The 57,671-nt window shown below is 68.3% G+C and carries 45 protein-coding genes (1 of these 45 running past the window's edge); 31 read left to right on the top strand and 14 right to left on the bottom strand.

The annotated features are described in order from the left end of the window. Nucleotides 1-697: the 5' portion of a hypothetical protein gene (locus LB310_RS09420; protein WP_096226683.1), read on the bottom strand. The gene continues 296 nt to the left of window position 1, outside the view; only the first 697 of its 993 coding nucleotides appear in the window; the start codon lies at nt 695-697; its stop codon lies off the left edge, out of view. 544 nt (nt 698-1,241) lie between these two features. Further along, complete coding sequence (locus LB310_RS09415; protein ID WP_096226681.1) at nt 1,242-2,027, bottom strand: enoyl-CoA hydratase-related protein; 786 nt, start codon at nt 2,025-2,027, stop codon at nt 1,242-1,244. 630 nt (nt 2,028-2,657) lie between these two features. Here LB310_RS09415 and fixA point away from each other — a divergent pair. From fixA to LB310_RS09390, 5 genes are all read left to right on the top strand, one after another. After that, on the top strand, nt 2,658-3,416 hold the full coding sequence (gene fixA, locus LB310_RS09410) for a putative electron transfer flavoprotein FixA (RefSeq protein WP_096226679.1): 759 nt from the start codon (nt 2,658-2,660) through the stop codon (nt 3,414-3,416). A 49-nt stretch (nt 3,417-3,465) separates the two neighbouring features. Next, a complete protein-coding gene (locus tag LB310_RS09405; RefSeq protein WP_301154982.1) occupies nt 3,466-4,350 on the top strand; it encodes an electron transfer flavoprotein subunit alpha/FixB family protein in 885 nt (294 codons plus the stop codon). A 175-nt stretch (nt 4,351-4,525) separates the two neighbouring features. Continuing rightward, the gene (locus LB310_RS09400; protein WP_278805023.1) at nt 4,526-5,827 is read left to right on the top strand and encodes an FAD-dependent oxidoreductase; all 1,302 of its coding nucleotides are present in this window, start codon (nt 4,526-4,528) and stop codon (nt 5,825-5,827) included. Further along, a complete protein-coding gene (locus LB310_RS09395) occupies nt 5,824-6,123 on the top strand; it encodes a ferredoxin family protein (RefSeq protein ID WP_278805022.1) in 300 nt (99 codons plus the stop codon). Before LB310_RS09400 ends, LB310_RS09395 begins: the two co-directional genes overlap by 4 nt. Nucleotides 6,124-6,283: 160 nt before the next feature. Next, nucleotides 6,284-6,772 carry a DUF1269 domain-containing protein gene (locus LB310_RS09390; RefSeq protein WP_015538683.1) on the top strand — a complete coding sequence of 163 codons (489 nt, stop codon included), beginning with the start codon at nt 6,284-6,286 and terminating at the stop codon, nt 6,770-6,772. A 167-nt stretch (nt 6,773-6,939) separates the two neighbouring features. Here LB310_RS09390 and LB310_RS09385 read toward each other — a convergent pair whose 3' ends face one another. Then, nucleotides 6,940-8,148, bottom strand: coding sequence for an MFS transporter (locus tag LB310_RS09385; protein WP_278805020.1), 1,209 nt, complete (start codon nt 8,146-8,148; stop codon nt 6,940-6,942). 354 nt (nt 8,149-8,502) lie between these two features. On the opposite strand from LB310_RS09385, the gene LB310_RS09380 reads away from it, so the two are divergent. Beyond that, a complete protein-coding gene (locus LB310_RS09380; RefSeq protein WP_087189619.1) occupies nt 8,503-9,075 on the top strand; it encodes a helix-turn-helix domain-containing protein in 573 nt (190 codons plus the stop codon). Nucleotides 9,076-9,084: 9 nt separating this feature from the next. Beyond that, nucleotides 9,085-10,782 carry an AMP-binding protein gene (locus LB310_RS09375; RefSeq protein WP_301154981.1) on the top strand — a complete coding sequence of 566 codons (1,698 nt, stop codon included), beginning with the start codon at nt 9,085-9,087 and terminating at the stop codon, nt 10,780-10,782. A 54-nt stretch (nt 10,783-10,836) separates the two neighbouring features. Here the strand turns inward: LB310_RS09375 and LB310_RS09370 are convergent, their stop codons facing one another. Further along, nucleotides 10,837-11,244: a pyridoxamine 5'-phosphate oxidase family protein gene (locus LB310_RS09370; RefSeq protein WP_162611490.1), complete on the bottom strand. Its 408-nt coding sequence runs from the start codon at nt 11,242-11,244 to the stop codon at nt 10,837-10,839. Nucleotides 11,245-11,315: 71 nt separating this feature from the next. Next, nucleotides 11,316-11,756, bottom strand: a complete 441-nt coding sequence (locus LB310_RS09365; RefSeq protein ID WP_087189622.1) for an OsmC family protein — start codon at nt 11,754-11,756, stop codon at nt 11,316-11,318. Between the two features lie 319 nt (nt 11,757-12,075). Between LB310_RS09365 and LB310_RS09360 the strand changes: the two genes are divergently transcribed. Then, a complete protein-coding gene (locus LB310_RS09360) occupies nt 12,076-12,459 on the top strand; it encodes a helix-turn-helix domain-containing protein (protein WP_087189623.1) in 384 nt (127 codons plus the stop codon). A gap of 68 nt (nt 12,460-12,527) precedes the next feature. Here LB310_RS09360 and LB310_RS09355 read toward each other — a convergent pair whose 3' ends face one another. Beyond that, nucleotides 12,528-14,108, bottom strand: a complete 1,581-nt coding sequence (locus tag LB310_RS09355) for a CdaR family transcriptional regulator (protein ID WP_278805013.1) — start codon at nt 14,106-14,108, stop codon at nt 12,528-12,530. A 279-nt stretch (nt 14,109-14,387) separates the two neighbouring features. Here LB310_RS09355 and LB310_RS09350 point away from each other — a divergent pair, with 279 nt between their 5' ends. From LB310_RS09350 to LB310_RS09325, 6 genes are all read left to right on the top strand, one after another. Continuing rightward, complete coding sequence (locus tag LB310_RS09350; RefSeq protein WP_278805011.1) at nt 14,388-16,799, top strand: molybdopterin-dependent oxidoreductase; 2,412 nt, start codon at nt 14,388-14,390, stop codon at nt 16,797-16,799. A 9-nt stretch (nt 16,800-16,808) separates the two neighbouring features. Next, nucleotides 16,809-17,432 (top strand): 4Fe-4S dicluster domain-containing protein, encoded by a 624-nt coding sequence (locus LB310_RS09345; protein WP_278805009.1) that lies wholly within the window; start codon nt 16,809-16,811, stop codon nt 17,430-17,432. A gap of 15 nt (nt 17,433-17,447) precedes the next feature. Then, nucleotides 17,448-18,767 (top strand): NrfD/PsrC family molybdoenzyme membrane anchor subunit, encoded by a 1,320-nt coding sequence (nrfD, locus tag LB310_RS09340; RefSeq protein WP_301154978.1) that lies wholly within the window; start codon nt 17,448-17,450, stop codon nt 18,765-18,767. After that, on the top strand, nt 18,751-19,476 hold the full coding sequence (locus LB310_RS09335; RefSeq protein WP_278805006.1) for a molecular chaperone: 726 nt from the start codon (nt 18,751-18,753) through the stop codon (nt 19,474-19,476). Before nrfD ends, LB310_RS09335 begins: the two co-directional genes overlap by 17 nt. Before the next feature lie 149 nt (nt 19,477-19,625). Next, nucleotides 19,626-24,980 (top strand): M60 family metallopeptidase, encoded by a 5,355-nt coding sequence (locus LB310_RS09330; RefSeq protein ID WP_301154977.1) that lies wholly within the window; start codon nt 19,626-19,628, stop codon nt 24,978-24,980. A gap of 30 nt (nt 24,981-25,010) precedes the next feature. Further along, the gene (locus tag LB310_RS09325) at nt 25,011-25,817 is read left to right on the top strand and encodes a hypothetical protein (RefSeq protein WP_278805001.1); all 807 of its coding nucleotides are present in this window, start codon (nt 25,011-25,013) and stop codon (nt 25,815-25,817) included. A gap of 25 nt (nt 25,818-25,842) precedes the next feature. Here LB310_RS09325 and LB310_RS09320 read toward each other — a convergent pair whose 3' ends face one another. After that, the gene (locus LB310_RS09320) at nt 25,843-26,964 is read right to left on the bottom strand and encodes a hypothetical protein (RefSeq protein ID WP_301154976.1); all 1,122 of its coding nucleotides are present in this window, start codon (nt 26,962-26,964) and stop codon (nt 25,843-25,845) included. Nucleotides 26,965-26,996: 32 nt separating this feature from the next. Between LB310_RS09320 and LB310_RS09315 the strand changes: the two genes are divergently transcribed. The 9 genes from LB310_RS09315 (at nt 26,997) to ribF (ending at nt 37,531) form a co-directional block, all read left to right on the top strand. Further along, on the top strand, nt 26,997-28,961 hold the full coding sequence (locus LB310_RS09315; RefSeq protein WP_278804997.1) for a GHKL domain-containing protein: 1,965 nt from the start codon (nt 26,997-26,999) through the stop codon (nt 28,959-28,961). Between the two features lie 256 nt (nt 28,962-29,217). Then, nucleotides 29,218-29,688: a ribosome maturation factor RimP gene (gene rimP / locus LB310_RS09310; RefSeq protein ID WP_278804995.1), complete on the top strand. Its 471-nt coding sequence runs from the start codon at nt 29,218-29,220 to the stop codon at nt 29,686-29,688. 15 nt (nt 29,689-29,703) lie between these two features. Next, nucleotides 29,704-30,921, top strand: a complete 1,218-nt coding sequence (gene nusA / locus LB310_RS09305) for a transcription termination factor NusA (protein ID WP_087189630.1) — start codon at nt 29,704-29,706, stop codon at nt 30,919-30,921. A gap of 28 nt (nt 30,922-30,949) precedes the next feature. Next, nucleotides 30,950-31,228 carry a YlxR family protein gene (locus LB310_RS09300; protein WP_087189631.1) on the top strand — a complete coding sequence of 93 codons (279 nt, stop codon included), beginning with the start codon at nt 30,950-30,952 and terminating at the stop codon, nt 31,226-31,228. Between the two features lie 18 nt (nt 31,229-31,246). Beyond that, on the top strand, nt 31,247-34,030 hold the full coding sequence (gene infB / locus LB310_RS09295) for a translation initiation factor IF-2 (RefSeq protein WP_301154975.1): 2,784 nt from the start codon (nt 31,247-31,249) through the stop codon (nt 34,028-34,030). 109 nt (nt 34,031-34,139) lie between these two features. Next, on the top strand, nt 34,140-34,592 hold the full coding sequence (rbfA, locus tag LB310_RS09290; protein WP_087189633.1) for a 30S ribosome-binding factor RbfA: 453 nt from the start codon (nt 34,140-34,142) through the stop codon (nt 34,590-34,592). Then, entirely contained in the window at nt 34,589-35,614 is a 1,026-nt protein-coding gene (locus LB310_RS09285) for a DHH family phosphoesterase (RefSeq protein ID WP_301154973.1), read from the top strand. The genes rbfA and LB310_RS09285 overlap by 4 nt, the downstream gene beginning before the upstream one ends. Continuing rightward, a complete protein-coding gene (gene truB, locus LB310_RS09280; protein WP_301154972.1) occupies nt 35,611-36,624 on the top strand; it encodes a tRNA pseudouridine(55) synthase TruB in 1,014 nt (337 codons plus the stop codon). The genes LB310_RS09285 and truB overlap by 4 nt, the downstream gene beginning before the upstream one ends. Next, entirely contained in the window at nt 36,608-37,531 is a 924-nt protein-coding gene (gene ribF / locus LB310_RS09275) for a riboflavin biosynthesis protein RibF (protein ID WP_278804987.1), read from the top strand. The genes truB and ribF overlap by 17 nt, the downstream gene beginning before the upstream one ends. Before the next feature lie 43 nt (nt 37,532-37,574). Here the strand turns inward: ribF and LB310_RS09270 are convergent, their stop codons facing one another. Then, nucleotides 37,575-39,641, bottom strand: a complete 2,067-nt coding sequence (locus tag LB310_RS09270; protein ID WP_301154971.1) for an LTA synthase family protein — start codon at nt 39,639-39,641, stop codon at nt 37,575-37,577. Nucleotides 39,642-39,959: 318 nt separating this feature from the next. Between LB310_RS09270 and LB310_RS09265 the strand changes: the two genes are divergently transcribed. Together LB310_RS09265 and LB310_RS09260 are read left to right on the top strand one after the other, a co-directional pair. After that, on the top strand, nt 39,960-42,077 hold the full coding sequence (locus LB310_RS09265; protein WP_157007523.1) for a sodium-translocating pyrophosphatase: 2,118 nt from the start codon (nt 39,960-39,962) through the stop codon (nt 42,075-42,077). A gap of 592 nt (nt 42,078-42,669) precedes the next feature. After that, on the top strand, nt 42,670-43,743 hold the full coding sequence (locus LB310_RS09260; RefSeq protein ID WP_301154970.1) for a DUF1848 domain-containing protein: 1,074 nt from the start codon (nt 42,670-42,672) through the stop codon (nt 43,741-43,743). 222 nt (nt 43,744-43,965) lie between these two features. Here the strand turns inward: LB310_RS09260 and LB310_RS09255 are convergent, their stop codons facing one another. Beyond that, on the bottom strand, nt 43,966-44,787 hold the full coding sequence (locus LB310_RS09255) for a hypothetical protein (RefSeq protein WP_238994125.1): 822 nt from the start codon (nt 44,785-44,787) through the stop codon (nt 43,966-43,968). A gap of 385 nt (nt 44,788-45,172) precedes the next feature. Between LB310_RS09255 and LB310_RS09250 the strand changes: the two genes are divergently transcribed. From LB310_RS09250 to LB310_RS09235, 4 genes are all read left to right on the top strand, one after another. Beyond that, a complete protein-coding gene (locus LB310_RS09250; RefSeq protein WP_301154968.1) occupies nt 45,173-46,573 on the top strand; it encodes an NAD(P)/FAD-dependent oxidoreductase in 1,401 nt (466 codons plus the stop codon). Between the two features lie 161 nt (nt 46,574-46,734). Further along, on the top strand, nt 46,735-47,007 hold the full coding sequence (locus tag LB310_RS09245; RefSeq protein WP_157007538.1) for a twin-arginine translocase TatA/TatE family subunit: 273 nt from the start codon (nt 46,735-46,737) through the stop codon (nt 47,005-47,007). A 244-nt stretch (nt 47,008-47,251) separates the two neighbouring features. Next, entirely contained in the window at nt 47,252-48,925 is a 1,674-nt protein-coding gene (locus tag LB310_RS09240) for a helix-turn-helix transcriptional regulator (RefSeq protein ID WP_301154966.1), read from the top strand. A gap of 203 nt (nt 48,926-49,128) precedes the next feature. Next, a complete protein-coding gene (locus LB310_RS09235) occupies nt 49,129-50,382 on the top strand; it encodes a GGDEF domain-containing protein (RefSeq protein WP_096226651.1) in 1,254 nt (417 codons plus the stop codon). 66 nt (nt 50,383-50,448) lie between these two features. Here LB310_RS09235 and LB310_RS09230 read toward each other — a convergent pair whose 3' ends face one another. The 5 genes from LB310_RS09230 to LB310_RS09210 form a co-directional block, all read right to left on the bottom strand. After that, the gene (locus tag LB310_RS09230) at nt 50,449-51,150 is read right to left on the bottom strand and encodes a DUF2461 domain-containing protein (RefSeq protein WP_278805603.1); all 702 of its coding nucleotides are present in this window, start codon (nt 51,148-51,150) and stop codon (nt 50,449-50,451) included. After that, entirely contained in the window at nt 51,147-52,040 is an 894-nt protein-coding gene (locus LB310_RS09225; protein ID WP_301154964.1) for an RNA polymerase sigma factor, read from the bottom strand. Before LB310_RS09225 ends, LB310_RS09230 begins: the two co-directional genes overlap by 4 nt. Nucleotides 52,041-52,253: 213 nt before the next feature. After that, nucleotides 52,254-52,799 (bottom strand): phosphodiesterase, encoded by a 546-nt coding sequence (gene yfcE, locus LB310_RS09220; protein WP_301154963.1) that lies wholly within the window; start codon nt 52,797-52,799, stop codon nt 52,254-52,256. 115 nt (nt 52,800-52,914) lie between these two features. Next, entirely contained in the window at nt 52,915-54,141 is a 1,227-nt protein-coding gene (locus LB310_RS09215; protein ID WP_301154962.1) for a deoxyguanosinetriphosphate triphosphohydrolase family protein, read from the bottom strand. A 568-nt stretch (nt 54,142-54,709) separates the two neighbouring features. After that, nucleotides 54,710-55,876 carry a hypothetical protein gene (locus LB310_RS09210; RefSeq protein ID WP_301154961.1) on the bottom strand — a complete coding sequence of 389 codons (1,167 nt, stop codon included), beginning with the start codon at nt 55,874-55,876 and terminating at the stop codon, nt 54,710-54,712. A 225-nt stretch (nt 55,877-56,101) separates the two neighbouring features. Here LB310_RS09210 and LB310_RS09205 point away from each other — a divergent pair, with 225 nt between their 5' ends. Together LB310_RS09205 and dnaG are read left to right on the top strand one after the other, a co-directional pair. After that, nucleotides 56,102-56,293 (top strand): hypothetical protein, encoded by a 192-nt coding sequence (locus LB310_RS09205; protein ID WP_096226646.1) that lies wholly within the window; start codon nt 56,102-56,104, stop codon nt 56,291-56,293. A 9-nt stretch (nt 56,294-56,302) separates the two neighbouring features. After that, nucleotides 56,303-57,671 (top strand): DNA primase (gene dnaG, locus LB310_RS09200; RefSeq protein WP_301154960.1); only part of this gene is annotated, 1,369 nt, incomplete at its 3' end.

Raw genomic sequence — 57,671 nt, 5'->3', positions numbered from 1 at the left:
AGAAGCACTGCCGGTCCCCGGGGGCCAGCCGGCCGCGCCGCTTGGGCCGGACCTCGCGGTTCATCTGCGGTTTGGGGAGGTTGTACCCGCCCAAGCGCAAAGGAAGGCACAGCAGCATGACCATGCACGTCTCCATGGGCGAGGCAGAGCCGGAGGCGATGAAGCGCAGCGCCTTGCGCGCTTTGACGGTTCCCGGCATGTCGCCGGCCGCTTCGATGAAGCGGCCGAGGCGGGCAACCGTGGTGAAAGGGCGCTCGAAGCCGTAGTCGGCACGGGCGACCGTCGGTATGCCGTACGTGCCGCAAAGCTCGAAGCCGAGCCTGACGAGCGCGATGGGCGGCAGCTTGGTCGCCATCTGCACGAAGCAGAGCTCTGGCGAGCTGACGAGCACGCCCTCTGCAAGGCGGACGAAGGATCCCCGCGGATAGGTCGATGAGCTCACGTGGCAGGTCGCGAGTTCGCTCCTGCTGCGGTACGCGGCGTCGGGCACGAGGACGTGCAGGGGAAACGCCAAGTTGGCGATCTCGCGGCCTATGCTTTGGATGTCGCGCAGGGCGACCTTGCCCTGGGGCAGGGGTCGGCCCGTCCGCCAGCAGGGGGTCTTGCGCGGGTCGGCGTGCAAGGCGAGCGCAGCCGTCCCCTCCTTCAAGGAGGACCATACTTGGAGGGCCGATATGTGGCTGACAAATACGCTCATGCTGCCAACCTAGCATGGCCGTCGTGCGGTTGCCAGCATGTGAAGAGTACGTTGACCAGGTGTTACCATGAGCAGAATTTCCGCTGGATCTGCGTCGGGATTCTGCTGGATTCCTGCAAGATCCGTGCAAGGTCTCTGCAAGGTCGACGGAGGGGGCCGCGAAATGCGGACGCGCATGTCGCGGTTTTCGCCCTTCCCTGCCAAAAAAGAGCCGGTTTGGCAATCGACGAGAGCATGGTTTGCACAGCGGTTTCACGTGAGCTGGGGCGATAGGCTGTCGAATGCCGCGCAGGAGGGGCGAGCGACGCTTCCGGATTGCCAAACCGGCTCTTTTTTGGCAGGGAAGGGCATATTCGGCGGCAGGCTGGGTTCTGTAAGGGAAGCGAGGCTTCGGGGAGAGGGCGAAAACACGCTCTCCAAGGGAGAGGGCGAAAGCATGCTCCCCGAATGAAAACCCCGGGCTGGCGAGGGCCCGGGGTTTAGCGCGCCGGCGGGTGGTCCGCAGGCGCCGAATCGGCCCGCTGAAGCGGGGAGGGGAGGTAGGCTACTTGCCGATCCAGTTCGGCTCGCGCTTCTCGACGAAGGCCGCGGGGCCCTCTATGCCGTCGGCGGTCTTCTCCAGGAAGCGGTAGGCGGCGTCCGAGTAACGCATCGCGTCCTCCTCGGACATCTGGTCGGCGGCGTGCACGATGTACTTGGTCCACTTGAGGGCCAAAGGAGCGTTCTTCAGGCAGGCCTCGGCCAGCTCGATGGCCTTGTCCATGACCTCCTCGGCCGGCACGACGTAGTTGACCAGGCCGAGCGCCTTGGCTTCGGGGGCCAGGATCTTCTTGCCGGTGAGCAAAAGCTCCATGCAGTCCTTGCGGTTGATGTCGCGGGCGAGGCGCACGAGGCCGCCGGTGGAGGCGATGATGCCCAGGCCCACCTCGGTGCAGCCGAACTTGGCGCGTTCGGAGGCCACCACCATGTCGCAGGACAGCGCGATCTCCATGCCGCCGCCGGCTGCGGAGCCGTTGCAGGCCGCGATGACGGGCTTGGAGCACAGGCGCGCGGTCAGGCCGCCGAAGCCGTGCTCGGTCACGGTCTGGCACTCGCCGCCTTCGCTGAGCTCGGAGAGGTCCTCGCCCGCGCAGAACACCTTGCCCGTGCCGGTGACGATGATCGCGCGCACCGCGGGATCGGTCTCGGCGTTGTTCATGATGTTCTCCATGGCTTTGGAGGTCACGCCGTTGAGGGCGTTCGCCACCTCGGGGCGGTTGATGCGGATGATCAGCAGGCCGTCCTCGCGAAGCTCGGAAACGACGGTGTCGGTGCCAAAGTAATCTGCCATTGCTCCTCCTTGAATGGTTGCGACTCTCTGCGTATGCCGGACGTTGGCTGGCTGGCTCGCTCCCGTTTGAAGCAGGGGGGGCTTGCAACGTGTCTGCCGCATCCGACGAACTGCCGTCCATGATGCGCCCCTCGTGCGCGCAGCGCATCGCAAGGCGCGCGGTAATTGCCCGCTACTCAAAAACGTGCCATCGCAAGAAAGTGAGTAGGCGCCCCTTCCGCACGGTGCGGCGCGTGCGAAGGGGGAGGGCGCCCGAAGCTGCAGCGCCCGGTTCGGGGAGGGATCGAAGGCGGAGCATCGGCGTTGGAAGGCATCCGTGCGAGGGCGGGCATAGGAGGAGGGGGCGGCTCTCCTCCGTATGGAGCGGGTGCGGAGTGCGATGTGCCCGATAAGGCTGCGAACGCATTGCCGATATGTTGGCTGGATTTGAATAACACCAGGTCAGTAATCGTTAGTTTTTGAGTATCGAGGGTTTCACAGCGATTTTGCGATGACGTGGCGCCGCCGTGGCCGCACACTGCCCTCAACGCGCTGGGAGGCGGACGGCTTTCGAGGATTACGGAAGGTCGGAAACCTCCTGGCAAGAACCCCCGCACCCAGGTACATCACACGAGAAGGGAAAGGTACAGGATGAACATCGTTGCTGCTTTCAAGGTGGTTCCCGACGATCAGGATATCCAGGTGTCAGCCGACCGCACGCTCGACTGCTCCAAGGCCAAGGGCATCGTGTCCGCCTACGATCTGAACGCGCTCGAGGCTGCGGCCCAGCTCGGCGCCGCGAGCGAGGACTCGCGCGTGGTGGCCGTCACTGCCGGCCCCTCGTCCATCAATGACTCCAAGCTCAAGAAGAACGTGCTCGCCCGCGGCGTGGACGAGCTCTTCATGGCTGCCGATGACGCCTACGCGAACATGGACGCCCATGCCGCCGCGGCCGCCCTCGCCTCACTCGTGGAGCAGGTGGGCGCCTACGACCTCATCCTCTGCGGTGACGGCTCGGCCGACAACTACGCGCAGCAGACCGACGTGCAGCTGGCTGCCAAGCTCGGCCTGCCCGTGGTGACCGGAGCGACGAAGATCGAGGCAAGGGAAGGCGCCGTGGTGGTCGAGCGCACGCTCGAGGACGTCGTCGAGACCGTCGAGGTCCCGCTGCCCGCCGTCGTGTCCGTTGCCCCCGACATCGCCGTGCCGCGCATCCCCGGCATGAAGGACATCCTCGCCGCCGGCAAGAAGCCCATGAACGTGTTCGGCGCTGACGCTGCGACGGATGCCTCGCTCGAGACGGTCTCGTGCCTCGCACCCGAGCAGGCCGACCGCAAGCAGCAGGTCGTGGACGCCTCGTCCGACGGTGCCATCGAACAGTTCGCCGCCGCCCTCAAGGCCTCCCTGTAATCTGCGCGTCCCCTGTCAACCCATAGCATTCGAAGAAAGGCTGGATACCATGAAAGCACTTGTCATCGCCGAACGCGCCGACGCCGCCCGCGAGTTGGCCGCCGGCGCCCGCACCCTGGCCGACGAGGTCGTCCTCTTCTCCTTCGGCGAGGCCCCCGCGGCCGTCGCCGACAAGGTCGTGAGCATCGCCGTCCCCGAGGGTGCCGTCCTCGACGACGCGGCCGACACCGTGATCGCCGTGTTCGACGCCGAGCAGCCGGGCATCGTCGTGGCCGAGCCCACGCGCCACGTGAAGACCATCGTCGGCAAGCTGGCCGCGCACGCGGGCACCTCCGTCGTCACCGACGTCATGGCCTTCGAGGACGCCGGCGCCCGCAGCATGTATTTCGGCGGCGTGGCCGAGCGCGTGCAGAAGCCGGTCGGCGGCGTCGCCCTCTACACGGTGGCCCCCGGCGCGTTCGAGGGCCTCGAGGCCTCCGGCGCGAACGTCGTGGAGGAGGTCGCCTGGGTCGCCCCGGCGAACCCTGTGAAGCTCCTCGACTCCAAACCCATCGAGAAGAGCGGCGTGGACCTGTTCAAGGCCGACGCGGTCGTGGCCGCGGGCCGCGGCTTCGCCGAGGAGGCCGATCTCGACCTCGCGCGCGCCCTCGCCGACAAGCTGGGAGGCGGCCTGGCCTGCTCGCGCCCCCTCACCGAGGGCGTGAACTGGCTCCCTACCGAGCTCTACGTGGGCGTCTCCGGTCTCATGCTGTCGCCGAAGGTGTACGTGGCGGCCGGCATCTCGGGCCAGATGCAGCACATGGTGGGCTGCAACCGCTCCGGCGCCATGTTCGCCATCAACAAGGACAAGAACGCGCCGGTGTTCAAGCAGTGCGACTACGGCCTGATCGGCGATGTGAAGGACGTCCTGCCGAAGCTCGTGGCGGCCCTGTAAGGCACCTGGCCGGGGAGGCTCCGTCAGCGCCCAGTCGCTCGGACAGCCCTCGCTTCGCTGCGGAACTCACTTGGTGGGCGCAGACGAAGCCTCCCCCCGCGTTGACTTCGCTGCCGCCATGAGATTCGGCCGGTGGCCTTGCTATTGAACTAAGGAAGAAAGAAAGGAGCGCACGATGTCTGAAACCGATTTCGACGCGATCGTCGTCGGCTCCGGGTGCGCGGGCGCCGTGGCGGCCTACGAGCTCGCGAAGGCCGGCAAGAGCGTGCTCGTGGTCGAGCGCGGCAACTTCGCCGGCGCCAAGAACATGACCGGCGGGCGCATCTACTCGCACTCGCTCAAGAAGGTCTTCCCGGACTTCGAGCAGGAAGCCCCCCTCGAGCGCAAGATAACCCACGAGCGCATGGCGTTCATGGACCCCGCCGCGCAGATGGCGGTCGACTTCACGAGTCCGGAGCTCGCGGAGGAGGGCAAGGAGTCGTACTCCGTGCTGCGCGCGCCCTTCGACCAGTGGCTGGCCTCCAAGGCCGAGGATGCGGGCGCGGAGTACATCTGCGGCATCGCGGTCGAGGAGCTCCTGAAGGACGGTGCGGGCCGCGTGACGGGCGTGCGCGCCGGCGAGGACGAGATCACCACCGAGGTGACGATCCTCGCCGAGGGCTGCAACACGGTGCTCGCCGAGAAGTGCCTCGGCAACCCGCGCCCGAAGCCCTCCCAGATGGCCGTCGGCATCAAGCAGGTGTTCGAGCTGCCGGCCGCCCAGATCGAGGACCGCTTCCTCGTGCCCGAGGGCGAGGGCGCGGCGATGCTGTTCGTGGGCGACTGCACGCACGGCAACGTCGGCGGCGGCTTCCTCTACACGAACAAGGATTCGATCAGCCTGGGGCTCGTGGCGACCATCTCGACGGCGGCCGACGGCGCGAACCCGCACCCGGTGTACCAGATGCTCGAGGACTTCAAGGGCCACCCGGCCGTGGCTCCCATCATCCGCGGTGCGAAGCTGGTGGAGCACTCCGGCCACATGGTGCCGGAGGGCGGCTACGACATGGTGCCTCGCTACGTGTTCGACGGCTGCCTCGTGGCCGGAGAGACGGCGGGCCTGTGCATGAACATGGGCTACCAGGTGCGCGGCATGGACTTCGCCGTGGCGTCGGGCCAGATGGCGGGCCAGGCGGCCGTGCGCGCGCTCGACGCGGGCGACACGTCGGCAGCGGGGTTGGCCTCCTACAAGACGGCGATGGAGAACTCCTTCGTCATCCAGGACCTGGAGACGTTTCGCAAGTGGCCCCACACCATGGAGGGCTGGTCGAGCATGTTCACCGACTACCCGATCATGGTGAAGGAGGTCTTCAACGCGCTGTTCAGCGTGGACGGTGAGCCCCAGAAGCCGCTGTTGAAGCGCATGATGCCCCTAGTCAAGAAGCGCGGCCTCTTCAAGCTGGCCGGTGAGATGAGGAAGGCGGTGAAGTCGCTGTGAGCCGAGTCAATGAGATCACGGTCAACGTCGACGAGTTCCTGGCGCTCGACAAGTACGAGGTGGACGAGGAGAGCGCCCACATCGAGCTGGTCGAGGACCCCGACACGGAGGAGTTCCTGAAGCTCGTGCGCGTGTGCCCGGCGGCCCTGTACAAGATCGACGAGAACGGCGCGAAGTCGTTCGACTACGCCGGCTGCTTGGAGTGCGGCACCTGCCGCATCGCCTGCGGCGGCACCATCGTGAAGAAGTGGGATAATCCCCAACCCACCATGGGCGTGGAGTACCGTTTCGGCTAGGAAGGAGGCAGGGGAGCGGACACCCGCTCTCCTGCCTTCCCGCTCCCCGTCGGTTACGCGAGGGTTTCAGCCGGGTAGCAGCCGGCAACGCTTCCCGCTGCCCGCTCGTGCGGGCCTTACAGTGGAGGCTCCATCGAACGCAGCGAAAGGAGCCCCACCCATGAGCACCCTCATCGTGCTCGGCTATCCGAGCGAAGAAGAGGCGAAGTCCGCCTACCAGAAGGTCCTCGACCTCGACAAGAACCTCATCGTCAGCCTCCAGTCCATCGCCGTCGTGGCGCGCCATGCCGACGGCAAGTACGACGTGGTCACGCCCGGCTCCAAGGTGGGCACCTCCACGGTGTGGGGCCTGTTCTGGGGCGTGCTGTTCGGCCTCTTGTTCTTCGTGCCCGTGTTCGGCGCGGCCATCGGCGCCGGCATCGGCGCGCTGACGGGCGCCATCGTGAAGCACGGCGTGGACAAGGACTTCCAGGACCGCGTGCGCAACCTGCTGTCCTCCGACGACAGCGCCGCCGTGTTCATGGTGGTGGACGAGATGACCACCGACAAGTTCATCGACGCCATCCGCCCGTTCGGCGGCGACGTGCTGCAGACGTCGCTGTCCGTCAAGGACGAGGACGAGCTCAAGCACGCCCTCTTCAAGAACTAGGCACGGTACCGCATCCCCCTGCGTGCCCGGCCCCGCGCTCCTCAACGACGAAGCCGCCCCTGTGGGCGGCTTCGTCGTTTCCGCACGCTCTTGCCGGCCGGGCGCCGGCGCTTCTTCGCGCATCCGGCCTCGCGGCCGCCCGCCCGCAAGGCCGGATGCGCCGCCTGTTACGCCCGTGCCTTCTTGCGCAGCCCCCAGGCGTACAGCCCTGCCATGATCACGGCCGCCCCTCCCGTGAGCACCACGATGCCCACGACGAAGTTCGTCCACGGCAGCGTGGCCAGCACGGTGGCCACCGACGTGAGGATGCTGTACGAGAAGTTCGAGAACGACGACGCCGCGCCCACGCGGTCGTCGGGCTGGTCCAGCAGCACGACGAAGGCCATCGGCCGCACGATGCCCTCGGCCAGCGCATAGGGCACGAACGCCACGAGGAACAGCACCGGGCTCGTGGTGCCGAACGCCGCCATGAGCGCGAACGAGAGCGCGGTCAGCCCCACGCACAGCTTCAGGATGCCGCGCACCTTCATGAATTTGGACAGCCACACGTACACGTACGGCGCCGCGATGGTGACCACGCACGCCGCGGCGTAGATGCAGCTGTACGTGAAGTAGGACACGGCGAAGAAGTCCATGAGCACGTAGGACACCACGGCGATGAACGCGAAGTACGGCATGCCTGCCACGCCCATGAGCAGTGCGAGCGCCATGAACGAGCGGTCGCCGCCGAGCTCGCGCACGCCGCGCAGCATGTCGCGCAGCGAGTCGGCCACGCCGGGGGCGGGCGCATCGCCGCGCAGATGCGTCTCGGATATGAGCAGCGACAGCAAAAACCCGATGACGCCGCACACGGCCAGGAACTCGAAGATGCCCCGCCAGCCGGCCAGGCTCAGCACGAACGTGCCGAGGAACGGCGCGAGCGCCGGCCCGATGATGATGAGCGACTGCAGGCATGTCATGGCGAGCTTCAAGTCGGGTCCCGCGTAGGCATCCTTGATCATGGCCGTCTCGATGGTTGACACCGCGCCGTAGCCGAGCGCCTGACCGATGCGGAAGGCCACGAGGAACTCAACGTTCGGCGCAAAGGCGCACAGGATGGAGGACGCGGCGAACAGGCCGCAGCCGGCCACGAGCACGGGGCGTCGTCCGAAGCGGTCGCTCACCGGCCCTGCGAGCACCACGCCCACGGCGCAGAATGCGAAGAACACGAACACCGTCAGGTTCAGGTAGGCCGCCGACACGTCGAAGGCGCGCTGCATGCTGGGAAGCGCCGGCACGTACATGTCGATGGACAGGATGAGAAGCAGGTTGATGGAGAGCGCGCAGACGAAGAACGAACGCGGCCCCAAGTGCTTCTGGGGAACGGAAAGCTGCATGGAAGATCTCCTCGGACGGTCCTTTTGGCCGCACAGATGCGCGAACCCGCTCGCCAGTATAGCACCGCTCCCTGCCGCACAGCGCGTTGACCTGCACTTAGTCTCAAATCGAGAACCCCGCGCACGCGAGGAGCAAAGTGCGACTGGAAGGGGTGTCTTGCGAAGAGCGCTCGGCCGCGCACCCGGCGCGGTGCCGCGAGCCGGGGAGCTCGTGCTGCCGCGCCAAGTTGCCGAGCCCGCACACCTTCCGCGCCCCGTGCGGGCTCGCAGGCCGTTTCAGGGGGTGCGCCCCGCCCCGTTTCGGGGGATAATGGCCGGCATACGATTTCGCGTCGAGCAAGAGGGGATTGCCGTATGGACGAGAACAAGCTGGGGAAGAAGATCACCATCCTGCGCGAGGCGCACCACCTGACGCAGCAGGACCTGGCCGACCGCAGCCAAAGCGACCTGTCCGTCATTGCGGGCCTCGAGGCGGGCGACGTTCCCGCATCCCTGGCGCCGCTCATCAAGATCACGCGCGCGCTGGGCGTGCGGCTGGGCACGCTCATGGACGACGACGAGAACCTGGGGCCCGCCTACATCGATGCCGAGCAGATGCGCGAGGTCGAGCGCGTGAAGAGCCTCGAGACCACCTCCGGCGGCGACCTCAGCTACTTCAGCCTGGCGGCCGGCCGCCCGTCGCGCCATATGGACCCGTTCGTGATCACGGTGGATCCCACCGGCGAGACCGACCACGAGCTGGTGGGCCATGAGGGCGAGGAGTGGCTCTTCGGCATGGAGGGCTGCATCGAGATCGAGTACGGCCGCGAGGTCTACGTGCTACACCCTGGCGAGAGCATCTACTACGACTCCATCGTGCCGCATCAGGTGCGCGCCCACGACGGGCAGAAAGCCAAATTCTTGGCCGTCGTGTACACGCCGATCTAGGGAGGCGACATGACGACCGAGGAAACCCCCGTGCCCGGCCCCGTCCCGGGCGACCCCGACTACCCGCTTCACTCCGAGAAGACCATCGGCCGCTACTTCCGCGACCAAGTGGCCATAGACCCCGACCACGAGTTCGTCGTGTACCCCGACCGCATGCTGCGCTGGACCTACCGCGACTTCGACGAGCGCACCGACAACCTGGCCCGGGGACTGCTCGCCATCGGCCTGCGCCCCGGGGATCACCTGGGCGTGTGGGCGCGCAACATCCCCGACTGGCTCACGTTCATGTACGCCACCGCCAAGATCGGCGTGGTCATGGTCACCGTGAACCCTATCTACAAGTCCCACGAGCTGGACTACGTGCTCAAGCAGTCGGACATGAAGGCGCTCTGCGTCATCGACGCCTACCGCGACGTGGACTACCTGCAGATCATCCGCGAGCTCGTACCCGAGACGCTCACGCAGCAGCGCGGCTACCTGGAGTCCGAGACGTACCCCTGCCTGAAAAGCATCATCTACATGGGGCCCGAGAAGCACCGCGGCTGCTACAGCGTGCCCGAGCTCATCCTGCTCGGGCAGCATGTGCCGGCCGACGCGCTCGAGGAGGCGGAAACGCACTTCGACAACAACAGCGTGGTCATGATGCAGTACACCTCCGGCACCACGGGCTTCCCGAAGGGCGTCATGCTCACGCACCGCAACATCCTCAACAACGGCTTCTACATAGGCGAGGGGCAGAAGCTCAGGCCACACGACCGCGTGACGCTGCCGGTGCCGTTCTTCCACTGCTTCGGCTGCGTGCTGGGCGTCATGGCCAACCTTACGCACCGCTCCACCATGATCATCGTGGAGGACTTCGACGCGGGGCTTGTGCTGCAGGCCATCCACAAGGAGCGCGCCACGGCCGTCTACGGCGTGCCCACCATGTTCATCGCCGAGCTCAACCATCCCGACTTCGACACCTTCGACCTGTCCAGCCTGCGCACGGGCATCATGGCCGGAAGCCCCTGCCCGCCCGAGACCATGCGCGAGGCCATGGACAAGATGAACCTCGCCGAGATAACCATCTGCTACGGCCTGACCGAGACGAGCCCCGTGTTCACGCAGACGAGCGCCGACGACGACATAGCGCACAAGTGCGAGACGGTGGGCCGGGCGCACCCGCCGGTGGACGTGCGCGTCATCGATCCGGCCGACGGCCACATCTGCGGCGTGGGCGAGCCGGGCGAGCTGTGCTGCAAGGGCTACAATGTGATGAAGGGCTACTACAAGATGCCGGAGGAGACAGCGCGCGCCATCGACGCCGACGGCTATCTGCACTCCGGCGACCTGGGCACCGTGGACGAGGACGGCTACTACCGCGTGACCGGCCGCATCAAGGACATGATCATCCGCGGCGGCGAGAACATCTACCCGCTTGAGGTGGAGAACTTCCTGCTGACCATGCCCGGCGTGCTGGACGCCCAGGTGGTAGGCATCCCGGATGCGCGCCTCGGCGAGATCGTGGGCGCGTTCATCCGGGTGCGCCCCGGATACGAGGGCATGACCGAGGAGGACGTGCGCGCCTTCGCCATCCCGCGCATCGCGCGCTACAAGGTGCCCAAGCGCGTGTTCTTTGTGGACGATTTCCCCATGACCCCGTCCATGAAGGTGCAGAAGTTCAAGCTGCGCGAGATGGCCGAGGATCTGGTGCGCGCGGGGAAGTAGGGGTTCCTCGTCCGCCTCGGCGTATCGCGTGCCCGCCGAGGCCGGACCCCCCCCTTATGCCAGGCGCTTGCCGGCCGTCTCGCCGGGGGTGACGGAGTAGACTTCCTCCACGTGGAGGAAGCACACGCCCTTGCTCGTGTAGTCGTAGCCCATCGAGCTTAAGATAGCCTGCACCTGCGCGGCCACCTGCTCGTAGCGAGGGCCCTCGTCCTCGTAGGTCACCGTGCCCTTCACCTGGAAGCCGCCCTCCTCGTCCCACACGGAGAGCGCCACGTGCGGGTTAGCGCGCAGATTGGCGAGCGACTTGTTCAGGTACTGGTCGGATACCATGACCGTCTCGTCGTCCCATGCCTGCTTCATGCTCACCGGCACCACGTTCGGCACGTCGTCCGTGCACGTGGCGAACGCCGCCGCGTAGGCGTTGTTCACGAGCTCCTGGCACTCCTTCGGCATCTTCGCCATGAGAAACCCCTTTCCCTGCAAGACGTGTTCCGCGCCGCCGCACCGCGTACGGACGGCGGCGCGCCCTTCCGCTATTCTACGACAACCTCGGCGCATACCACCGGCACGGGCGCCTTCAGGCAGTCGCTCACCGGGCAGCGCTCCTCCACGAGCGCCGCCAGCGCGCGGGCCGCGGCCCCGTCCTCGCTTTTCAGGTGCATGCGGAAGCGTACCTCCTGCAGGCCGTTGCGCACATCCGGCGCCTTGCCCGTGAAGCCGTCGGGATCGAGGTCGCCCTCCACCTCCACCCGCACACCGTCGAGCGGCGCCCCCTGCATCCGCGCGAACAGCAGCGTGGCAATGGCTTGGCAGGCGCCGAACGCGCACAGCAGCCCCTCCACCGGGTTCATCGACGTGTCGGTGCCGCCCGATTCCTTCGGCTCGTCGAACACGAGCTCGAACCCACGACACGAGCCCTTGACCTGCAGCCCCGTTCCCGTTGATGCTATTTCCGCCTTCATCGTCTCAAGCATGGCGTACCTTCCCTTCCTCGATGGCGCTGCAATCGCAACGCGCCCTTCTGGGCCAGTTTAAGGCGGCTTGTCTGGACGTGTTAAGTGGTCGGCGAAATATTGAGTCACTCGAGTTTTTTTGAGCGACTTCCGTCAAGGAGTGCTGCGGGGTATGGTGTGATGGCGCGCCATCGAGGACGATTTTCGACGGGAGAGGCCCCTTCTTGTCATTCTGGGCGGAGGCGCGAGGCGCCGCAGTCGAAGGATCTTCAACGATGGGCATCCCTTGTGGTCGAAGATCCAGAGGCGCGCGTTGCCCGTTCGGCGAAAGGGGAGGCCCATGGCGTACAAGCGCAAGCTCGAGAAGGACATCCGGTGCCCGCTGGAATACGGCTTGGACGTGTTCGGTGGCAAGTGGAAGTCGCGCATCCTGTGCGTGCTCTCCGACGGACCGCTGCGCTACAGCGTGCTGCGCGACGAGATGGCCGACGTGAGCGATGCTGCGCTCGCATCGGCGCTCAAGGATCTCGTGGCCGACGGCCTGGTCGTGCGGCACCAATTCGAGGAGATACCTCCGCGCGTCGAGTACGCCCTTGCAGCGAAGGGGGAGTCGGTCATTCCCGTGCTCCAGCACATCTGCCAATGGGCCGGCCTTTTCCATCGGGACGTGGCCGACCTTGCGCTCGCCCGCTGCCGCCGCTGCGATTACGGCCGCCCTTCGTGAAGATTGGCGTCGTCAGATTGTGCTTCTGATGGCGTCGGGCTTGCGGTTCCGTCCGCCCTCGCCAGCTCCTACCGCCGTGCCTGCGCGAGCAGCCGGCAGCTCAGGTGGACGCGCAGCAGGTCCGTGCCCGCGGCGGCGGGGCTCTCCAGGTCGATGCCGGAGAGGGCCTTGATGCGCTTCAGGCGGTAGGCCAGCGTGTTGCGGTGGATGAACAGGGCCTCGGCCGTGCGCGTGGCGTTGCAGCCGTTCCCCAGGTAGGTGAGCGCCGTCTCGACGTACGCGGCGCCGTCCTCGGCGTCGGCGCGTGCGAGCGCTACGGTCGCATGGTCGAGCAGCCAGGATGCGTCGGTGTCCAGGGCCAGGCGCACGCGCATGTCCTCGAACCAGCAGTCGTCGTAGAAGCACGACAGCGTGGAGCCAAACGCGCCGCCCATCCTCGCATCGTCCACGAGGCCGTAGGCGAGCGCCGCCTGGTCAGCTGCCGTGCGCACGAGCGAAAAGTCCGCAAACAGCGACGAGAAGCCCGCACGGAACCGCGGCTCGACGCCCGCCTCCACGTCGCGGGCTGCATGCCGCGCGTGGAGTGCAGCCAGCGGGTAGTCGGCGTCGCGCGCCACCATGAGGGCTGCGTCCCCGTCGTCGAAGAAGCGGGCGCGCGGGTAGACCTCGGCGATGAGCCTCACCGTCTGGCCGCGCGCGCCGGCGTCCTCGGCCGGCTCCGCAGTGCCGAAGCGCGCGACGAAGAAGTGGTCGTCGGCCCGCCAACCCGCCTTCGACAGGGCGTACTCCAGCACCTGCGGGCGCACCGGCCGCCCGTCCAGCAGGTCGCGTAGCGGCCCGAGCGGCTCCTCGGCCGGTTGCGGCCGGCCCTGGTGCGGCATCACGAGCGTCAGCAGGTTGCCGAGGTAGTCCACGAGTGCGAAGTCGGCTGGCTGGAAGGGTGCGTTCACGTCCACGAGCTCGAAGCAGCCGTAGTACGCCTCGCCGCACACGAGGTTGCGCACGAGGTAGCTACGCCCGTCGCCGGTGGCGTTCTCCATGAGGAACGCTCGGTCCTGCGCGCCAGGGTCGGACGAGCCCGCTGCCCACGCCTCCATGCACAGCTCGATGGGGCACGCGCCCGTTGCGATAGCCGACGTCCACAGCCTATCGTCCAGCTCCTCGGGAAGCCTGCCCGCCACCAGCACGAAGTAGAGCGTGGCGTCCGAGAGCATGAGCGGGTTCGCGAACTGCTCCGCGGCGATGTCGAACACCTCCTGCAAAGAGGCGTCCCGCGCCATAGCCGTGAGAAGGGTCTCGGACCATGCGTCAAGGCGCAGGCGCATCTCCAGAAGGCGCGCGAGCATCTCGGCGGGCGCGGGCAGGCCCGGGCCGGCGGGCACGTAGAGCACGGGCGGCGTGTCCGCCTCATCCGCTTCCTCGGGCGGGGCGTCGGCTCCCAGCACGAGGAAGGACCCGGCAGTGGCGAAGACGTCGTCCAATGCACCGAACGAGGCCACGTCGGCCACGAAAAGGCTCCCGGTGCGCGGGATGCTCAAGGGCCCGAGCACCTCCACGCGGTCGAGGTCGAGCCGGGAGTCGTGTCGGTAACGGGCCGTCGGACCCAAGTCGGCGAGTTCGGCGAGCACGAGGTCGAGGTTGAAATTCACGGTTGCCTCCTTGGGCTGCCACGTGCGGTTTCGGCCGGCGAGCGGCATGGACGGCTCGCAGCGATCGATGACGGATCGGCAACGCCGCCTCCTCGCCGTCCTGATAATTACCTATATCATCAGGTATATCTTACGCCATTGTTCATAATGCACAAAATCGGCGGCACAGATTTCGGCCGACGGGACGATGACGGCCCCCTGTTGCCTCCATACACTGTGCGCCGTCGAAAAACTACCATCATGGTGAAAAGAAGAGCGAACGAAGAGAGGAAGGACCGTATGGAGCTGACGAGGCGCGGGTTCCTCAAAGGGTCTGCGGCGGCTTGCGGCGCAGCTGCGGCGGTAGGCATGTTCTCGACGGGGAGCTGGTTTTCCCCAGCGAAGGCGTACGCAGGCATCGGGCCGGCCGGTGCTGAGGCGTCGGGCGGCGGCAACGAGCACACGGCCTGCACGTACCACCAGGGGCATTGCGGCGGTATGTGCCCGCTCAAGTGCACGGTGCGCGATGGCCGCTTGGTGAAGGTGGAGCCGAACACGTGCGTGGATGACCGCTACGAGACCATCTGCCTCAAGGGCATCTCGGAGGTGCAGCACATCTACGGCTCGCATCGCATCCAGACGCCTTTGCGACGGGTGGGCGAGCGCGGCGCGAACGAGTTCGAGCCCATCAGCTGGGACGAGGCCTACGATGAGATCGTGGAGCGACTCACGTCGCTGCAAAAGCAGCACGGCCGCGACTGCGTCATGGTGGGCGCCACCACCGAGGCCAGCTTCCCGTTCCTCGCACCGATGCTGGGCGCGCAGACCGGCGGCATGGGTGGCATCGACAACGGCACGGGCAACGGCCTCGACCCGGCCATCGGCCACGGCGGCGGCTACGCGTATGCCACGGGCGAGGCGCGCGACTGGACGCGCGCGAACATGGTGCTCACCGTGGGCAGCAACTTCTGCGAGTCTACGCTGCCGCAGGTGCGTCTGTTCTTCGAGGCCAAGGAAGCGGGCGCGAAGATGATTACCGTCGACCCGCACTTCTCCACCACGGCTTCCAAGTCCAACGAGTGGATTCCCATCACACCCGGCACCGATGCGGCGCTGTTCTTGGGAATGGCATCGGCCATCGTGGATAACGAATGGTACGACGAGGCATTTATGGCCGCCCACACCGCCTTCCCGTACCTCGTGGACACTGCCACCGGCAAGCTCGTGCGAGACCACGCCGAGGACCCGGCCGCAGAGGAGCCGGAGACCGGCGAGCAGAACCCCTTCTTCGTGTGGGACGCCGCTGCGAACGCCCGCGCGCCGTACGCGAGCGTGGCGAACCCCGCGCTCGAAGGCACGTTCACCGAGGGCGGCGCGTCTTACAAGACCGTGTTCACCCTGTTCAAAGAAAACCAGAAGCCCCATACGCTCGCCTGGGCATCCGAGAAGACGGGCATCCCGGCCGAGCGCATCGACGAGCTCGCCCGCGCCTACGCGCAGGACGGCCCCGCGTCCATCGCGCTCGGATGGGGCGGCAACGACAAGATGGCCAACGCCGACATCGCCGGACATGCGGCCGCCATGCTCGCGGCGCTCACCGGCAACATCTGCAAGCCCGGCGCCAACATCGGCGTGTTCGTGGGTGGCGCGTGGAACGGCTACACGGGCGACCTAGCCGCTTGGGAACTGCCCGAGGATATGACCTCCGCTGACGACGAGATGGCGGCCTACGATATGCGCACGAAGCAGAACAAGGTACGTGCCTTCATCTGCTGCGGCGACTTCTTCCAGCAGCACTACGCCAACATGAACGCCACCGTCGAGTGGGCGAAGAGCCTCGACTTCATCGTGTCCATCGACCCGTACTTCACCGAGGGCGCCAAGTGGGCCGACATCGTGCTGCCCGCGTGCACGCGCTTCGAGAACGAGGAGGAGGTAGGCAACCTCAAGGTGGGCTACAACCAGCTGGTGCTGCAGAACAAGGTCATCGAGCCGCTGTTCGAGGCGCGCACCGACTTCCGCATCCAGCGCGAGCTGGCCGAGCGCCTGGGTGTGGCCGATGCGCTGCCGAAGGACTCCGGCGAGTGGGTGGCCGCCATGCTTGCCAACTCCGAAGACCCTTACCTCAACGCGCTTACCGTGGACAAGATCAACGAGAACCACGGTGCCTACCCGCTCGAGGGTATCGAGGTACCCCGCCAGGCGTTCCCCGACCTCGTGTTTGGCACCACATCGGGCCGCATGGACGTGTACTACGACAACCTGGTGGACTTCGGCCAGGCGCTGCCCACCTACGAGGATCCCTCCGAGGCCTACGACAGCAACCCGCTGCGCGATACCTACCCGCTGCAGCTCGCGAACGTGCGCTCGCGCTTCCGCATCCACAACCAGTTCGCCGACGCCTCGTGGATCCAGCAATACTACGAGCCCTACGTGGAGCTGAATCCCGCCGAGTTGGACGCGCGCGGCATCGCCGCCGACGACACGGTGGAGGTGGGCAACGACCGCGGCAGCTTCCAGTGCCGCGTGAAGGCGAACCCCGCCGTGCGCCCCGGCTCAGCGCGCATGATCGAGGGTGCCTCGGCCGACTACCTGGCATCCGGGAACCTCCAGAACGTGACGAACGACACCATGGTCGAGCGCGGATACGAGCTCATGACCGGCCCGGTCATCCCGTTCTCGGATACGCTCGTCGAAGTGAAGAAAGCGTAGGGTGACACCATGACGAAACTGGCCATAGCCATCAACAAGGAGCGTTGCGTGGGGTGCCACACCTGTGCGAACGCCTGCAAGATGCAGAACAACGTGCCCATGGGCATGCTCTGGAACCGCATCCTCACCGAGGGCGTGGACACGCTGGACGGCGCGAAGGGGGAGTATCCGAACCTCACGCGCACCTACTTGCCCGTGCAGTGCCAGCACTGCGAGAACGCGGCGTGTTTGAAGGTGTGCCCCACGGGGGCCACGTACAAAGACGATAAGGGCCGCGTGGAGATCGACTACGACAAGTGCATCGGCTGCCGCATGTGCATGGCGGCTTGCCCGTTCAATGCCCGCGTGTTCAACTGGGAAGAGCCCGTGCGCGACCCCGACGTGAACTACGGCGATGTGCGCGTGCCCGTGCGCAACAAGGGCGTCATGGAGAAGTGCACGCTCTGCAAAGAGCGCACCGACGACGGCGACGTGCCCATGTGCGTGCGTGTGTGCCCGGCCCGCGCCCGCACGTTCGGTGACCTCGACGACCCTGAGAGCGACATCTCTAAGCTCGCCCGCGAGCGCGTCGGCGACGTCCACCATCTGCTCGAAGAAAAAGGTACCCGCCCGCAACTCTTCTATATAGGCTAGGGAGGAAAACCCCTTATGAATTTCTCGAATCTCAAGAACCTCTCGGCCCCGTACAAGGTTGCCATGGGCGTGCTGGCCGTGCTGGTGCTGGCTGGCGTGGGGGCGTACGTGTACCAGTTCATGGGCGGTCTGGGCGTCACCGGCATGTCGAACGGCACGTCGTGGGGCCTCTACATCGCCAGCTTCATGTTCTTCGTAGGACTCTCGGCGGGCGGCCTTATCGTGGCGTCGTCCGCGTCCATCTTCCATGTGGCCGAGTACAAGAAGGTGGCGCTTCCCGCCATCCTCGTGTCGCTCATCTGCATCTGCATTGCGGGCGCGTTCGTGCTCATCGACTTGGGCGGCATCGTGCGCATCCTGAACCTGTTCGCGTCGCCGAACTTCATGTCGCCGCTGCTGTGGGATATCTGCGTCATCACCACGTACCTTATTATCAACCTCATCTATCTGTACTTCATGACCTCGAAGAAGCCGGGCGCGCAGAACAAGGTGGCCATCGTGAGCCGCTTCGCGCTGCCGGTCGCCATCCTCGTGCACTCCGTGACGGCCTGGATCTTCGGCCTGCAGATCGCGCGCGCCGGCTGGTACTCCACCATCATGGCGCCGCTGTTCGTGGCCTCAGCCATGGACTCGGGCCTGGCGCTTCTGCTACTGGCGCTTTTGTGGATGAACCGCGCGAAGGTGTTCGCCACGTCGCGCAAGCTCATCGCGAATCTGGCGGGTCTTCTGGCCGTGTGCATCGCCGTGGACGGCTACATGGTGGGCTGTGAGATTCTAACGATGGCGTACCCTGGCACGGAGCATGGCATGGCCGAGCTCGGCCAACTGTTTGCCGGGGCCACGGCGCCGTTCTTCTGGATCGAGATTATCGCGGGTGTCATTGTGCCGTTCTGCATCCTTGTGTTCGCGAAGAACCGCCGCCGCACGGGCCTTGTGGCGCTTGCGTGTGCGGGGGTGGTTGTGGGTGTGTTCTGCAAGCGCATCTGGCTGCTGTTCACCAGTTTCATCTTCCCGAACGTGTCCGGCGCGCCGGGGCTTATCTCGGGGTCGTCCTCGTCACAGGGCGCCGCCGGTATCGACGGGTGGGCGGTTGCTAGTTCGTATGCGCCCACGCTGCCCGAGATTATGATTGCGGTGGGCATGGTGGCGCTCGGCGTGCTCGCGTTCCTCGTGCTGACGAAGGTGTTTTTGACCTACGACCCCGCACCCGCGCTGGCCGACGATGTGGCGGCGGGGCTGGCCCCCGCCGTGCCGACGGTGGGTGGCGCGTCGGTGGGTGGCGCGTCGGTGGGTGGCGCGTCGGTGGAAAGGGCTCCGCATGCCGATGCCTGCTGAGGTCTGGACGCGTCGGGCTCACCGGTTCGCGTTCTTGGGCAACAGCCTGCTCGCTCCGATGACGCCCGATGCCGCATTCGGGCTGGACGAGGCATTTTGGGATGAGTTTGCGGCTGGCGAGGCCGAGAGTCCGTCCATCCACCGCGCGCTCGAGCGCCTGAAGGCCTACACCCGCGCCGCGCAGGTGGACGGTGCGGGGCTTGAGGACGCCGTGCGACGCGTGAATGTGGAATACGCGCGCCTGTTCATCGGTCCGCCGAAGCCCGCCGCGCCGCCCTGGGAAACGATGTACGCGCAGGCTGGGCAGGTGGGGGAGATCGGCTTCGGCCGCGCCACCGTGGCCATGCAAAACCTGCTCGCCGAGGCCGGCCTCGTGTTGGCGAACGAGAACAACCAATACGCCGACCACTTGGGCATAGAGCTGCTCTACCTAGCCGAACTCTGCCAACGCTGCGCCGCCGGTGCGGCCAGCGGGCCCTCGGCTGTCGCGGTGGCCCCGGAAACGCGTGGGGATGCCCTCGCCGCAGCTACGGTCGCCGGTGCGGCGGCGGACGAGGCCCTTGGCTGCGAGGAGCGCCTGCGCGCGTTCGTGCGCGAACACCCGGCCGCATGGGCGCCGGCGTTTCGCGACCGCGTGGCCGAGGCCGCTCCCGACGGCTACTTCGCACCGCTCACCGCTCTGGTGTGCGACCTGCTGGAAGACCTGTAGAGGGAAGGCGCGAACAACGCGCCTTCCCTTGCTTTTTCATGGGCAAAACTCATAGTGTTTCCGTTACCTTTATGCTATCATTTGCGCAGCATATCACGCGGGAGGGTCCCGCACCTACGTAATGGCTGGCGAGAAACGGAAAATCGAACATGAAACGCAGTCCCCGCTTCCTCTCGGCGGCATTAGCCGTCGTCTTGGCCTCTTCGCTGTTCGGCATCCCGGCGTATGCTGTCGATGCTGATGCCGATGACGCTACTCCGGCTCCGCAGGAGTCCCAAGAACCTGCAGCCGACCCCGCGGCTTCCGAGGTGCCCTCGGATACTCCGGCGGTTGTCGAAAACAACACCCTGCCGCCCAACGCGGACCAGCCCAAGGACGAGGCTTCCTCCGACCTGGTGGGTTCGATACGCCTCGCCTTGACCGAGGGTAGAACGGCCATCGTAGACTCCACGATGGGTATCAGCGCAGAGTACACCGTCTCGCTTGATGGTGCCGATGGCTTCCATCGCACCGCGACGGGCAATCCCTCTACGGCAAACCTGCAAAGCATCGTCCGCTTCGACGGCCTGGCCGACGGCACCTACGAGTTCGCGGTGAGCGCACCCGGTTTCCTGACGTATCACCAGCAGGTTGAGATCAAAGCCGACGCCGTGTCTCTCGAGCTGCGCACGGGCGATTTTAAAGTGAATGAAGAGGCGGCGCATCCCGGCCTGATGGTGTCGGGCGACGTGACGGGCGATGGCGTTGTCGGCGTCGATGACGCTAAGGTTGTTGTCGACGCCCTTGAGTCCCTCGATTCCCCCGACGGGCACGATCCCGCATGCGACCTCGACGGCGACGGTGCCGTGACGCTCGTTGACTTGGAGATCGCCGCTGCGAACATCGGCAAGGCGCAGGTGAATGCCACCCTGACCCGCACGGTTTCGGCTGCTGCGACCACAGCCGCGGCAACCAAGGGCACTGTCGAGAGCACGGGCGATATCGCCGACGTGGTCAACGGCATCGCGCCTGTCGTGCTCAAGTCCGAAGCGGAGGCTATTTCGACCGACCATCCCGTTGCGGTCGAGTTCGCCCTCGCATCAGAGAAGGTCGCAGCTCCCCTCGTGAGCGGCATGACCGTGGACGCGCCAAGCGACAACACCATCGAAGGCGGGTTCGTCGAATTCACCTATATCGGCGATGATGGCGTAGAGTACACGGATTCGGCGGAGATATCCTCGTCGGCGGTGCCTGTGCGCTTCTATCGTTCGCGCGCTGCGTCCAAGGCTACGGCGGAAATCGTGAACGGCACCATCGTCATCAACTTTAGCGGCCAGATCGCCGTGAAGAAAGTCACACTCACCATCACGAAAACCTCCGGCAGCAGCAACCTCGCCGAGATTTCCAAGGTCGAGTTCCTGAACAACATGGAAGAGCGCATCCCCGAGCCCGACTTGAGCGCTCCCACGAACTTGCAAGCGGAACCCGGCAGCAAGAAATTCACCGTCTCGTGGAGCGCCGCCACCAACGTGGTGGGCTACGAGCTCTCCCTTACCGCTCCCGGCAAGGACGGCGCCGACGTCACCGAAGTCAAGCGCACCACGTCCACCTCGCTCACCATCACCTCCTTCAATGGCGGCAAGGTCAAAAACGGCATAGAATTCCACGTGAAAGCGCGCTCCACCAACGGCGAGTGGCGCAGCCCGTGGACGGACGAGATCACGGTTACCCCGATCACTTCCAGCAAGCCCGACGCCCCCGAGGGCCTCAAGCTCACGGGCATGTACCGTGGCCTTTCCGCCAGCTGGAAGAACATGGAGGACACCGATTCCTATAACCTGTTCTACCGCGAGAAGACCGACGGCAACGGCCCCTATACAAAGATCGGGAACATCACGTCGTCATCGTACCAGGTGACAGGCTTGAAGGACGACGTCGAGTACCAGGTGTACGTGACTGGCGTGAACGAGATAGGCGAAAGCGGCCCCTCGCTCGCAGCGGTGGCCCGCACGGCGAACGTCAACCCGGCACAGCTTCCCGCGTACCGCTTGGTGAACACGAAAGACGCCGACGGGCGCTATCTGGACCACATCGTATCGGCCACCTACGGCCGCGGCTCCATGGTAGAGAGCCCGCTCGATGCCACCTCGGGCGTCGCGAAGAGCGCGCTCGGGCTGTTCGACGACAACTACGCGTCGTATCTCCAGGTGAACGACTGGGACGAAGGCGGCTACTATCCCGGCTCCAACAAGGGCGTCACCGTGACGTTCGACGAGCCGCAGACGCTCGGCATGATCTCGTTTGCCGAGGTGCAGGACGGCGTGCCGTTCGGCAAGGTGGTGGTGAACTACCTCGATGAGACCAACGTATGGAAGGCGGCGGATGCCACCGTGCAGATGCGCGCGGGCGCGAACGGCCGCAAGTACGCGCTGGCGAAGCTGGCCGAGCCGGTCACTACCGCGAAGGTGAGGGTGGCCACCGGCCGCGCCTGGTGGGCGCCGAACGTGGTCATCGCCGAGATGCGCTTCCATGCCTACGACAGCCTTGAGGCCGACATCATGGCGCTCTATGCCGATGACCTGCACCTCGAGCTCAAATCTGACGTGACGACTGCGACCGTCGACGCCCTTCAGCAGCGCCTCGACACACCGGATGCGGCCAGCGGCGAGTTCCACCCGTACCGCACGGCGCTCCAGACTGAACTTGACGCCGCTCGCAAGCTGCTGGCTACCGAAGGCCTCGAGGGTACGGTGCGCGTGCACAACGGCATCTCCGCGGCGCGTGATAGCTCGCGCAATTTAGGGATAGGCGGCCTCAACGCCTGGCAGCCGCTTGGCGCGGTGGTCGCGGCGGGTGACGAGATCGTCGTGTACGCCGGCGCTGCCGGCAAGGCCACGGGAAGCAGCGCCCCGCTGCGCCTCGTGCTGTCGCAGCAACATGCCGAGGGCGGCGCCACGAAGGTGCTGACTACGCTCAAGGCGGGCCGCAACGAGATCACCGTTCCGCAGCTTTCCACGCTCGACTTCGAGAAGGGCGGCCAGCTCTACGTCGAGTATACTGGCGCGTCAGATACCGAGCAGTGGGGCGTGCGCGTGAGCGGTGCGACCGCAGCACCTGCGCTCGATCTCTACCAAGTAACGGATGCGGCCGAGCGCCTGGCACGCACGACGGCTTACGTCGAAGCACTGGAGGCGTCCGTGCCTGCGCTTGAGGCACAGCACAACGCGAAGCACCGTGACAGCGAAAATAGCGCGGTGAAGTACGCCTATGATGCGCAGAATTGCGTGATGAACGCTACCGATATCCTGCTCGACCAAATGATGTACTCGGTGCCGGCCCAGCAGATCCTCGCCGGGTCCGGCGAGGGCTCCACGGTCGAGCGCGCGCAGAGGCTGCTCGCCTCGCTCGACGCGATGGATCAGATGATGGAGCTGTTCTATCAGCGCAAGGGCCTCGCAAGCTCGTTCGCCGAGGGTACGTCCGCTGCGGTGATAACGGCGAACTCGTTGCCGTCGCAGCACTTGAACATCCGCTATACGCGCATGGGCGCGGGTGCCTTCATGTACGCGGCGGGCAACCATATCGGCATCGAGTGGGGCTCGGTACCTGGGCTTGCGAAGGGCAAACCCGTGGTGGTGGACGAGGGCGGCGCGCTGGTGTCCGGCAACCTGTTCGGTTGGGGCATCGCGCACGAGATCGGCCACAACATCAACCAGTCCCAGTACGCCTACGCCGAAGTGACGAACAACTACTTCGCGCAGTTGACGCGCACGATTGAAACGTACGGCTCGGAGGGTGCTCCCTACGGCGTCACACGCTTCAAGTATTCGGACGTGTACGAGCGCGTGACCTCGGGTGACCAGGGCCGCTCGGGTAGCGTGTTCACCCAGCTGGCCATGTACTGGCAGCTTGCGCTGGCCTACGACAAGGGCGAAGTCTACCAGCTGTTCGACACCTATCAGGAAGCGTTTGAGAACAACTTCTTTGCCCGCGTGGACAGCTACGCACGCCGCACGGACACGGCGCCCGCGCCCGGGGGCAAGAAGCTCGTGCTCGACGGCGGCGAGAGCCAGAACATCATGCGGCTGGCGAGCGCAGCGGCCGAGCGCGACCTCACGGAGTTCTTCACCCGCTGGGGCATGGTGCCCGACGCGACCACGGCCGCCTATATGGGGCAGTTCCCGGCCGAAGAGCGCACGGTTTACTATGTTAACGACGATGCCCGCGGCTATGCGCGCACCCATGAGGACACGGGCGCCGTGGCTGAAAAGGACGTGGTCGAGGCTTCGGCTGTTGCGAACGGCAGCGAGGTTGTGCTGACGCTGGGCGCGGACGCCTCTGCGGGCGACTCTGTGCTCGGCTACGAAATTGCCCGCATCACCTACGCGAACGGCAAGCAGCAGCGCCAGGTGGTGGGCTTCTCCACGGAAGCCACGTACACCGACAACGCCTCGTCGCTCGGCAATCGCACCGTAGCCTATGAGGTGACGGCGGTGGACAAGTTCCTGAACCGCTCGGCAGCGAAGACGCTCGACTCGGTGAAACTTTCCGGAAACGGCCTGCAGGACAAGACCGGTTGGACGGTTTCCACGAACATGGTCTCGCAGCAAGACGTGGTGCCGCCGTCTACCGACGACGACCCCGACGCCCCCGAGCCCCAGCTGGCTTCGGCACTTGCCGTGGACGGCAAAGTCGAAACCGTGTTCACGGGCGTTTCCACAAAGGAGGATCCCTCCTTGACTATCGACATGGGCAAATCGACCCAGGTGACGTCGGTGCGCTACACGCTTGAAGGTGCGGATGCGGCCGCCGCCCTGGGAGCTTACCGCATCGAGACGAGCTTGGACGGGGAGGCCTACACGGCCATTAAGGAAGGCCGGCTGCAGCTGGGGGACGATGGCACGGCAACGCTCTACTTCGACAACGGCGACGATCCGTGGATCTGCACCTATGACGCACGTTACCTGCGCATCACGGGCGTGGGCCAGGCGGGCAAGACGCTTGCGGTGGGCGAGATCGACGTGTTCGGGCCGTCCGGCGACAACGTGGACTTCCTCGCGGCCGGCGAAGGCGAAGCCATCGGCATCCTCAAGAGCGACTTCGTGTACCAGCCTGCCATGGAGGGCCAGGCCGCGCGCTCCATCCCCAAGGGGTCGGTGGTGTTCGTGGGCGACTACAAGGGAAATCCAGCCTACAACGTGGTGATGCTCTACGACGCCCAGGGCAACGTGGTGGGCGGCGTCGATGAGAACGGCAACGTGGTGGCGAACCAGATCATCCTCGCGCCCAACCCCGGCGATGCGTTGCTGGGCGAGACGTCCGAGGGCCGGTGGGTGTACTGGATCGAGCCCACGATGCTCAAGGAGATACAGCTACCTACCCAAGTGCGCGCCGAGCTCTACCGCGTAGACAACGCGCTCACAAACGAGGGCCAGCGCCTGACGAGCGACTCGCTGTTCGCGAGCCTGCCCGAGTATCTGCCCGAAATAGAGCTGCATGGCGCCTCTGCCGCAGCGAACGACTAGCCCGCACCCGCGAGAGGAACGGTTGACGATATGACTAAAACGTTGAAGAAATGTGTGGCAGGCGCCCTCGTGGCGTGCGCGCTCTGCCTCGCGCTGGTGCCGGGTGCCGCGTGGGCGGCGGTGGATCCCGAGGCGGTGCTCCAAAAGGTGGACGGCTCGGACGACGTGGCCGTGTCCCTCAAGCTGCCCGAGGGCGCGCGCGACAACGTGCGCACCCTCCGACTGACGCTGACGGTGAAGGGCGCCGATCTCGATGGGGTGGAGGCCGGCTTCGCGTTCGACGGGTCGTTGGACGGCGTGGCGGTCAAGGAGGCGCGCTATCGGCATGAAGACAGCGAAGGCGTCTTGAGCTTGTATTTGGCCGGCGACGCGAACCTGTTCGCGAACGACACCTTAGCACTCGGCAGTGCGCACCTGACGGGGGAGGAAGGCACGACGGTCGAGATCGGCGTGGGTTCCTTGAGCGTGGTGAACGCTGCACACGATACGTCCGATCCTGCCGTGTACTCGCAGGGATCGGTACCGGTGGAGCTCGGGGCTGAAAGCACGACCCCGAACCCGCCCGAACCTCCTGCGGGCGAAGGCGAGGGCAACGAGCCCGGCTCAGGCGACAATCCGGGTTCCGGTGAAGGCGCCGGAACGGGAAGCGGAAACGGGGGCATGGGCTCCGGCACCGGCTCGGCCAACACGAGTCCCGGCGCGCCCACCGGTACGGATCGGTCGCTCGTGACCACGGGTGATGACCTCGCCTCCTCGCCCGCCGCATTAGGGACTGTCGCACTTGCCGCCGCTGCCGTAGTAGCTCTCGGCCTTGTGCGGCTCGGCAAGCACCGCTGACGGCGCCGCTGGCGCCCTTTTTCGCCTACGGGCGCTTCTTGGCCAAGCTGCCCTTCGCGCGCAGCACGGCGAGGGCGCCCCCTGCGATGCCCACGGTGCCGACCGTGATCCCAAGGGCCCAGGCGAAGCCGGGAATCTGGTCGTTGCCATGCGGGGGAGCGCCGTCGTCTGGCGCGCTCCGGTACCCGCCGGTTTGCGCGCCGTTGCCGCCTGCCGAGCTTGCTTCGGTGCGTTCCTCCCTGCCTTCGCTTTCCGCGGCCTCGTGCTTCTCGGCGTCGCTTCCCGCCCCTTCTCCGTTCGCCTCGGAACCCGAGGCGGCTTGCGCCCTCTCCATGTTCGGCAGCAGGCTCTTCGGCGTGCTCCCGGGATCCACGCGCTCGCTCTCTCCCTGCACCGCGCCGCCCCGGTTGCCGCCGCTGTCGCCGGCGCCTGCTTCCGGCGGGTTCACGATGTTCGGAGGCTCGTCATCGGGGTCGGGGCGCCATCCGCCCTCGTAGGCGATGAGCGCGGGCACGAACTCCGTGGTCGTCAGCACGCCGTCCTCGCGTGTCACCGCGGTTGCGCGCAGGTAGAAGTCGCGGTAGTCGACGGCTTTCGACGAATAGCTGACGGTGCAGTACAGAATGGTCGGGTCTTGGTAGTTGTCGTCGAAGACGGGGGAGATGCTGTCCGCGCCTGATGCGTATTCCTGCCAATCCTCATCCCATTCGAACGTGCCCCAGCGCTCCCAGTTGTCCGGTTCGTCTGCATACGCGCGATCGACGTAGAGCGCTTGCAGGCCGGGGTGCCCGGTATCCTCGTCGCGGCAGTACGGATCGACCGGCAATGGCGGCAGGTACAGCAGCGCGCTCATGCCGACATCGGGGATGATGCGGATGACCTGGCCGAACGGCTGGTCCACGTGGCCGATGCCGCTTCCGGGGCCGCCGGTCCCGCTGCCGAGGGAGCCTCCGCCGCCCTCGCTGCCGGGGGCGATGCCCCCGACGCCGCCCGCCATGCCACCGCCCAGCGAGCCGCCGAGCGCTCCTCCCGCCTCGGCATCCGCCCAAGCCGCCGTCCCGCCGTTTGCGGCCAGCGCGGCCGCCAAGCCCAGGGCCGCCGCGGCGCGGGCGGCGGGGCGGAGGCATTTTCTGGTAAGATGCCGCACGGGGTGTCCTTGTCGTCGGGAGGGGGTCGTTGATGTCGGTTCGCTCGGCCGTGCGCGCGGCCGTTGGCGCGGCAGCGATCTTCCTGCTGGCGGGATGCCTGCTCGCGCTGGCGTACTACCATGATAACAAATACCTTTCCCCACCGCCCTATGGGGCGGGCGGCGTCCTCGAGCTGGCGGATGCCGACCTCGGGCGCCCCGTGCCCCTCGTGGACGGCTGGCTGCTCTCCGTCGACGGCGCGTCGCAAATCGAGACGTTCATCGGCCAGTACTCAAACTTCTCCTACGTGCCGGGCGGCGCCTCGGCCTTCGGAACCGCTGTCTACGAGCTCGAGCTGCGCTACGTGGGCAACGCTCCTGAGCGTGCGCTCGTGCTGCTGGTGCCCGAGGTGTACGGAGACTTCACCCTGTACGTGGACGGCGCCGTAGCAGCGGCGGGCGGCGACGGTGCGGAGGTGGGCGTCGTGGTACGCGACGGCACGCGCCTCAAGCTGGAGGTGGAGAACCGGGAGCATTACTACAGCGGGCTGTACTACCCGCCCGTGCTCGGCACGGCGCAGGCCATGGGGCGGCTGGACTTCGCGAGCGCGCTCGGCACCTACGTGCTCGTGCTGGGCCCCCTTGCGGCGGCGCTGCTCTCCTTCGCGGTGCGCCGCCGGGGCGGCGGCGATGCGCTCCTGCGCGACTTCGCCGTGCTGTGCCTGGCGTTCGCGGTGGCCGGCGCGCACGGGTTGGCGTGGCGCGCGGGCATCGCGAACGCCTGGTGGTACGCCCTGGAGGACGCGGCGTGGGCGTGCGTGCTCGTGGCGGCCGTGGCGCTGGCCGCCCGCGCTGCGGGCCTGCCGTGGACGCAGGCGGGGCACCCGGCCGCGCGGTGGGGGGCCCGGGCGCTGTGGCTGCTGCCGGCCGTCACGTTTGCCTGGGCGGCGGCCCTGCCCGCGCTTCCCGCCTCCATCGGGGCGTACGCCGCGTTCCAGAGCGCGGTGCGCATCGCGTGCTGGGGGCTGTTCGCGGGCTGCGTCGTCGTGGGCCTGCGCAACCGCAGCGCCGAGGCGCGGTTCGTGCTGTACGGCTGCGCGGTGCTGGGTGCCGCCCTCGCGGCGAACCTCCTGGACGACAACGCCTACGAGCCGCTTTACGGCCTGTGGCAGCACGAGTACGCGGGGCTCATGCTGGTGGGCGTGTTCGCCTGGATGCTCGCGGTGCGCGTGCGGCGCCTGCGGGCTGCGCAGGAGCAGGTACGCGACCTGGAGGTGCAGGTGCACGCCGCCGAGGCGGGCCTCGTGCACCTAAGGCACGGCGAGCGGGAGGCGCGCACGGCGCGCCACGACCTGCGCCACCACGTGGCCGCCCTGCGGAGGATGGCCGACGAGGGGGCGTGGGAGGACTGCCGCGCCTACCTGGACGAGCTCGCAGGGCAGCAGGACGCCGCGCCGCCCCTGCGCTACACGGGCAACGTCGTGGCGAACGCGGTGCTGGCCGCCTACCTCGCGCCGGCGCAGGCCGCGGGCGTGCGCGTGGAGTGCGACGTGCGCGTGCCCGAGCGCCTGGGCCTGGGCGCCACGGAGCTGTCCGTGCTGCTGTCGAACCTGCTGTCCAACGCCGTGGAGGCGTGCGAGCGCGCCCGCGCGGCGGGCGAGGACGAGCCGTACCTCGCGCTCTCCATGCGCACGAGCGGCAACGTGCTGGCCCTGCGCTGCGAGAACTCGGCCGCGCCCGGCGCGTCGTTTCTGGCCACGAGCAAGGAGAACCCGCGCGAGCACGGCCTGGGGCTGCCCGCCATGCGCGAGATCGCCCGGCGCCACCGCGGCGAGCTCTTCGCGGAGGCCGCCGACGGCCGCGCCGTCGTGCGCATCGGCCTCGCGCTCGATGCCGGCGGTGTCGGCGGGGGCGTGCCCGCCGGTCCGGGCGGCAGCGCTTCTGGGGGCGGCTCCGCCGACGGCGGGCCCGTTTCCGCCGAACCCGGCGCCGCCACCGTCCGCGGCGAAATGTGGTGAGATTGCGAGAGCCCTGATCGCGTCACTAGGCAACCGTCGCAGAATATGGTATAACCTACCAAGCAAACGCGCACGAGGCGGGTGAGAGGTACGTGCGCACCATACTTTCGAAGCATGAGAAAGTGGGCCTGTTCCCGCTTTCTTTGTTTGTAGAGGGCCGGTTCGCCCCACGCCGCGAGGCGGGAGGGCGCCCGGTCCGGCAGGACGGCACGGCGGCGCGCAGGAGAAGGCGCGCCGGGCGAGAGAGGAGGCGGACGTGCTCGGCAAGAAGGAACAGCAGCTGCTCGACGCGCTGGCCCCCCGCGCGGCCGAGGAGGGCGTGGAGATTGTCACCGTGGAGGTGGTGGGCGCGAAGAAAGCGCCTACCATCAGGGTGTACATCGATGTGGAAGGCGGCGTGAGCTTCGACGAGCTCTCGGCCGCCCAAGGGTGGATCAACGACCTCATGGACGAGCTCGACCCGTTCCCCGGCGCCTACACGCTGGAGGTCTCGTCTCCCGGCATCGACCGCCCGCTGCGCACGCCGGAGCATTTCGCGCGGTTCGCCGGCGAGACGGCCGTGGTGAAGACGGCCGCCCCCCTCGACGGGCGCAGCGCCTTCACCGGCACTATCGCGGGCGTCGCGGACGGCGCGGTGGAGCTCAACGTGGACGGCATCGCCTTCCGCATTCCCGTATCCGACATCAAGCGCGCCCACCTCAAGGGCGCTGTCGACTTCAGCTCATAGGAAAGGACTTCAGACGTGGCAACTTCAGAACTGATCGAGGCCTTGCAGGCCTTGGCCCACGAACGCAAGATCGACGAGTTCTACCTCATCGAGCGGTTGGAATTGTCGCTGGCCAAGAGCTATGAGCGCATCCTGGACCTCGAATGGGACGCGCGCGTGACCATCGACCGCCAGACGGGGCATATCTACGTCTACGAGCTGGTGCCGGTGGGCGAGCCCGACGAGGAGACCGGCGAGTACAGCGAGTTCGAGGAGCGCGACGTGACGCCGGCCGACGTGAGCCGCATCGCGGCGCAGAACGCGAAGGGCGTCATCGCGTCCATCGTGCGCGAGGCGGGCCGCCAGTCCATCTACGAGGAGTTCTCGGGACGCGTGGGCGACCTGGTCACGGGCACGGTGCTGCAGGGCACGCCGGACTTCACCATCATCAAGATCCGCGACGGCGTGGAGGCGGAGCTGCCGCACTACGACCAGAAGCGCAACCCGGGCGAGCGCAACGAGCGCCCGTCCAACGAGCACTACCGCCACAACCAGCGCCTGAAGGTGCTCATCATCGACGTGCGCGACCCGAACTCCGACGCGCCGAAGATGCGCGGCGAGCAGGCCCGCCCGGCCATCGTCGTGTCGCGCACGCACCCGGACCTCATCCGCCGCCTCTTCGAGATCGAGGTGCCGGAGATCTACGACGGCATGGTGGAGATCAAGTCCATCGCCCGCGAGCCGGGCGCGCGCTCCAAGATCGCGGTGGCCTCACGCGAGGCGAACCTCGACCCGGTGGGCGCCTGCGTCGGCCCGAAGGGCAGCCGCGTGCGCATGGTGGTGGAGGAGCTGCGCAACGAGCGCGTGGACGTCATCCAGTGGCACGAGGACCCCGCGTCCTACGTGGCAAACGCGCTCTCGCCCGCGAAGGTGACGAATGTCATCATCGACGAGGATAATCACTACGCCACCGTCGTGGTGCCCGACGACCAGCTGTCGCTGGCCATCGGCAAGGAGGGCCAGAACGCCCGCCTCGCCGCGCGCCTCACGGGCTGGCACATCGACATCAAGAGCGCGTCGTTCGCCGGCGAGCCGCTGGCCGCGGGCGACAACATGCTCATCGACGAGGACGTGGAGGCCGACGATGAGGCCGGCCTGTGCGCCTACGTGAGCGAGGACGGGGCACGCTGCCGCAACCATGCCCGGCCGGGCAGCCGCTACTGCGGCGTGCACGCGGACCTCGACGGGGAATAGCGGCCAAGGGAAACGAGCGAGGCGACGGATGGCAACGGAGACGAAGAAACGGCAGCGCAGCTGCATCGCGTGCGGAAAGCAGGCCGGCAAGGCCGAGCTCTACCGCGTGGTGCGCACGCCGTCGGGCTCCGTGGCGTTCGACGGCACCGGCCGCGCGCCGGGGCGGGGGGCGTATGTATGCTCCGAGGCGTGCTTCGCCGCCGCATGCAAGACCAGAAAGCTTGAACGGGCGCTGAAGACGAAGCTCGATCACGATGAGTTGGAACGAATCGCAGCCGAGGTGTCTTCGGCGCTGCGCGGAGCGTAAGGGAAGAGGAGTTGGTATATGGCCAGCATGCGCGTACATGAGTTGGCGAAGGAATTCGACATGACGAGCAAGGAGCTGCTCGACAAGTTGAACGAGATGAAGATACCCGCGAAGAGCCACGCGAGCATGCTCGCCGACGCCTACGTGGCCAAGATCAGGAAGAACCTTGAGCCCGAGATCAAGCAGCGCGTGGGCCAGCTGGAGGCCGAGGAGGCCGCCGAGCTCGCCCGCGAGCGCGCCGAGGCCGAGGCCCGCAAGGCCGAGGAGGAGCGTGCCCGCCGCGAGGCCGTGGAGCAGGAGCGTGCCGCCCGCGAGGCCGAGCGCGCCCGTCGCGAGGCCGCCGAGGCCGAGGGCGCCGCGCACGGCGGGGAGGGCTCCCCGGAGGAGCACAAGCCGGCCAAGGCGCCGGCCTCGTCGCCGTTCGAGAGCCTGGCGAGCCAGATCGAGAGCGAGAAGGAGCGCGTTGCCCGCGAGGCTGCCGAGGCCCGTGCCCGCGCCCGCCAGGCCAAGGCCATGGCCGAGGTGGCGAAGAAGCAGGCCGTGGAGGAAGCGCTGCGCCAGCGCAACAGCAAGAAGCAGAAGGGCTCCGCGTCCTCCGCGCCGAAGCCCGCTCCCGTGATCGGCGCGAAGAAGGCCTCCGGGTTCGATTCGCTCCTCTCGCAGATCGAGGCCGAGAAGCAGCGCATCGAGGCCCAGAAGAAGCAGGCTGCGTCGGCCGGCGCCGGCGCCAAGGACGCCGCGCGCAAGGGCGGTAAGCCCGAGCGCGGACCGAAGAAGGGCAAGCGCGGCGGCTCGTTCGAGCAGATCGTGCCCGAGCTCGAGGTCCAGCAGCAGCCGGCGACGGGCGAGGACCGCTACGCCCAGATGGCCGTGCAGGCCGAGAAGCTGCAGCGCGACAAGGTGCTGGCCGAGGCCCGTGCCGCCGTGGCCGCCGCCTCCACGCACGAGGGGGAGGGCCGCCGCAAGAAGCGCAAGGAGAAGCGCGAGGCCGAGAACCGCGAGCGCCTGGAGATGGAGGCCATCGAGAAGGGCCTCGACCCCACGCTCGTGCTGGACGACTCCGTGGTGGAGATCCCGCAGGGCGCCACGGTGGCGAAGTTCGCCGAGATCCTCGGCGTGCAGCCCAACGACGTTATCAAGCGCCTGTTCATGCTGGGCCAGGTGCTCACGCTCACGCAGTCCATGGGCGACGATTTGGTGGAGCTCATCGCCGACGACATGGGGCGCAAGGTGCGCGTCGTGTCGCCCGAGGAGGAATACGCCGTCGTCTACCACGACAAGGACGAGGACCTCAAGCCCCGCCCGCCCGTCGTCACCGTCATGGGCCACGTCGACCACGGCAAGACGTCGCTCCTGGACGCCATACGCGACACGGGCGTTGCCGCGGGCGAGGCCGGCGGCATCACCCAGCACATCGGCGCGTCGGTCGTGGAGATCGACGGCAAGCAGATCACGTTCATCGACACGCCGGGCCACGAGGCGTTCACGGCCATGCGCGCCCGCGGCGCCCAGGTCACCGACGTCATCGTGCTCGTGGTGGCCGCCGACGACGGCGTCATGCCGCAGACCGTCGAGGCCATCAACCACGCGAAGGCGGCCGAGGTGCCCATCGTGGTGGCCGTCAACAAGATCGACAAGCCGGGCGCGAACCCCGACCGCGTGCGCCAGGAGCTCGTGGAGTACGGCGTCATCCCCGAGGAGTGGGGCGGCACGAACATGTTCGTGGAGGTGTCGGCCAAGCAGCGCCTGCACATCGACGACGTGCTGGAGACGATCATCCTCCAGGCCGACGTGCTCGAGCTCAAGGCGAACCCCGATGCCGAGGCCTCCGGCTTCGTCATCGAGGCGAACCTGGACAAGGGCCGCGGGCCGGTGGCCACCGTGCTCGTGCAGCGCGGCACGCTGCATCCCGGCGACATCGTGGTGGCCGGCACGTCCTACGGCCGCGTGCGCGCGCTGGTGGACCCGCGCGGCAAGCACGTGGACGAGGCCTACCCCGCCGACCCGGTGGAGATCCTGGGCCTGAACAGCGTGCCGGTGGCCGGCGACGAGTTCCGCGTGTTCGACGACGAGCGCGACGCCCGCAAGCTGGCCGAGGAGCGCGCGCTGCGCGCCCGCCTGGCCGAGCAGGAGACGAAGTCGCATGTGAGCCTGGACGACCTGTTCAGCCGCATCGAGGAGGGCAAGCAGACCGACCTGAACCTCATCGTGAAGGCCGACGTGCAGGGCTCCATCGAGGCGCTGCGCGACGCGTTCGAGAAGATGGACCAGTCCGAGGTGCGCATCAACATCGTGCACTCGGCTGTGGGCGGCATCACCGAGACCGACGTCACGCTGGCCTCCGCCTCCGACGCCATCATCATCGGCTTCAACGTGCGCCCCACGGGCAAGTCGAAGGTGCAGGCCGAGAAGGAGAAGGTGGACATCCGCCTGTACCGCGTCATCTACCAGGCCATCGAGGAGATCAACGCCGCGCGCGTGGGCCTGCTCTCGCCCGATATCGTGGAGGAGGACACCGGCGTCGCCGAGGTCCGCGAGACGTTCAAGGTGCCGAAGGTGGGCACCATCGCCGGCTGCTACATCACCGAGGGCGAGATCAACCGCGACGACAAGGTGCGCATCGTGCGCGACGGCACCGTGATCTTCGAGGGCGTCATGGAGTCGCTGCGCCGCTTCAAGGACGACGTGAAGACCGTGAAGCAGGGCTACGAGTGCGGCATCGGCATCCACGGCTACCAGGACCTCAAGATCGGCGACACCATCGAGGGCTACCAGGTGAAGGAAGTCGAGCGAACGGAGTAACCGTTCGTAACCGATACGAGCATCGAAGCGCCCGTCGGCCGTCCCGCGATACACTGGACGCGACGGGCGCGTTTTTCGCGCAACCCCCGACTGTTTAGGAGGCGGCACCATGAAGCAAGGATCTTCGAACCGCAAGGTCAACGAGCAGGCGCGCGAGGTCATCGCGAGCATCCTCCTGTTCGAGATATCCGATCCGCGCCTCGAGCTCGTGACCATCACGGGCTGCGAGGTGAGCTACGACCGCAGCGTGTGCAACGTGTTCTACACCACCGAGCCCGAGCGCTACGACGACGTAGCGGCCGCCTTCCAGAAGGCGGCGGGGCGCATCCGCTCGCTCATGGCGCGGAAGCTCTCGTGGCGCGTGGCGCCCGAGCTGCGCTTCCTGCTGGACACGAGCGTCGACCAGGCCGAGCGCATTGCGAGCGCGCTCGCGGCCGACGCGCACCGCAGCGCCGTGGCCGCTCCCACGGACAGCGACGTGCCGGCCGATGCCGACGCGTTCGCCGCCGAGCGCGCGGAGGAGCAGGCCGAGGACCGCTCCCATGACGGGGAGGGCGCATGAGCGTCACGCCCCAGACGAACACGACGCTGCCCGGGCTGGCCGTCGCGCTCGGCGAGCGCGACGACTTCGTCATCTGCGGCCACGTGAGCCCCGACGGCGACTGCATCGGCTCGCAGCTCGCGCTCATGCACGCGCTGCGCTCGCTCGGGAAGCGGGCCGTGTGCCTGCTGGCCAAGGACGAGCCCATCGACGCGCGCCTGGCGTTCCTGCCGGGCGCCGACGGGCTCGTGCCCGCGGCGCTCTACGACGGCCCCGCCGCCACGTTCGTGGCGGTGGACGTGCCCATGCGCGACCGCATGAACTCCGCGGCGGCGCACCTGCTGGACGCGTGCGCCTTCTCGGCCACCATAGACCACCACGCCTACGACGAGCGCATGACCGACCTCGCCTACGTCGACCCCGCCTCCGCGTCCACGACGATGCTCGTGTGGGAGCTCGCCGGCCTCATGGGCGCCGAGCGCGGGGCCGAGCTTGCCGCGTGCTGCTACACGGGCCTCGTCACCGATACGGGGCGCTTCCAGTACCAGAACACCGACGCGGCCGCCCTTGCGGCGGCCTCGGCCATGGTCGCCGCAGGCGCCGACGCGGCGGGCGTGGCGCGCGAGATATTCCAGAGCCGCTCGCTCCCCTCCGTGGAGCTCGAGGCGCTGGCCGTCGAGCGCATGCGCTTCGGCGCCGACGGGGGTTGGGCGCTGAGCTGGGTCATGCGCGACGACTTCGAGGCCACGGGCGCCGTGAAGGCCGATGCCGAGCCCCTCATCGACGCGCTGCGATCCCTGCGCGGCGTGCGCGTGGCGTGCATGCTGCGCGACCAGGGCGACTCGGTGCGCGGCAGCTTCCGCGCGAAGGACGGCACCGACGTGGCGGCGCTCGCGCGCACGCTGGGAGGCGGCGGGCACCGGGCCGCGGCCGGCTTCACCGTGTCCGGCCCCATGGAGGCTGCCGTGGGGCGCATAAGCGCGCTGCTCGACGAGGCGCTCGCGGGCACGCCGGACGATGCAGAGGGGGAGCGCGGGGCGTGAAACGGGGAGATTCGGGGCTTTCCCTGGTCGTGGGAGTGAACAAGCCGGCGGGCATGAGCTCGCACGACGTGGTCAACCGGTGCCGTCGCATCTTCGGCGAGCGCCGCGTGGGGCATACGGGAACGCTCGACCCCATGGCGACGGGCGTGCTCCCCCTCTGCGTGGGGCCAGCCACGCGCCTGGACGCCTACCTCGTGGGCCATGACAAGCACTATCGCGTGCGCATCGCGTTCGGCGCGGCAACCACCACCGACGATGCCGAGGGCGAGGTCGTCCGCACGGGCGACGTGCCCGCTCGCGTGCTGGACCCGGCGTTCGCCGCCTCGTTCGCAAAGGGCCTGACGGGCGCCCGCAAACAGCTGCCTCCTGCCTACTCGGCTATCAAGGTGAACGGGCGCAAAGCATGCGACGCCGCCCGCCAGGGCACCATCATCGACCTGGCGCCGCGCGACATCGTGGTGCACGACGCGCACCTCGTGGCGGTGCACGAAGCAGAGGACGGCTGCGAGCTGCCGTCTTGGGACGTGGAGTTCCACGTGTCGAAGGGCACCTACATCCGCGCGCTCGCCCGCGACACCGGCGCGGCCCTGGGCTGCCCGGCGCATGTGGCGGCGCTCGAGCGCACGCAGCTGGGCCTGCTGCGCCTGGAGGAGTGCGTCACGTTGGAGACGCTGGCCGAGCTCGGCGACCGTGCCGCGCTCGATCCAGTGCGCCTGCTGGGCACGCGCTTCCTCTACGCCGACGGCCCGCTGGCCGCCGGCGTGCGCAACGGCAACGCGTTGCCGGGGTCGACCGGACTGTTCGAGCGTCGGCGCGGCGCGCTGGACGCGGAGTTCTGCGCCTGCACGGCAGGTGTGCGCGAGAGCTGCGAGGCGCCGCACGACGGCGAGGTGGTGGCCGTGATCGCCGAGAACAAGCTCGTGGCGCTGTACGCTTACGACGAGGGCCGCGCCGCCTACCGCGCGCGGTGCGTGTTCCAGACGGGGGTTTCTCGTGGCAGAGATCTATGAGGTGGAAGAGGGTTTCGACCATGCGTTCTTCGCGGGCACGTCCTGCGCGTTCGGCGTGTTCGACGGCGTGCATGCCGGGCACCGGTACCTGCTGGCGCAGGCGTGCGAGACAGCTGGGAGGTCGGGCGGCAAGAGCGTTGCGCTCACGTTCGACATCGATCCCGACGAGGCGTTCCACCCCGACCGCCTGAAGAAGCTCATGACGAACGGGGAGCGCCTGGCCATGCTCGCCTCCACGGGCGTGGACGCCGTGGCCGTGCTGCCTTTCACGCCCGCGTTCGCCTCGCTTTCGCCCGAGGCGTTCCTCGAGGCCACGTTCGACGGCACGGCGCCCGCGTACCTGCACGTGGGCTGCGACTTCCGGTTCGGCGCGCGCGCGGCCGGAACCGTGGGCGAGCTGGAGGCATGGGGGGCCGGCGCCGGCTGCGCCGTGGCGGCGCACGACCTGAAGAGCGCCGACGGGGCCCCCGTCACGGCCACGCGCATCCGCCTGCTCTTGGCCGAGGGCGACATCGCGGAGGCCAACCGCCTGCTCGAGCGCCCGTACTTCATGACGGGCACGGTGGAGCCGGGCCGCGGGGAAGGGGCCGACCTGGGCTTCCGCACCGCGAACCTTGCGGTGCCCGATCAGCTGCGCCCGCTCGGCGACGGCGTGTACGCCGCCTACGCCCACGTGGACGGCGCGCGCTACAAGGCCGCCGTGAACGTGGGCGTGGCCGCCACGTTCGCCGACCGCGCCACCGCCACCTGCGAGGTGCACCTCCTCGACTTCGCCGGCGACCTGTACGGGAAGCCGGTCAAGGTGGAGTTCCTGCACTGGCTGCGCCCCATGCGCAAGTTCGACGACGTGGACGAGCTCGTAGCCACGGTAAAGGGCAACATCCAGTGGGTGAGGGAGAACCTGTAGCGAGCGCCAGCAAGAGGAAGGGATGGGGTGCTGCTTTGTTCGCCTACCTTGATGCCCAGGCGGAATCCTTGTTGAACAGGTTGTCGTACTGCACCGTGGCGTAGGCGCGCAGGGCCTCCAGCGCGCCGGGATCCCCGCCGTCCTCGTCGCCGAAGCCGTGCCAGGCGCCGTCGGCGGTCAGGAAGCCGTTGAGGTTGATGGCGGGAATCGCCTCGCGCACGGCCAGCAGGAAGCGCTGGTAGCCCGTTGTTGGCAGGCCCGCGGCCTCCACCAGCCTCGATCCCAGGTAGTTGAGGCTGGTGCGCTCGTCCGCGCCGCCGTCCGGCCCGTGGGCGCCCTGTGCGCGGGCGGCGTCGTTCGCCCAGATGAGGTACGGCACCGTGTAGCGCTCCTGCACGGCTTCGAGCCCCAGGTCGTCGGCTGCGGCGCCGTCGTGGGTCGCTTCGAACAGCCAGTCGCTGAAGCCGGGCTGGTGGTCGCCGAAGAAGCACAGCACCACGGGCCGGTCGAGTGCGTTGAGCTTGTCCACGAGGTAGGCGAGGTCGCGGTCGGCCTGGCGGATGACGCTCGCGTACTCGTCGAGCTCCGGCGACATGCTGCCGTCGCCGAGCGGCACGCTCACGGCCAGCTCGTCGGACAGGCCGCCCACATCGTAGCCGCCGTGGTTCTGCAGCGTCACGTCGAAGACGAACTGCGGGCGCCCGTCGGCTTCCAGCAGGTCGAGCACGTAGTCGTACGTCGCGCGGTCGGTGGTGAGCCCGCGCAGCGTGTCGGCGCCCTCGAACGCGGACTGGTCGGCGAACTCGTCGAAGCCCAGCTGGTCGTACACGCGGTCGCGGCGCCAGTTCGTGCTTTCGGCCGGGTGGACGGCATGGGTCGCGTAGCCAAGCCCGGAGAAGTACGACACGAGGCTCTCGGCGCCGTCGAGGTCGTACAGCACATAGGGGTACACGCCGCCGCCGAGATGGCCCATGCTCGAGCCGGTGAGGAACTCGAACTCGCTGTTGCACGTGCCGCCGCCGAGCGCCGACACGTACGCGTCGCCCGCTTCGAGCGCTTCCGCGGCAATCTCGTAGTAGTGCGCGGGACGGGCGCCGGTACCGGCGAGGCCGGGATAGCGCGAGAGGTCCGAGAAGGTCTCGTTCATGACGGCTATCACGGTAGGGGCTTCGGTTTTGCCGGCTGTCTCGGGCGCGCCGCCGAGACGGCCGATCAGCGCGGCCACGTCGTCGGCGTCGTAGCCGTCCGGTTCTGCCGGGCTTAGGTCCTGCACGCGTTTAAGGAAGCAGAGCGCCGAGCCCTGCTCGGCGTACGACTCCTTCACGCCCCAGACGTCCACCGTGCACGCGTACGCCTCCTCCAGGTCGTAGGAGCCCAGCCACCAGCCGAAGCATGCTGCCACGGCCACGGCGCACGCCGCGTTCACCGCGACCCGCCGCGGCGAGACCGTCGCCCTCGGCAGGAGGGAGAGCGCCGCGAGGCACAGGGCGAGCACGGCGGCAGCCTCCAGGAGCCGTTCGTCGAGCGCGAACGTGTAGCCGGACCCCACCGATGCGGCCGTCGAGAGCGCGAACAGGTCGGCCGGCACGATGGGCTGCCCCTTGAACGCGATCACGAAGTGGTTCGCCGTGCCGGCCAGGAAGCACGCGGCCAGGAACAGGCTGACGGACGCGCGCGAGCGCTGCCCGGCGAAGTACACGACGGCGAGGAGCAACGCGAGCACGCACAGGTTCGCCGCCGCATAGTAGGGGTCCATGGCGAGCAGGGCGTTGTTCCAAGGCCGTTCCAACAGGTAGAAGCCCGCGGGCACGGCAAGCGCTACGGCGAGGGGCCGCATCGCGCCCGCCGCTTTGCCGTCGATGCCCGGAGCATGCCCGCGCACAAGCGGCACGCAGCCGCAGGCGGCCAGCAGCAGGGCCGTGAAGGCCGTTTGCGGCCAGGGCGCCTCGACGAGGCCGGCTGCGGCATAAAGGCACAGGCCGAGGGCGGCCAGGAAGCCGGCCAGGGCGGCGACGAGCGACAGGGCGCGCGGGCGCGCAGGCGCTTTGGATGGCCGCGAGGCGGATGAGGGCCCGGTCGGGACGGCAAGGCGGGTCTGCCGCTCGGTCATAGGTTCTCCTTGGTGAAAGACGATGCCCGTTCGACACGATGCCCGTCCGCGTGCATGAAGGGATACTCAATCATACCGGTTTTCCCGCCGGCCGCACCGCAGGCTCTGGCGAGCGGCCCGCGCAGGGGAGAACCGTAACCGTCGAGCAGGCCGATTGGAACGTATCTCCAGAAAACCTCGATTTCCCCTTCACATTATCTCCGAATCCCCTAAAATGAGACAGTTGCTATCTTCCCACCTCAATGCCCGGTGCGAAGGCAGCATCGTCAGTAATGGTCGAACCAAGGAGGAAGACACGTGACTACTGCAGTCGCATGGATGGCCCCCGTGTGCGCCTTGATTGGCATCTGCATGGCGGGCTACCTGGGTTCCTGGGTGCTCAAGCAGGACCCGGGTCCCGACAAGATGAACAACATTTCGCTGAAGATCCAGCAGGGCGCCAAGGCGTTCCTCATGAGCGAGTACAAGCTGCTCGTCATCTTCATGGTGATCGTCGCCATCGTCATGGCCGTGGCGCTGTCGCCCATCACGGCGCTCGCGTTCGTCACCGGCGGCGTCATGTCGGCTGCCGCGGGCTACGTCGGCATGCACGTGGCCACGCGCGCCAACACCCGCACGGCCCACGCCGCCGAGGAGTCGGTGGCCAAGGCGTTGAACATCAGCTTCAAGTCCGGCCTGACCATGGGCCTGTGCGTGGCGTCGTTCGCGCTGCTGGGCCTGTCGCTGTGGCTCATCGCCATGGTATTTGGCATGGCCGTGGGCGTGGACATCAACGCCGAGCTGGCCGGCCTCATGCACACGAACATCGGCATGGTCGAGGGCTTCGCCACCGGCGCTTCCGCCGTGGCGCTGTTCGCCCGTGTGGGCGGCGGCATCTACACGAAGGCGGCCGACGTGGGCGCCGACCTCGTGGGCAAGGTCGAAGCGGGCATTCCCGAGGACGATCCGCGCAACCCGGCCACCATCGCCGACAACGTGGGCGACAACGTGGGCGACGTCGCGGGCATGGGCGCCGACCTGTTCGAGAGCTACACGGGCGCCATCCTGGCCCCCACCATCCTGGCGGCCACCTTCGGCGCGCTGGGCGGCTATTTCGCCACGGGCGACCTGGTGTGGGCGCTCGTGACCCCGGTCATCATCGCCGGCTGCGGCATCATCACGTCCATCATCGGCCTGTTCGCCGTGCGTGCCAAGGAAGGCGCCGCACTGCACAAGGCCTTGAACCGCGGCACCTACGTCGCGGCCGGCATCGAGATCGTCGTGATCTTCTGCCTGTTCTACGTATGGAGCACGCAGTCCGTCGACGCGCAGCCGCTGTGGCTGTTCGGTTCGGTGCTCTGCGGCCTGGTGGCGGGCCTCGCTATCGGCAAGATCACCGAGTACTTCTGCTCCGACAAGTACAAGCCGGTGCATAAGATCGCCGACGCGGCCGACACGGGCGCGGCAACGGTCATCATCGAGGGCATCGGCACGGGCATGCTGTCCACCATCGCCCCCATCGTGCTGGTGGCGCTGGCCATCATCGGTGCTTACACGTTCGGCAACATGGCCTTCCCGCTCGCGTCGGCCGAGGGCGGCATCGCCGTGGGCCTGTTCGGCGTGGGCCTGGCCGCCACGGGCATGCTGTCCAACACCGCCATCACCATCGGCGTGGACGCCTACGGCCCCGTGGCCGACAACGCGGGCGGCATCGCCGAGATGGCGGGCCTGCCTGAGGAGGTGCGCGACCGCACCGACGCCCTCGACGCCGTGGGCAACACGACGGCCGCCATCGCGAAGGGCTTCGCCATCGCGTCCGCGGGCCTGTCGGCCATCTCGCTGTTCGTGTCCTACCAGGCCACGATGCATCATGCCATCCCGAACTTCGAGCTGACGCTCACCGACCCGCTCATCGTCGCCGGCATCTTCATCGGCGCCATGATGCCGTTCATGTTCGCGGCCCTCACCATGGGCGCGGTGTCGCGCGCGGCCCACGCCATGGTGGAGGAAGTGCGCCGCCAGTTCCGCGAGATCAAGGGCATCATGACCTACGAGGCCGAGCCCGAGTACGACAAGTGCGTGGCCATCTCCACCTCCTCCGCGCTGCGCGAGATGATGCTTCCCGGCTGCCTTGCCATCATCGTGCCGGTGGCCATCGGCTGCTTCAACCCGGCCATGCTCGGAGGCTTTTTGGCCGGCGCCGTGGCCACGGGCATGCTCATGGCCATCTTCATGTCCAACGCCGGCGGTGCGTGGGACAACGCGAAGAAGTACATCGAGCAGGGCCATCACGGCGGCAAGGGCTCCGAGGCCCACAAGGCCGCCGTCGTGGGCGACACCGTGGGCGACCCGTTCAAGGACACCTCGGGCCCGTCCATGAACATCCTCATCAATCTGATGACCATCGTGTCGCTGACGTTCGCGCCGCTGTTCATCATGATCCAGGGACTGTTCTAGATCTTCCTGCGGAAAGAGACGCTCTTCTCGGGGACCTCGGCGCCAAGCCGGGGTCCCCGTTGTTTTCCGGGCGGGGGGGTGGCCGCCTCGTAGGTCGGAGGACCGCGCCCTGGCAGTCAGTCCGAAGGGACGCTACGGCTGCTTTAGTGGGGGCAAATGCTCCGACTTCCCCTTTAACGCATAGTCGACGATCGTGATCGTGCCGCATGCGCAAAGCGCCTTGCTCATGCCTGCGGCGATTCAATATATGCCTGAAAAAGTAATAGACAATAAGGCTCGGTAGTCTATAGATTTTGGACGGAAATCAAGGGGTGGTGAATGCGGCGTTTGCGAAACGCCTGGTAGCAGGCCCGGTGTTTTTATTATCTTTATCCAGAATAACGACAACTGCCCCTTTTTGTCCACGGCACCGTATGCCCCGCGCGTCGAGCAGCTGCTTCGAGGACAACCGCACGTAAAGGTCGTCAGATTGTGCCAATCAGCCGATTGTGCGCCAAGCGGGGTCAAGCAGGGAGTCAGAACAAATGTTTGCCCATTGCCGTATTCTATGGTATGTTCGGAAAGCACGCTGTTTTGCGGGAGGAGGCTGCGCGTGATCGTCAGCGCATCGCGGCGCACGGACATACCCCGGTTCTTTATGGACTGGATGCTGAACCGTCTGGAGGAGGGGTACGCGTTCGTGCGCAACCCTATGAGCCGCACGCAGGTGAGCCGCGTGGCGCTCGGCGCAGGGGCGGTGGACTGCCTGGCGTTCTGGACGAAGGACCCCGAGCCGCTGCTCGCGCAGTCTGCCCGCCTGGAGCGTGCGGCGCCCGCCCCGTACTTTGTGCAGTTCACGCTCAACGCCTACGGCGCCGACGTGGAGGCGGGGCTGCCGCGCAAGGCGGAGCTCGTGGAGACGTTCCGCGAGCTTGCGCGCGTCCTGGGCACCGAGCGTGTGGTGTGGCGCTACAGCCCCATCTTGCTCGGCGGCCCCGGCGGACGCTACACCGAGGAGCACCACCTGCACTACTTCGAGACGTTCGCCCGCAAGCTGGAGGGTTTCACGCACGCGTGCCGGTTGAGCTTCCTGGACGTGTACCCCAAGATCGCGTCCCGCATGCAAGCGTTGGGCCTCTTCGGCGTGCCCGAGGGGCGGAAGGCGGCGCTCGCACTGCGGCTGGCCGAGATAGGCGCCGTGCACGGCATGGAGGTGGGCGGCTGCGGCGATGCGGCCCTTGCGCGGGCTGGCCTGGCGGGAGCCGGCTGCATTGATGCGGCGCTCGTCGCGCGCGTGGCCGGGGTGGATGCGCGGGCTGGCTCGCCGGCGGCGCCGGGGGCGTGCCGCTGCGCGCCGAGCGTGGACATTGGAACCTACGATACGTGCGCCAACGGCTGCGTATACTGCTATGCGAATCCGGGCGCGCAACGGGCGGGCGTCGAGCCGGGGCCGCCGAGCCCGGACGGCTATCCGGGGAAGGACGCCGCGGGCAACGGCGAAGGCCGGGTAGGCGGATGTGCGGCGCGGCGCGGTCCAGGGGCCGCGCGGGCGGGGGACGGCGCGCCCTGGCGCCTCGCGCGCTACGATCCGGCCGCGCCGATGCTCTGCGACGTCCTGCGGCCGGGCGACGTCGTGACCGAGCGCACTATGCCACTGCTGCCGAAGGCCACGCTGCCGCTGTTCTGACCGACCGGGGACGGCGCCGTCGGCTGGACCGTCCGTGGGCGACGGGCGGGGAGGCGGGTGGGCGCTGCGGAGGGCGGCGCACGGGCGCCGGGGAGCCGGCGCCGGAAGGCAGAGTCCGCGTGACGGGCGTCGGCCGCAGGAGGCGGCGCAAGCGCCGAGCGCCTGTCGCACGCGACGTGCGCCGAAGCAGGAAACGGGAGCGCCCTTTGTTTCGGGTGCTTGCTAGCGCAGGTCGCTCACGTGCTGGCAAGCGTCGCCGTAGGGCACGTAGCGGTAGGAGGCCACGATCTCCCGGCCGTTCGCGGGATCGAGCGCCACGAAGTTGTCCAGCGTCAGCGCGTCGGGGTCTTGCGCGTCGCGGTAGCCGATAAGGCAGATCCAGTGCTCGCCGTACGGGCCGGACACGTGGGCGACCGTGGGGCGCCCGGCTGCAATCTCGTCGTAGGCCTCGCGCAGGAGCGCCGCGTCGGAGCCGAGGGAGCGGAACGACGAGTTCCCACCGCCCCAGCCGGGCCACGTGCAGCAGCCGCAGCCGTAGGCGGCGTGGTCGTTGGCCTTCCCGGTGAGCACGGCGTCGCCGTAGGCGCAGGCGTAGCCGGGGCAGCACACGGCATGCCCGCCGGCGCTTTGGTTCCCAATGGCGGCTATGAGGGCCGGGTCGTAGGCGAGCACCTTGTCGGTGCGCTGCGCGGCCGCGGCCGCCGCCCGCTCGGCCTGTTGCTGCTCGTAGACGGCCTGGGCCGTGGCGAGCACCTGCAGGTCGGGTGCCGGGGATGCCGCCGTGTCGGCCGCGGGTGGGGCGGGCTCGCCTGCCGAGAGCGATGCGGCGAGAAACGACAAGGGGGAGGGAAGGGGCGAGGGGGAGGCCGTGCGAGCCAACGGCAGGCTCTCGTCGTCTGCCCCTGCGCGATCGAGGGCTGCCGCCGACGGGGCGACCGTTGTCGCCGGGGCCGCTTCTGCCCGGCCGGCAGGCAGGGAGAGCAAGAGCAGCAAGGCGAGCGCCGCTAGGTATGCGGGCGCTGCCGAAAGGGTGCGCGATGCCATGGTGCAGCATCCTTTCCACGGCTGTGTCGGGTTCGTTTCGAGGGTGTTTGCAGCCGCCGGCATAGATGGTAACGAAACGGCAACGTTCGAGGCGGCGGGTCTGGTTGAAACCTGTCGAAGCATCACATCGCTCACACGCCTTCCCCACAGCTCCTGCAACGATTCTCCACGGTGCGCCGGCCCCGGATGCGCAGGGGCCGCGAGCCCTCGACCACGGAGCGGGCGGACCGGCTCGGGGCGGCGGGCCGGTCTTTCGACGCGGAGGCTTACGGCAAGGATGCGGCGTGCGGCTCGCACGCCGGCAGGAGCGGGGCGTGCGCTACAATGCGGGAAGGGCGCGGCCGCGCGGTCGCGGTGCTGTGCAGGGAAGCGAAGGAGGCGCGCCATGGGCGCACAGGATATCGACGTCGTCATCGTAGGAGCCGGTCCTGCCGGCATCTTCTGCGCGCTCGCCCTTGTCGAGTGCGGATTCGCGGGGAGCATCGTCATGCTGGACAAGGGGCTGGCCGTGGAGGATCGCGTGTGCCCCAAGCAGGCGGGCGGGCCGTGCGCCGGCTGCGATCCGTGCCGCATCACCACGGGGTTCTCGGGTGCGGGAGCGTTCTCGGACGGCAAGCTGTCGCTTTCGAGCGAGGTGGGCGGCGACCTGCCCGACCTCATCGGCCACGAGGCCGTGCAGGCGGCCATCGGAGAGGTGGACGGCGTGTATCTGGCGTTCGGCGCCGACGGCCGCGTGGAGGGTGCCGGCCCGCGCCCGGAGGTGGACGGCATACGTCTGAGCGCCATCGAGGCGGGCCTCAAGCTCGTGGACTGCCCGCTGCGCCACCTGGGCACGGAGCGGGCGCGCGAGCTGTACGCGCGCCTCGAGCGCCACCTGGCCGACGCGGGCGTTGACCTGCGCTTCCGCACCACGTGCACGCAGGTGCTCGTGGAGGGCGATGCCTGCACGGGCGTGGTGGCCGAGGGCCCCGAGGGCGCCTACGAGCTGCGCGCCCGCCATACGGTGGTGGCCACCGGCCGGCGTGGGGCCGACTGGCTGGAGCGCATGTGCCGCGAGCACCGGATAGCCCACGGCCCGGGGCCCGTGGACATCGGCGTGCGCGTGGAGGTGCGCAACGAGGTCATGCGCACGGTGAACGACGTGCTGTACGAGAGCAAGCTCATCGGCTATCCCAAGCCCTTCAAGAACAAGGTGCGCACGTTCTGCCAGAATCCCGGCGGGTTCGTGAGCCAGGAGAACTACGACGGGGGCCTGGCCGTGGTGAACGGCCACTCGTACAAGGAGCGGAAGTCCGCGAACACCAACTTGGCCATCCTGTGCTCGCACAACTTCTCCGAGCCGTTCGACCAGCCCATCGCCTACGCGCAGAAGGTGGGCGAGCTCACGAACATGCTGGGCGACGGGCGCATCCTCGTGCAGCGTCTGGGCGACATCCTGGACGGCAAGCGCACCTGGGACAAGGAGCTGCGGCGCAGCAACGTGGCGCCCACGCTGGGAGACGCGGTGGCCGGCGACATAACGGCCGCCATGCCCTACCGCGCCATGACGAACATCCTGGCCTTCATGCTGGCCGTGGACAAGGTGGTGCCCGGCTTCGCCGCCCCCGAGACCCTGCTGTACTCGCCCGAGCTGAAGTTCTACAGCAACCGCGTGAAGATGGACGAGGGCTTCCGCACGAGCATCCGGGGCCTGCGCTGCCTGGGGGACTCGAGCGGCTGGACGCGCGGGCTCATGATGGCCTCTGTCATGGGCTACTTGGCGGGAGGCTTGCTCGCCGACGTCTAGAACAGGGGAAACGCGCGAGTACTCCATCTGCGTGACACGCTGCGCGCAGGCTGCATGACGAAAATCAGCCGTCTGCACGATAGCCGGGCGGCGCGCGCCGGTCCATACTGCGGAGCTGTTGAAACCGATGGGGGCGAATCCCCGCGCATTGGAGGCGTACTATGAAGATCCTCGGTATGGGCATGCCCGAACTGCTCATCATCCTCGGCGTTATCCTGCTCATCTTCGGCCCGAAGAACCTGCCGAAGCTCGGCGCCGCGCTGGGCTCGACGGTGAAGAACCTGCGCGAGGGCCTGGGCGGCGACAAGAAGGTCGAGAGTGCTGACGACGAGGTCGAGATCGTGGAGTCCGAGGACGAGGACGCCTCCGGCGACGACGCCGAGGGCGACGAGCCCAAGGCCGCGAAGAAGGTGCGCGCCCGCAAGGCCGCCTAACCCGTCATCCCGTGCGCTGCGCGCAAGCGCATGCGCTGCTCCTTCCCTCGAGCGCGAACTCCCTCCTCGCGCTCGGCCACGCGCCCGTGCAACCGCACGGGCGCGTGGCCGTTTCGGGGGCGTTTACCGGACGCGCACGTTCGTCCGTGCTCGTTTTGCGGGTGCGCCCGCTGCGGGGCCGGCCGCGCGCCGGCATGCGCTATCATGGGGCTTTCGGTATCCGCAGGGGAAAGGAGGCCCGGGCATGGGCGCGCATCGCCGTGGCGGCAGGGCCTCCCTGCGCGCCGTCGCAGGGTTCGCCTGCAACCAGGGCTTCGTCTTCTCGCTGTTCTACATGGGCGCGAACCGGGCGTTCGGCGAGGGAATCCTGTCGTTCGAGCGAGCGGACCTGTTCGGCACGCTGCTGTTCATGATAGCGTCGTTCGGCCTCCTGCGCGTGGCCTCCTCCAAGGCGCGCGGGGCGCTGCTCGCGCGGCCTCTTCTGTGGTGCTACGCCGTGCTGCTCGTGGTGGGCTCGATCGTGCCGGCGCTCGCCGGGAATCCGGCTCCCGCGAGCCTTGCGCTGGAGAGCGCGCTCGTGGGCCTGCCCGCCGGGCTCATGCTGGCTGCTTGGGGCCGCGCGCTGGGCGGGCAGCCGCTGGCCCGTGCGCTGCCGGCGGTGTTCGTGGGCTCGGCCGTGGGCGCCACGGCCTGCTTCGCCATGGCAACGGTGCCGGTGGAGGGGGCCGCCTTCTTGCTGAAGCTGCTGCCGCTGGGCAGCGCCTGGGCGCTCCAGGCGCTCGTCTGCGCGGGCTCCCAGCCCGACAGGGGCGGTCGCGATGCGGGAGGCGGCGTTGCGGAGGCCGGCGCCGGCGCCCGCGATGACGAGGCCCCTGCGGCCGGCAGGGCTGCAGGGGCCGAGACCGTGCAGGTTGCCTCGGCCGCCTTTGCCGCCGGTGCTGCGTCCACGCCCCGTGCCGTGCGGGGCGCCGAAGCCCCGAAGTCTCCGCTGTCGCTGCGGGCGCTGCTGGCCACGCCTGCCGAGCGGGCGCAGACGGCGCGCCTTTCGTTCAAGATGGCGGCAGGCACCGTGCTGTTCGGCTTGGCGGCGGGCTTCATGGAGACGTACGGCTCCGATCCCGGCATGGCTTCCACGCCCACCTTCCCTGCGACGCTGCTGCTGCTCGTGCTGTTCTGCATTGCGGCGCTGCAGCTTCTGGCCACGGGGGGCCTCGACCTCGAGACGGGCCGGGCTGCGGCGCCGGACGCCGCAGCCGCCGACGACGGCGCACCCGCAGAGCCCGAGGGGCCGCTCGACGACGTGTACCGGCTGGCCGCGCTCGTGATGATGGCGGGGTTTTTGTTCGTGCCCGTGCTCGGCGACTTCGGCGTGCCGGGCGAGGCCATCGTGCTGGCAGGGTACCTGGGGCTGTCGGCCGTGCTCGTGTCGCTGTTCCTGGTCATGGCGCGCATCACGGGGCAGGATGCGGCGCAGTCGTTCGCCCGCGGCTTCACGGCCCTGTTCGCCGGCGAGATGGCCGGCGTGGCGCTGGGCAACGTCATCGACGTGGTGGCCGGCACCGAGCAGACGCCCTCTGTCGTGGTGGCCTGCGCCGGCCTCGCGGCGCTCTACGCTTTCCTGTTCCTGTTCACCGAGCGCGACTTCCGGGCGCTGTCCGTCATCGCGCGCGACGCCGACCGCTTCGACGACGCGTGCTCGCTCATTGCCGCCGAGCACGGCCTGTCCAAACGCGAGGCCGAGATCCTGCCCTTCGCGCTCAAGGGCCGCACGGGCGAGCGCATCGCCGCCGAGTTCTACATCTCGAAGAGCACGGTGGACACCCACCTGCGCCGCATCTACGCGAAGTGCGGCATCCATGGCCGCCAGGAGCTCATCGACCTGGGCGAGCGCACCGAGCGCCGCCTGTCGGGCCGCTAGCGCCCCTGCCCGGGTCCCCCGCTGCGGCCTCAGGGCCCCGCCCGTCTCATCCCGCGCCGCCCTTGCGTAGAACACGGGCCTTCTCCGCATCCTGGCCGCTCCCGCGCGTCTCGCGGGGCCCGGATGGGGTACAATCGCGATCATCGAAGGTTGGGGGAGCTGGCACAGCGGGCGCCCTGGCGAGGCAAAGGCGGGAGCGGCGCATGGGACAGGAGAGAACGCGGGGCCCCGGCCGTTGGAGCCGGGTCGACGTCCAGGTGTCGATGGTCGCGGCCGTCGTCGTCGCGCTGTCGTTTCTGTGCGTGTACGTGTTCAACTACCAGATAACCTACCGGGACATGATATCCACGCTCAAGGAGCGCTCCGACAGCATCTACGGGTACGTCGAGGACGCGCTGGACAAGTCCACGTTCCTCGTCATCGAGGGTGCTGACGACGTCGATGGCGACGACGATCCGGCCCGTCCTGCCTACCGGGAGATGAAGGAGTCGTTCAAGGAGGTCAAGGCCGCCACCGGCGTGCGCTATCTCTACACGGCGAAGCGCGCGGCCGACGGCACGCTCGTCTACCTCGTGGACGGGCTCCCCTCGGAAAGCGACGATTTCCGCAACCCGGGCGATCCCATCGAGCAGGAGATCGTCGGCGATATGGAACGCGCCCTGGCCGACGAGGTGGTCTACCCGACTGACATCAAGTCGACCGACTGGGGGCACATCTTCGTGTCGTACTATCCCATCCACGACGAGGGGAGCGTCGTGGGCGTCGTGGGCATCGAGTTCGATGCCGAGCGCCAGTTCGAGACGTTCCGCACGGTGCGCATCGGCACGCCGCTCATAGGGGTCGCGTTCTGCCTCGTGGCCGTGGCCGTGTCGGTGGTGCTGTTCAGGCGCATCTCGAACCCCGCCTACCGCGACCTGGCGAACACGGACTACCTGACGGGGCTCAAGAGCCGCAACGCGTTCGAGGTGGACGTGGCGAACTGGAACCGCACGGGTGTCCGGGTGGCCGGGGTCGTGGCCGTCGACGTCGACGGGCTGAAGGCGGTGAACGACGAGCTGGGACATGCGGAGGGCGACGAGCTCATCCGCGCGGCGGCCGGGGTCGTGTCCTCGTGCTGCGGGGGCTTGGGGCCGGTGTACCGCGTGGGCGGCGACGAGTTCGCCGTCTGCTGCTTCGAGCTGGACGAGCGCGCCGGACGCCGCATCGCCGACGACCTGCGCGCCGCCTGCGCCGCCGTGGGCGTGGCCGGCCGATCCCTGTCGCTGTCCGTGGGGTGGGCGGTGCGGGAGGCGGGCGAGGATATCATGCAGGCCCACCGCCGCGCCGACGAGCGCATGTACGAGGACAAGGCGCGCGCCCACCGCGGCCGCAGGCCGGGGGAGCATGCCGGGGGCTCCGGGTTCGGCGAGGCGGCGGGATCGCCGGAGCCTCCGCCGCCCGGAGGCCGAGGCGCCTGATGCGCCCCGGCGCGGCCGATCCCCGTCCCAGTCCGGCCGAAGCCGCGCCGAGACGGGGGTCGGCCCCTAGCGCGCGGGCATCTCGAAGCCCTCGAGCGCGCGGTTGAGGAAGTCGTTCAGCGGCTTCATCCGCTCGAACTCGCGCGCGGCCGCCTCGGCGAAGCCGGGCGCGGCCACGTCCTCGTCGGGCACGGGCAGCTCCAGGTACCAGCTCTTGAACTTGAGCCAGCCGGCCTGCGGGTGCGCCGCGTCGAAGCCCTGCGGCACGCGCTTGAGCGCCTCGCCCTCCACCTGCAGGGGCGCGAGGCCCTCCACGACGCGCTCCCAGGCGTCGCCGTCCGCTGCGATGGCGCGCCGAACGCGGTCGGTGGCGTCCCTGAACATGGCCGCGAACAGCCCGCCTCCCAGAAACGAGCGGCCGCCCGGCCTGACCATGAGGTAGTAGCCCACGGGCACGGGCAGCTTGCCCGCCGGCCCCACATGGGCGCGCAGCGACGGGTTATAGGGCGACTTGTCGTTGGAGAAGCGCGTGTCGCGCGTGAGCTTGAACGTGAGCTTCTTCGGGTCGTGGCCCAGCACGGCAGGGTCGAACGCGCCCACGCGCTGCTGCACGTCGGCCACCAGGCCGTCGAAGGCGGCAAGGGCACGGGCCCGCTCGGCCTTCGTCTCGGCGAACCAGGCGCGGTCGTTGTGGGCCTCCAGCTCGGCCAGGTAGGCGAGCGCCGCGCCCATCCCGGCATCGACCCCGGCGCCCCTCTCGGCCGTCATTCGGACACCGCCTGCGCGAACACGTCCGAGGCCACGAGGCTGCGGGCGAATGCGGCCGCGTCGGAGGGGCAGCGGTAGCGCGGCAGCGACGCGAACGCGCCCGATGCGTCGTCGAGGAGCTCCATGGCGTCGGTGCGCGCCTCGGCCGACGGTACCCTGGCGCCTGCGCCCGCGGCGGGCTGCGCACCTGCCGCGCGGCCCTCGGCGGCATCCTCGGCCAGCTCCTCGAGCGCCTGGAAGTCGGGCCGGGCGGGGTCGATGCGGTGCGTGGCGATGGCGTAGTCCACGCGCCGCGCGCAGCGGCAGGGCCCGCCGGCCACGCCGCAGTAGGTTGTGAGGAACTCGGCCATGCGCGCCCGCGCGCGAGAAAGCCGTTGGCGGTACGCCTCGGGCGTGATGCCGAGCGCGTCGGCCGCGGCCCGGCTGTCCATCTTGAACATGGTGCCCAGCACGAACGCGCTGCGCCCCTCCACGTCCAGGCACTGCAGCATGCCGTGCATGCACGATACCTTCAGCTCGCGTTCCAGCAGGCTCCTGTCCGCGCCGCCGGCCAGGTCGGGCACGTCGCGCTCGCGACCCGAGGCGATGTCCTCTCCATATACGTCGAAGCTCACGGGCCGCTGGGCGAACAGGCCCTTGCGGTAGGTGGCCAGGTGGTTGAGCGCGATGCGGAACACCCAGGTGGAAAACGCGCTCTCGCGGCGGAACCCGGACAGGCGCGTGCACGCCTTCACCAGCACCTCCTGCGTGGCGTCCTCGGCGTCGGGCACGGTGCCCAGCATGCGCAGCGCCAGGTTGAACACCCGGTCCTGCACGCCCGCCAACAGCTTGCCCAGGGCCTTCTCGTCCCCTGCGAGCGCGGCGTCGATCAATGCGTTCTCGTCGGTCATGCGGTTCCTCTCTCGTTCTCGCCGTCAGGTCGGGACACGGGCCGTTGCGCGGGGCCTGTACGGCCGAGGCGGGCGCGCCCGCGCCCTCTGGTGCATTGGACGCTCCTGCGACCCCGCGTGTGACAGGGAAACGGAAAATTCCGGAAAAGCCGCGATCCGCATGCGCCGACGACCGTGGCGCCGCGCACCGCAGAACGGCGCCGCACGGCCGGCCTACCAGCCGCCTTCCGCGAGCGTCTCGCCGGCGAGCGACTTGAGCGCGAACGCCCCGTGCTCGTACACGGCGTAGCCCGCCGCGCCGTCCTTCGGGATAGACGTGCTGCCGGGGTTCGCGAACAGCACGCCGCCGCGGTCTTCGAGCGCCTTCACGTGGGTGTGGCCGGTGAGGAGCGCGCTGCCGGGCGCGAGCGCGGGCGGGTCGTCGGGCGTCATGCGCGGCACGTGGCCGTGGGTGAGGTACAGCAGGTGCCCGTCGGCCTCCACCAGGGCGTAGTCGGCCAGGCAGGGGAAGTCGAGCATCATCTGGTCGACCTCGGCGTCGCAGTTGCCGCGCACGGCCGTGATGCGCGCGGCCATGCCGTTCAGCACGGCCGCGACCTCCCGGGGCGCGTAGCCCTCCGGCAGGTCGTTGCGCGGCCCGTGGTACAGCAGGTCGCCCAGCAGGAGCACGCGGTCGGCCGCCTCGGCCTCGATGCGCGCGGCTAGCGCGCGCACGGCCGGCACCGCGCCGTGCAGGTCGGATGCGATGACGAGCTTCATGGAACCTCCGATCAGTGGGAAGCCCCCAGTGTAGCGCACCGCCTCCCGACACGCGATACTGCCGCGCCGAGATCGCCCGGCGGCCAAGGGTCGCCTTCGGTCTTCCTCTTCCGGCTCATCCTAGGTCGGCGCAGTAGCCGCGGGTGACGGTGCGCAGGGGGCTCTCGGGGATCAGGTGGGCGAACAGCGACGTGAAGTAGCGGTCGGTCATGGACGCCAGGTAGTCCACCACGATCTGGTTCGGCTCGCCGGCCAGGTACTCCTCGGGCGTTATGGTGGCGGAGCGGGCGGCCAGGCTGCGCACGTGGTGACGGAACACCGGCGAACCCTCGTCGCCGCGCACGAGGTCGCCGAGCAGGTGCGCGTAGAGCTCCTCGAACATGGCGCCCACCACGTTGCCGTCGTTGCCCGCCATGCCCTCGCGCGCGTAGATGAGCTCGTAGTTCTGCCGCTTCGCCCGCTTGAGGTCGTTGAAGGCGGCCTCGGAGAGCGCGATGCGGTCGGTCCCGTAGCTCTCGTTCACGATGTCCACCGTGAGGTTGTTGATGATGCGGGCGTTGTCGCGCCCCAGGTAGTCCGACTCGAACGCGTCGAGCGTGTCCACCACGCCCAGCTCGATGGCGTCGTAGCGGTCCTTGCCCACGTAGGCGATCATGTCGGCCACGCGCACGACGCAGCCCTCGAGCGTGGAGGGACGCAGCCGGCCGATGGCGCCCTCGTCGGCCGTGCAGGCTTCCACCAACGCATCGAGCTCGTCGAAGGAGGCGGTGTTTCCCGTGCGCAGCACCTGCTGGGCGAACTCGCCGTTGTGGCAGAGCACGCCGTCGAGCGTCTGCAGGCTCACGTTGCGCCGGTACAGCCGGTCGAGCACGCGCACGGAGTGCACGTTGTGGTTGAAGAAGCGCCCCGTGCGCGCGTGGTAGCACTGCGACAGGTAGCGCTCGCCGGCGTGCCCGAACGGCGTGTGGCCCACGTCGTGCCCGAGCGCGATGGCCTCGATGAGCTCGCAGTTCAGCCCCAGCAGGCTGCCGATGCCCCGCGCGATGCGGCTCACCAGCTGCACGTGCAGGCCGCGCCGGCAGATGTCGTCGTTCTCCACGAACGAGAACACCTGCGTCTTGTCGGCGTAGCGGTTGTACGCGGGCACGTTCAGGATCTTCTCGATGTCGCGCGCGAACGCCGGGCGGGCGAGCGTGGCCTCGTCGTGGGGCTTCGGCTCGCGCCGCACGACGTCGGCGTCATCGAAGGCGCGCGGGTGCCGCCGTCCCGCCTTCCGGTCGGCGCGGATGGCGGCCTCGACCTCGGGGTCGAGCGTGCGGTAGGGGATGCTCGTGCGTTCCATAGGCGTCCTCTGCGAAGAAGCGCCGCCGCGGCGGCGCGCGTCGTGTTCGTCGGGGACATTGTAGCGCACGGAGGCGCGTCCCGCCGCCTGAACCGCGCAGCGAACGAATGTTTCACGCGAAGCGGGTAGGTGGCGGGAGGGCGCCGATCCACGATACGGGTGCCCTGACGTCCCCTTTGACGCATGGACGGTGAAGCGGATCGTGCCGTATGCGAAAAACGCCTTGCGCATGCCTACAGCGCTTCGATATATGACTGAATGCATAAGGGGCAAAAAGGCACGGTAATCTATAGATTTCGGACGGAAACCAAGGGATGGCGAATGCAGTGTTCGCGAAACACCTGGTAGCACCCCCGGTGTTTTGACTATCTTTTATCCAGAATAAAGAAAACTGCCCCTTTTCGTCCACAGCACCGCATGCCCCGTGCGTCGAGGAGGATGCCTACGAGAGGTGCGGCGCGTCGTGGTGATGCCGCCGAACGTGCGACCGACCCTGCGCGGCGGGCTTCGCGGAACCCGATGCGGCCGAACCCGGCCCCCTGGCTCGGCGCCAGGGGGCCCGCCTCGATCAGTACCGGTACAGCGCCGCCATGCCGGAATCGCCGGGGATCTTCTCAGGGGCGAGCTCGAACACCTCGGCGTCCTGGGCGAGCGCCGCGCGGGCGAACGCGTCGGCCAGCTCGGGGCCCTGGAAGCGGCCGTGCGGCTCGCGCTCGAACAGGAACACCTCACCGGTCTCGTCGTCGAAACCGCCAGGGATGTAGGCGCCTTCGGCCACGAACAGCGCGCGCACCTTGCGCTCGACGAGCGCCAGCCCGATGGCCGGGAGGTCGGTGGAGCCGCCGCCGTGCGGTGCGGCGTCGCCCAGCTTCTCCAGCAGCTCGTCCGCGCGCGCCTCGCGCACGTGCTCGATGACGGCCTTGGCGTCGGCCAGCAGCTCGGGCGCCTCCATGCCGCCGATATCCTTCTCTATGCCCTCGTCCAAAAGGCGCGGCACGGTGGAGATGCGGCGGAAGGCGGCCTGGTGCTCGGGCAGGCTCACCAGGATGACCGGCAGCTCCGTTCCCTGCACCAGGTACTCCGTCACCACCTTGTTCACGTGCTGGAAGAACTTCCCAGCCTCCTCCTTCCGCACGTCGTTGCGCGACTTGTAGCCGTGGTAGGGCGGCATATGGTTCTCGAGCGACGAGTAGTCGAGCGCGCCCTCGTGGCCGTCGTACACGAGGGGGAATTCCTCGCTGAACTCGTCCAGCACGTCGGCAGGCATCTCCACGCGGTCGAGCGAGCCGAAGTCGCCGTGCACGAACGCGAAGCGGTCGGCCGACAGCCCCAGCAGGAAGTAGCGCGAGCCGAACGAGAAGTTCTTGAGCAGCGGGCGCACGTAGAACCGCTCGCCTGCGAACGCGAGCGGACCCGCCTCGTAGCCCAGCCGGTAGAGATAGGCGCGGTCGTTTCCCACGAGCACGGCCAGACTGCCGCCGGGCACGGGGCTCGCCAGCTCCTCCAGCCGTGCGGCCACCTCGTCCAGCCGTGCGTCGACGCCCGTATGCTCGCGGTGCGCGAACTCCTGGGCCAGCTTCTCGCGCGCCTCCTCCACGAGGCCCTTGAACCGGATGCGGTCCTCCTCGGCGCCGGCGCGGCCGTGCGTGGGCAGGTAGAGCGATACCAGGGGAGGCTCCTCGTGCTCGAAAAGGGCCGAGTCGAAGTCCGCGAGTATCGAGATGCCGTCTTCCATGGGGAACCTCCCGTGTCCGTTTGCTTGTCCGTGGGCGTGCATCGGCGCTCCCGGCCCGGACGCCGGGGCGCGACGCATCGGCCCAGCATAGCAACGCGCCCGCAGGCCCGCCCGACCCCGCGACGCTCTGTAAGCATCCGGTTGGCAAGCTGCTGACAACTCGGCGCGGACGCGCTTGCGTTATACTGTGCGGAAGGGCGGGATGACGAGACGGAAGGGCCGTGCATGAGGAATCGGGAATGGGTGTACGCGGCGATCGCGGTGCTGAGCTTCGTCCTGATGACAGGCAGCCTGGTGCTTGCCTTCGGCAAGGGGGGCGAGGGCCTGTCGGGCGCGCGCGACTTCATCCCGGCCATCGGGTTCGGCGCCCTGTTCCTGGTGAACCTCGTGCTGGCCAAGCAGAACAGGCGGAGGTAGCGGGGGCGCATGGCGGGCACCATTAGCGAAGAGGACATCCAGAAGGTACGCGAGGCGTCCGACCTCGTGGCCATTATCGGCGAGCGCACGCCCGTGAAGCAGCGCGGCCGCGACTTCTGGTGCTGCTGCCCGCTGCACAACGAGAAGACGCCCTCGTTCAAGATCGATCCCGTGCTGCAGCTGTGGCATTGCTTCGGCTGCAACGAGGGGGGCGACGTGTTCGGCTTCCTCATGAAGACCGAGGACCTGTCGTTTCCCGAGGCGGTGCGGAAGCTGGCCGAGCGGGCGCACATCGACATCGCCGACACGGGCGGCCGCGGCGGCGTGCCGAGCTCCAAGAAGGTGCGCCTGAAGGCGGTATGCGAAGCGACGGCCGCGTTCTACCACACCCAGCTCATGCGCAACCCGGACGCCGACGCGGCCGCCGCCCGCAGCTACCTGGCGGGCCGCGGCCTGGGCGGCGACGTGCCGCGCCGCTGGCGGCTGGGCTTCGCGCCGGGGCGCGGGCAGCTCGTGCGGCACCTGTCCGCGCAGGGCTTCTCGGCCGAGGAGATGGTGGAGGCGAACGTGGCCATGAAGGACCGCGGCGGCAAGCTGCGCGACCGCTTCTTCAACCGCGTGATGTTCCCCATCGGCGACGCGCAGGGCGAGTGCATCGCGTTCGGCGGGCGCGTCATCGGCAAGGGCGAGCCGAAGTACCTGAACTCGCAGGAGACGCCGGTGTTCCACAAGTCGCAGGTGCTCTACGGGCTGGACCACGCGAAGGCGGCTATGGCCGCCACGGGCGTGGCCGTGGTGGTGGAGGGGTACACCGACGTCATCGCGCTGCACGAGGCCGGCATAGGCAACGCGGTGGCCACGCTCGGCACCGCGCTCACCATGCGCCACATACGCCTGCTCGCGCGCCACGCGCAGCACAAGATCGTGTACCTGTTCGACGGCGACGAGGCGGGGCAGCGCGCCGCCGACCGCGCGCTCGGCTTCATCGACGACTCCATGACGCCGGAGGCGGGGCGGGCGAAGGTGGAGCTGGCCGCCGTCACGCTGCCGGACAACCTGGACCCTGCGGAGTTCGTGGGCGCGCGCGGCGCCGACGCGCTGCGCGAGCTCATCGCGCGCGCCCAGCCCCTGTTGAAGTACGGCATCGAGCGCCGCCTGGCCGCGCACGACCTGGGCAGCGCCGAAGGCCGCTCGCGCGCGCTCGTCGACGCCCTCGCGGTGCTCGCGCCCATCAAGGACTCGCTTCTGGCGAAGGACTACGCCGTGCAGATAGCGAGCCGCTGCCGGGCCCGCGAGGAGGACGTGCTCGAGCAGCTGGCGCGCCTGGAGCCGCCGCGCCGCGCCGCCGAGGCGGGCGACGGCGGGCCGGGCCGTGCGG

This window comes from Gordonibacter sp. RACS_AR49, from assembly GCF_030418435.1.
Lineage (GTDB): Bacteria > Actinomycetota > Coriobacteriia > Coriobacteriales > Eggerthellaceae > Gordonibacter > Gordonibacter urolithinfaciens.
This window is presented reverse-complemented; position numbering and strand designations above follow the sequence as displayed.

Excerpts from the sequence above, each read along its gene's own strand:
- LB310_RS09415 (WP_096226681.1), bottom strand. The coding sequence starts at position 2,027 with ATGGCAGATTACTTTGGCACCGACACCGTCGTTTCCGAGCTTCGCGAG.
- fixA (WP_096226679.1), top strand. The coding sequence starts at position 2,658 with ATGAACATCGTTGCTGCTTTCAAGGTGGTTCCCGACGATCAGGATATC.
- LB310_RS09405 (WP_301154982.1), top strand. The coding sequence starts at position 3,466 with ATGAAAGCACTTGTCATCGCCGAACGCGCCGACGCCGCCCGCGAGTTG.
- LB310_RS09400 (WP_278805023.1), top strand. The coding sequence starts at position 4,526 with ATGTCTGAAACCGATTTCGACGCGATCGTCGTCGGCTCCGGGTGCGCG.
- LB310_RS09390 (WP_015538683.1), top strand. The coding sequence starts at position 6,284 with ATGAGCACCCTCATCGTGCTCGGCTATCCGAGCGAAGAAGAGGCGAAG.
- LB310_RS09385 (WP_278805020.1), bottom strand. The coding sequence starts at position 8,148 with ATGCAGCTTTCCGTTCCCCAGAAGCACTTGGGGCCGCGTTCGTTCTTC.
- LB310_RS09380 (WP_087189619.1), top strand. The coding sequence starts at position 8,503 with ATGGACGAGAACAAGCTGGGGAAGAAGATCACCATCCTGCGCGAGGCG.
- LB310_RS09375 (WP_301154981.1), top strand. The coding sequence starts at position 9,085 with ATGACGACCGAGGAAACCCCCGTGCCCGGCCCCGTCCCGGGCGACCCC.
- LB310_RS09370 (WP_162611490.1), bottom strand. The coding sequence starts at position 11,244 with ATGGCGAAGATGCCGAAGGAGTGCCAGGAGCTCGTGAACAACGCCTAC.
- LB310_RS09365 (WP_087189622.1), bottom strand. The coding sequence starts at position 11,756 with ATGCTTGAGACGATGAAGGCGGAAATAGCATCAACGGGAACGGGGCTG.
- LB310_RS09360 (WP_087189623.1), top strand. The coding sequence starts at position 12,076 with ATGGCGTACAAGCGCAAGCTCGAGAAGGACATCCGGTGCCCGCTGGAA.
- LB310_RS09350 (WP_278805011.1), top strand. The coding sequence starts at position 14,388 with ATGGAGCTGACGAGGCGCGGGTTCCTCAAAGGGTCTGCGGCGGCTTGC.
- LB310_RS09345 (WP_278805009.1), top strand. The coding sequence starts at position 16,809 with ATGACGAAACTGGCCATAGCCATCAACAAGGAGCGTTGCGTGGGGTGC.
- nrfD (WP_301154978.1), top strand. The coding sequence starts at position 17,448 with ATGAATTTCTCGAATCTCAAGAACCTCTCGGCCCCGTACAAGGTTGCC.
- LB310_RS09335 (WP_278805006.1), top strand. The coding sequence starts at position 18,751 with ATGCCGATGCCTGCTGAGGTCTGGACGCGTCGGGCTCACCGGTTCGCG.
- LB310_RS09330 (WP_301154977.1), top strand. The coding sequence starts at position 19,626 with ATGAAACGCAGTCCCCGCTTCCTCTCGGCGGCATTAGCCGTCGTCTTG.
- LB310_RS09325 (WP_278805001.1), top strand. The coding sequence starts at position 25,011 with ATGACTAAAACGTTGAAGAAATGTGTGGCAGGCGCCCTCGTGGCGTGC.
- LB310_RS09315 (WP_278804997.1), top strand. The coding sequence starts at position 26,997 with ATGTCGGTTCGCTCGGCCGTGCGCGCGGCCGTTGGCGCGGCAGCGATC.
- LB310_RS09300 (WP_087189631.1), top strand. The coding sequence starts at position 30,950 with ATGGCAACGGAGACGAAGAAACGGCAGCGCAGCTGCATCGCGTGCGGA.
- infB (WP_301154975.1), top strand. The coding sequence starts at position 31,247 with ATGGCCAGCATGCGCGTACATGAGTTGGCGAAGGAATTCGACATGACG.
- rbfA (WP_087189633.1), top strand. The coding sequence starts at position 34,140 with ATGAAGCAAGGATCTTCGAACCGCAAGGTCAACGAGCAGGCGCGCGAG.
- LB310_RS09285 (WP_301154973.1), top strand. The coding sequence starts at position 34,589 with ATGAGCGTCACGCCCCAGACGAACACGACGCTGCCCGGGCTGGCCGTC.
- LB310_RS09270 (WP_301154971.1), bottom strand. The coding sequence starts at position 39,641 with ATGACCGAGCGGCAGACCCGCCTTGCCGTCCCGACCGGGCCCTCATCC.
- LB310_RS09265 (WP_157007523.1), top strand. The coding sequence starts at position 39,960 with ATGGCCCCCGTGTGCGCCTTGATTGGCATCTGCATGGCGGGCTACCTG.
- LB310_RS09255 (WP_238994125.1), bottom strand. The coding sequence starts at position 44,787 with ATGGCATCGCGCACCCTTTCGGCAGCGCCCGCATACCTAGCGGCGCTC.
- LB310_RS09250 (WP_301154968.1), top strand. The coding sequence starts at position 45,173 with ATGGGCGCACAGGATATCGACGTCGTCATCGTAGGAGCCGGTCCTGCC.
- LB310_RS09245 (WP_157007538.1), top strand. The coding sequence starts at position 46,735 with ATGAAGATCCTCGGTATGGGCATGCCCGAACTGCTCATCATCCTCGGC.
- LB310_RS09240 (WP_301154966.1), top strand. The coding sequence starts at position 47,252 with ATGGGCGCGCATCGCCGTGGCGGCAGGGCCTCCCTGCGCGCCGTCGCA.
- LB310_RS09235 (WP_096226651.1), top strand. The coding sequence starts at position 49,129 with ATGGGACAGGAGAGAACGCGGGGCCCCGGCCGTTGGAGCCGGGTCGAC.
- LB310_RS09230 (WP_278805603.1), bottom strand. The coding sequence starts at position 51,150 with ATGACGGCCGAGAGGGGCGCCGGGGTCGATGCCGGGATGGGCGCGGCG.
- LB310_RS09225 (WP_301154964.1), bottom strand. The coding sequence starts at position 52,040 with ATGACCGACGAGAACGCATTGATCGACGCCGCGCTCGCAGGGGACGAG.
- yfcE (WP_301154963.1), bottom strand. The coding sequence starts at position 52,799 with ATGAAGCTCGTCATCGCATCCGACCTGCACGGCGCGGTGCCGGCCGTG.
- LB310_RS09215 (WP_301154962.1), bottom strand. The coding sequence starts at position 54,141 with ATGGAACGCACGAGCATCCCCTACCGCACGCTCGACCCCGAGGTCGAG.
- LB310_RS09210 (WP_301154961.1), bottom strand. The coding sequence starts at position 55,876 with ATGGAAGACGGCATCTCGATACTCGCGGACTTCGACTCGGCCCTTTTC.
- LB310_RS09205 (WP_096226646.1), top strand. The coding sequence starts at position 56,102 with ATGAGGAATCGGGAATGGGTGTACGCGGCGATCGCGGTGCTGAGCTTC.